The organism is Pseudomonas sp. Pf153, from assembly GCF_001269775.1.
GTDB classification, from domain to species: Bacteria; Pseudomonadota; Gammaproteobacteria; order Pseudomonadales; family Pseudomonadaceae; genus Aquipseudomonas; species Aquipseudomonas uvaldensis.
This window is the reverse complement of record NZ_LHVL01000027.1, coordinates 57672-112381: the sequence shown is the minus strand read 5'-3', so window position 1 is coordinate 112381 and position 54710 is coordinate 57672. Positions and strand designations below refer to the sequence as shown.

At 60.6% G+C, this 54710-nt stretch carries 59 protein-coding genes, 1 tRNA gene and 3 pseudogenes (2 of these 63 cut by a window edge); 39 read left to right on the top strand and 24 right to left on the bottom strand.

Features of this window, described 5'->3' with window-relative positions; translation table 11 throughout:
- The 4 genes in view from AD666_RS20570 to AD666_RS20555 are tightly spaced (at most 57 nt apart) and all read right to left on the bottom strand, a layout consistent with a single transcriptional unit that may run on beyond the window.
- Window positions 1-302 carry the 5' portion of an AbrB family transcriptional regulator gene (locus AD666_RS20570; protein WP_053155937.1) on the bottom strand. It extends 739 nt beyond the left edge of the window, so 302 of the gene's 1041 nt are visible here — the first part of the coding sequence; it begins with the start codon at window positions 300-302; its stop codon lies beyond the left edge, outside the window.
- The gene (locus tag AD666_RS20565) at window positions 295-1809 is read right to left on the bottom strand and encodes a tripartite tricarboxylate transporter permease (RefSeq protein WP_053155934.1); all 1515 of its coding nucleotides are present in this window, start codon (window positions 1807-1809) and stop codon (window positions 295-297) included. Before AD666_RS20565 ends, AD666_RS20570 begins: the two co-directional genes overlap by 8 nt.
- Before the next feature lies 1 nt (window position 1810).
- Window positions 1811-2272 carry a tripartite tricarboxylate transporter TctB family protein gene (locus AD666_RS20560; RefSeq protein WP_053155931.1) on the bottom strand — a complete coding sequence of 154 codons (462 nt, stop codon included), beginning with the start codon at window positions 2270-2272 and terminating at the stop codon, window positions 1811-1813.
- Window positions 2273-2329: 57 nt separating this feature from the next.
- A complete protein-coding gene (locus tag AD666_RS20555) occupies window positions 2330-3322 on the bottom strand; it encodes a tripartite tricarboxylate transporter substrate binding protein (protein ID WP_053155928.1) in 993 nt (330 codons plus the stop codon).
- A gap of 410 nt (window positions 3323-3732) precedes the next feature.
- Here AD666_RS20555 and AD666_RS20550 point away from each other — a divergent pair, with 410 nt between their 5' ends.
- Window positions 3733-4404, top strand: a complete 672-nt coding sequence (locus AD666_RS20550) for a response regulator (protein ID WP_053155924.1) — start codon at window positions 3733-3735, stop codon at window positions 4402-4404.
- On the top strand, window positions 4397-5788 hold the full coding sequence (locus tag AD666_RS20545) for a sensor histidine kinase (protein WP_053155921.1): 1392 nt from the start codon (window positions 4397-4399) through the stop codon (window positions 5786-5788). The genes AD666_RS20550 and AD666_RS20545 overlap by 8 nt, the downstream gene beginning before the upstream one ends.
- A 70-nt stretch (window positions 5789-5858) precedes the next feature.
- Here AD666_RS20545 and AD666_RS20540 read toward each other — a convergent pair whose 3' ends face one another.
- A complete protein-coding gene (locus AD666_RS20540; RefSeq protein WP_053155918.1) occupies window positions 5859-6680 on the bottom strand; it encodes an HDOD domain-containing protein in 822 nt (273 codons plus the stop codon).
- A 35-nt stretch (window positions 6681-6715) separates the two neighbouring features.
- Window positions 6716-7657 (bottom strand): folate-binding protein YgfZ, encoded by a 942-nt coding sequence (locus AD666_RS20535; protein ID WP_053155916.1) that lies wholly within the window; start codon window positions 7655-7657, stop codon window positions 6716-6718.
- A gap of 150 nt (window positions 7658-7807) precedes the next feature.
- Here AD666_RS20535 and AD666_RS20530 point away from each other — a divergent pair, with 150 nt between their 5' ends.
- Together AD666_RS20530 and AD666_RS20525 are read left to right on the top strand one after the other, a co-directional pair.
- Window positions 7808-8062, top strand: coding sequence for a succinate dehydrogenase assembly factor 2 (locus AD666_RS20530; RefSeq protein ID WP_053155913.1), 255 nt, complete (start codon window positions 7808-7810; stop codon window positions 8060-8062).
- Window positions 8046-8498, top strand: coding sequence for a protein YgfX (locus AD666_RS20525; protein WP_053155909.1), 453 nt, complete (start codon window positions 8046-8048; stop codon window positions 8496-8498). The genes AD666_RS20530 and AD666_RS20525 overlap by 17 nt, the downstream gene beginning before the upstream one ends.
- Here the strand turns inward: AD666_RS20525 and nadB are convergent.
- A complete protein-coding gene (gene nadB, locus AD666_RS20520) occupies window positions 8467-10083 on the bottom strand; it encodes an L-aspartate oxidase (RefSeq protein ID WP_053155907.1) in 1617 nt (538 codons plus the stop codon). The two genes, AD666_RS20525 and nadB, sit on opposite strands and share 32 nt — an antisense overlap.
- A 556-nt stretch (window positions 10084-10639) precedes the next feature.
- Between nadB and rpoE the strand changes: the two genes are divergently transcribed.
- The 4 genes from rpoE (at window position 10640) to AD666_RS20500 (ending at window position 14458) form a co-directional block, all read left to right on the top strand.
- Window positions 10640-11221 (top strand): RNA polymerase sigma factor RpoE, encoded by a 582-nt coding sequence (gene rpoE, locus AD666_RS20515; RefSeq protein ID WP_003172477.1) that lies wholly within the window; start codon window positions 10640-10642, stop codon window positions 11219-11221.
- Window positions 11222-11251: 30 nt separating this feature from the next.
- A complete protein-coding gene (locus AD666_RS20510) occupies window positions 11252-11839 on the top strand; it encodes a sigma-E factor negative regulatory protein (RefSeq protein ID WP_053155905.1) in 588 nt (195 codons plus the stop codon).
- An 11-nt stretch (window positions 11840-11850) separates the two neighbouring features.
- Entirely contained in the window at window positions 11851-12795 is a 945-nt protein-coding gene (locus AD666_RS20505) for a MucB/RseB C-terminal domain-containing protein (protein WP_053155901.1), read from the top strand.
- Window positions 12796-13030: 235 nt separating this feature from the next.
- Window positions 13031-14458 (top strand): DegQ family serine endoprotease, encoded by a 1428-nt coding sequence (locus tag AD666_RS20500; RefSeq protein WP_053155897.1) that lies wholly within the window; start codon window positions 13031-13033, stop codon window positions 14456-14458.
- A gap of 125 nt (window positions 14459-14583) precedes the next feature.
- Here AD666_RS20500 and AD666_RS20495 read toward each other — a convergent pair whose 3' ends face one another.
- Entirely contained in the window at window positions 14584-16017 is a 1434-nt protein-coding gene (locus AD666_RS20495; RefSeq protein WP_053155894.1) for a M48 family metalloprotease, read from the bottom strand.
- A gap of 97 nt (window positions 16018-16114) precedes the next feature.
- Between AD666_RS20495 and AD666_RS20490 the strand changes: the two genes are divergently transcribed.
- On the top strand, window positions 16115-16354 hold the full coding sequence (locus AD666_RS20490) for a sulfurtransferase TusA family protein (RefSeq protein WP_053155891.1): 240 nt from the start codon (window positions 16115-16117) through the stop codon (window positions 16352-16354).
- Between the two features lie 29 nt (window positions 16355-16383).
- Window positions 16384-17454: an AI-2E family transporter gene (locus AD666_RS20485; RefSeq protein ID WP_053155889.1), complete on the top strand. Its 1071-nt coding sequence runs from the start codon at window positions 16384-16386 to the stop codon at window positions 17452-17454.
- A gap of 115 nt (window positions 17455-17569) precedes the next feature.
- On the opposite strand, the gene AD666_RS20480 is transcribed toward AD666_RS20485, so the two are convergent.
- Together AD666_RS20480 and AD666_RS20475 are read right to left on the bottom strand one after the other, a co-directional pair.
- On the bottom strand, window positions 17570-18043 hold the full coding sequence (locus tag AD666_RS20480) for a peroxiredoxin (RefSeq protein WP_053155886.1): 474 nt from the start codon (window positions 18041-18043) through the stop codon (window positions 17570-17572).
- A gap of 10 nt (window positions 18044-18053) precedes the next feature.
- Window positions 18054-18614 carry a glycine cleavage system protein R gene (locus AD666_RS20475; RefSeq protein WP_053155883.1) on the bottom strand — a complete coding sequence of 187 codons (561 nt, stop codon included), beginning with the start codon at window positions 18612-18614 and terminating at the stop codon, window positions 18054-18056.
- 317 nt (window positions 18615-18931) lie between these two features.
- Here AD666_RS20475 and dapA point away from each other — a divergent pair, with 317 nt between their 5' ends.
- From dapA to AD666_RS20435, 9 genes and pseudogenes are all read left to right on the top strand, one after another.
- Window positions 18932-19810 (top strand): 4-hydroxy-tetrahydrodipicolinate synthase, encoded by an 879-nt coding sequence (gene dapA, locus AD666_RS20470; RefSeq protein WP_053155880.1) that lies wholly within the window; start codon window positions 18932-18934, stop codon window positions 19808-19810.
- A gap of 17 nt (window positions 19811-19827) precedes the next feature.
- Window positions 19828-20943, top strand: a complete 1116-nt coding sequence (gene bamC, locus AD666_RS20465; RefSeq protein ID WP_053155877.1) for an outer membrane protein assembly factor BamC — start codon at window positions 19828-19830, stop codon at window positions 20941-20943.
- Window positions 20944-20947: 4 nt separating this feature from the next.
- Window positions 20948-21706 (top strand): MBL fold metallo-hydrolase, encoded by a 759-nt coding sequence (locus AD666_RS20460; protein WP_053155874.1) that lies wholly within the window; start codon window positions 20948-20950, stop codon window positions 21704-21706.
- A 27-nt stretch (window positions 21707-21733) separates the two neighbouring features.
- Window positions 21734-22447, top strand: coding sequence for a phosphoribosylaminoimidazolesuccinocarboxamide synthase (purC, locus tag AD666_RS20455; RefSeq protein ID WP_030141208.1), 714 nt, complete (start codon window positions 21734-21736; stop codon window positions 22445-22447).
- Window positions 22448-22530: 83 nt separating this feature from the next.
- Window positions 22531-22620: transfer RNA gene (locus tag AD666_RS20450), tRNA-Ser, on the top strand.
- Window positions 22621-22721: 101 nt separating this feature from the next.
- Window positions 22722-23426 carry a tRNA (adenine(22)-N(1))-methyltransferase TrmK gene (locus tag AD666_RS20445; RefSeq protein WP_053155872.1) on the top strand — a complete coding sequence of 235 codons (705 nt, stop codon included), beginning with the start codon at window positions 22722-22724 and terminating at the stop codon, window positions 23424-23426.
- A gap of 94 nt (window positions 23427-23520) precedes the next feature.
- Window positions 23521-24342: pseudogene (locus AD666_RS27055) on the top strand (MCP four helix bundle domain-containing protein); the annotation flags it as partial.
- Between the two features lie 69 nt (window positions 24343-24411).
- Window positions 24412-25200: a methyl-accepting chemotaxis protein gene (locus tag AD666_RS27050; protein ID WP_371259613.1), complete on the top strand. Its 789-nt coding sequence runs from the start codon at window positions 24412-24414 to the stop codon at window positions 25198-25200.
- Between the two features lie 13 nt (window positions 25201-25213).
- Window positions 25214-25984 (top strand): phytanoyl-CoA dioxygenase family protein, encoded by a 771-nt coding sequence (locus tag AD666_RS20435; RefSeq protein ID WP_053155867.1) that lies wholly within the window; start codon window positions 25214-25216, stop codon window positions 25982-25984.
- Between the two features lie 20 nt (window positions 25985-26004).
- Here the strand turns inward: AD666_RS20435 and AD666_RS20430 are convergent, their stop codons facing one another.
- Together AD666_RS20430 and AD666_RS20425 are read right to left on the bottom strand one after the other, a co-directional pair.
- A complete protein-coding gene (locus tag AD666_RS20430; RefSeq protein WP_053155864.1) occupies window positions 26005-26370 on the bottom strand; it encodes a cupin domain-containing protein in 366 nt (121 codons plus the stop codon).
- A gap of 99 nt (window positions 26371-26469) precedes the next feature.
- Window positions 26470-26661, bottom strand: a complete 192-nt coding sequence (locus AD666_RS20425; protein ID WP_041023896.1) for a DUF1508 domain-containing protein — start codon at window positions 26659-26661, stop codon at window positions 26470-26472.
- Between the two features lie 146 nt (window positions 26662-26807).
- Between AD666_RS20425 and AD666_RS20420 the strand changes: the two genes are divergently transcribed.
- Together AD666_RS20420 and AD666_RS20415 are read left to right on the top strand one after the other, a co-directional pair.
- Window positions 26808-27779, top strand: a complete 972-nt coding sequence (locus AD666_RS20420) for a LysR substrate-binding domain-containing protein (RefSeq protein ID WP_053155861.1) — start codon at window positions 26808-26810, stop codon at window positions 27777-27779.
- A 132-nt stretch (window positions 27780-27911) separates the two neighbouring features.
- Window positions 27912-28277 (top strand): 5-carboxymethyl-2-hydroxymuconate Delta-isomerase, encoded by a 366-nt coding sequence (locus tag AD666_RS20415; RefSeq protein ID WP_053155858.1) that lies wholly within the window; start codon window positions 27912-27914, stop codon window positions 28275-28277.
- Window positions 28278-28335: 58 nt separating this feature from the next.
- Here AD666_RS20415 and AD666_RS20410 read toward each other — a convergent pair.
- Window positions 28336-28623, bottom strand: a pseudogene (locus AD666_RS20410) (LysR family transcriptional regulator); the annotation flags it as partial.
- 340 nt (window positions 28624-28963) lie between these two features.
- Between AD666_RS20410 and AD666_RS20405 the strand changes: the two are divergent.
- The 4 genes from AD666_RS20405 to AD666_RS20390 all read left to right on the top strand — a co-directional run bounded on the left by AD666_RS20405 (window position 28964) and on the right by AD666_RS20390 (window position 33291).
- The gene (locus AD666_RS20405; RefSeq protein ID WP_053155852.1) at window positions 28964-30613 is read left to right on the top strand and encodes a phosphoethanolamine transferase; all 1650 of its coding nucleotides are present in this window, start codon (window positions 28964-28966) and stop codon (window positions 30611-30613) included.
- A gap of 198 nt (window positions 30614-30811) precedes the next feature.
- Window positions 30812-31945, top strand: coding sequence for a ribonuclease D (gene rnd, locus AD666_RS20400; protein ID WP_053155849.1), 1134 nt, complete (start codon window positions 30812-30814; stop codon window positions 31943-31945).
- The gene (locus AD666_RS20395; RefSeq protein ID WP_053155846.1) at window positions 31942-32235 is read left to right on the top strand and encodes a YcgL domain-containing protein; all 294 of its coding nucleotides are present in this window, start codon (window positions 31942-31944) and stop codon (window positions 32233-32235) included. The genes rnd and AD666_RS20395 overlap by 4 nt, the downstream gene beginning before the upstream one ends.
- 123 nt (window positions 32236-32358) lie before the next feature.
- Window positions 32359-33291, top strand: coding sequence for a D-2-hydroxyacid dehydrogenase (locus tag AD666_RS20390; protein ID WP_053155843.1), 933 nt, complete (start codon window positions 32359-32361; stop codon window positions 33289-33291).
- A 125-nt stretch (window positions 33292-33416) separates the two neighbouring features.
- Here AD666_RS20390 and AD666_RS20385 read toward each other — a convergent pair whose 3' ends face one another.
- The gene (locus AD666_RS20385) at window positions 33417-34010 is read right to left on the bottom strand and encodes a nitroreductase family protein (protein WP_053155840.1); all 594 of its coding nucleotides are present in this window, start codon (window positions 34008-34010) and stop codon (window positions 33417-33419) included.
- 161 nt (window positions 34011-34171) lie between these two features.
- On the opposite strand from AD666_RS20385, the gene AD666_RS20380 reads away from it, so the two are divergent.
- Both AD666_RS20380 and AD666_RS26215 read left to right on the top strand, forming a co-directional pair.
- Window positions 34172-34627 carry a YcgN family cysteine cluster protein gene (locus tag AD666_RS20380; protein WP_053155837.1) on the top strand — a complete coding sequence of 152 codons (456 nt, stop codon included), beginning with the start codon at window positions 34172-34174 and terminating at the stop codon, window positions 34625-34627.
- A gap of 29 nt (window positions 34628-34656) precedes the next feature.
- A pseudogene (locus AD666_RS26215) lies at window positions 34657-34866 on the top strand (hypothetical protein); the annotation flags it as partial.
- 72 nt (window positions 34867-34938) lie between these two features.
- Here AD666_RS26215 and AD666_RS20375 read toward each other — a convergent pair.
- The 4 genes from AD666_RS20375 to AD666_RS20360 all read right to left on the bottom strand — a co-directional run bounded on the left by AD666_RS20375 (window position 34939) and on the right by AD666_RS20360 (window position 37141).
- A complete protein-coding gene (locus AD666_RS20375) occupies window positions 34939-35316 on the bottom strand; it encodes a DUF2892 domain-containing protein (RefSeq protein WP_053155834.1) in 378 nt (125 codons plus the stop codon).
- A gap of 77 nt (window positions 35317-35393) precedes the next feature.
- On the bottom strand, window positions 35394-35864 hold the full coding sequence (locus AD666_RS20370) for an RNA methyltransferase (protein WP_030141187.1): 471 nt from the start codon (window positions 35862-35864) through the stop codon (window positions 35394-35396).
- Window positions 35865-36031: 167 nt separating this feature from the next.
- The gene (locus tag AD666_RS20365) at window positions 36032-36406 is read right to left on the bottom strand and encodes a YajD family HNH nuclease (protein ID WP_053155832.1); all 375 of its coding nucleotides are present in this window, start codon (window positions 36404-36406) and stop codon (window positions 36032-36034) included.
- A gap of 48 nt (window positions 36407-36454) precedes the next feature.
- Window positions 36455-37141, bottom strand: coding sequence for a hypothetical protein (locus tag AD666_RS20360; RefSeq protein WP_053155829.1), 687 nt, complete (start codon window positions 37139-37141; stop codon window positions 36455-36457).
- Window positions 37142-37215: 74 nt separating this feature from the next.
- Here AD666_RS20360 and AD666_RS26210 point away from each other — a divergent pair, with 74 nt between their 5' ends.
- The gene (locus AD666_RS26210) at window positions 37216-37503 is read left to right on the top strand and encodes a hypothetical protein (protein WP_082339870.1); all 288 of its coding nucleotides are present in this window, start codon (window positions 37216-37218) and stop codon (window positions 37501-37503) included.
- Window positions 37504-37650: 147 nt separating this feature from the next.
- Here the strand turns inward: AD666_RS26210 and AD666_RS20350 are convergent, their stop codons facing one another.
- On the bottom strand, window positions 37651-38124 hold the full coding sequence (locus AD666_RS20350) for a cyclic nucleotide-binding domain-containing protein (protein WP_053155823.1): 474 nt from the start codon (window positions 38122-38124) through the stop codon (window positions 37651-37653).
- Between the two features lie 141 nt (window positions 38125-38265).
- Window positions 38266-40320, bottom strand: a complete 2055-nt coding sequence (locus AD666_RS20345; RefSeq protein WP_053155820.1) for a S9 family peptidase — start codon at window positions 40318-40320, stop codon at window positions 38266-38268.
- Between the two features lie 156 nt (window positions 40321-40476).
- Between AD666_RS20345 and AD666_RS20340 the strand changes: the two genes are divergently transcribed.
- The 7 genes from AD666_RS20340 to AD666_RS20310 all read left to right on the top strand — a co-directional run bounded on the left by AD666_RS20340 (window position 40477) and on the right by AD666_RS20310 (window position 46358).
- Window positions 40477-40974, top strand: coding sequence for a hypothetical protein (locus tag AD666_RS20340; protein WP_053155816.1), 498 nt, complete (start codon window positions 40477-40479; stop codon window positions 40972-40974).
- Between the two features lie 30 nt (window positions 40975-41004).
- Window positions 41005-41781, top strand: a complete 777-nt coding sequence (locus AD666_RS20335) for a class II glutamine amidotransferase (RefSeq protein WP_053155813.1) — start codon at window positions 41005-41007, stop codon at window positions 41779-41781.
- Window positions 41782-41793: 12 nt separating this feature from the next.
- Window positions 41794-42336, top strand: a complete 543-nt coding sequence (locus tag AD666_RS20330; protein ID WP_053155810.1) for a DUF2937 family protein — start codon at window positions 41794-41796, stop codon at window positions 42334-42336.
- A 313-nt stretch (window positions 42337-42649) separates the two neighbouring features.
- Window positions 42650-43936, top strand: a complete 1287-nt coding sequence (locus AD666_RS20325; RefSeq protein WP_053155807.1) for an MFS transporter — start codon at window positions 42650-42652, stop codon at window positions 43934-43936.
- A gap of 51 nt (window positions 43937-43987) precedes the next feature.
- On the top strand, window positions 43988-44740 hold the full coding sequence (locus AD666_RS20320; protein ID WP_053155804.1) for a 5-oxoprolinase subunit PxpA: 753 nt from the start codon (window positions 43988-43990) through the stop codon (window positions 44738-44740).
- Window positions 44737-45441: a 5-oxoprolinase subunit PxpB gene (pxpB, locus tag AD666_RS20315; protein ID WP_053155801.1), complete on the top strand. Its 705-nt coding sequence runs from the start codon at window positions 44737-44739 to the stop codon at window positions 45439-45441. Before AD666_RS20320 ends, pxpB begins: the two co-directional genes overlap by 4 nt.
- A complete protein-coding gene (locus AD666_RS20310; RefSeq protein ID WP_053155798.1) occupies window positions 45438-46358 on the top strand; it encodes a biotin-dependent carboxyltransferase family protein in 921 nt (306 codons plus the stop codon). The genes pxpB and AD666_RS20310 overlap by 4 nt, the downstream gene beginning before the upstream one ends.
- Before the next feature lie 104 nt (window positions 46359-46462).
- Here the strand turns inward: AD666_RS20310 and AD666_RS20305 are convergent, their stop codons facing one another.
- The 3 genes from AD666_RS20305 to AD666_RS20295 form a co-directional block, all read right to left on the bottom strand.
- Complete coding sequence (locus AD666_RS20305; protein ID WP_053155795.1) at window positions 46463-47641, bottom strand: VWA domain-containing protein; 1179 nt, start codon at window positions 47639-47641, stop codon at window positions 46463-46465.
- A gap of 36 nt (window positions 47642-47677) precedes the next feature.
- Entirely contained in the window at window positions 47678-48523 is an 846-nt protein-coding gene (locus AD666_RS20300) for a MoxR family ATPase (protein ID WP_053155966.1), read from the bottom strand.
- A 158-nt stretch (window positions 48524-48681) separates the two neighbouring features.
- Complete coding sequence (locus AD666_RS20295; protein ID WP_053155792.1) at window positions 48682-49758, bottom strand: DUF748 domain-containing protein; 1077 nt, start codon at window positions 49756-49758, stop codon at window positions 48682-48684.
- A 144-nt stretch (window positions 49759-49902) separates the two neighbouring features.
- Here AD666_RS20295 and cysK point away from each other — a divergent pair, with 144 nt between their 5' ends.
- From cysK to AD666_RS20280, 3 genes are all read left to right on the top strand, one after another.
- Entirely contained in the window at window positions 49903-50877 is a 975-nt protein-coding gene (gene cysK, locus AD666_RS20290) for a cysteine synthase A (protein WP_053155790.1), read from the top strand.
- Between the two features lie 240 nt (window positions 50878-51117).
- Entirely contained in the window at window positions 51118-52056 is a 939-nt protein-coding gene (locus AD666_RS20285; protein ID WP_053155787.1) for an aspartyl/asparaginyl beta-hydroxylase domain-containing protein, read from the top strand.
- Between the two features lie 338 nt (window positions 52057-52394).
- Entirely contained in the window at window positions 52395-53258 is an 864-nt protein-coding gene (locus AD666_RS20280) for a DMT family transporter (protein WP_053155784.1), read from the top strand.
- Between the two features lie 119 nt (window positions 53259-53377).
- Here the strand turns inward: AD666_RS20280 and AD666_RS20275 are convergent, their stop codons facing one another.
- Entirely contained in the window at window positions 53378-54286 is a 909-nt protein-coding gene (locus tag AD666_RS20275) for a DMT family transporter (protein WP_053155782.1), read from the bottom strand.
- 127 nt (window positions 54287-54413) lie between these two features.
- On the opposite strand from AD666_RS20275, the gene aceK reads away from it, so the two are divergent.
- On the top strand, window positions 54414-54710 hold the 5' portion of the coding sequence (aceK, locus tag AD666_RS20270; protein WP_053155780.1) for a bifunctional isocitrate dehydrogenase kinase/phosphatase. It continues 1413 nt past the right edge of the window; the window shows 297 of its 1710 coding nt (coding positions 1-297); the start codon lies at window positions 54414-54416; its stop codon lies beyond the right edge, outside the window.

Here is a 54710-nt window from a genome sequence, read left to right as displayed (position 1 = left end):
ACCACGCTGGACACGCTGGTGATCAGCGCGCCGAAGAAAATCAGCCCGAAATGACTCAGGACCTGTTCCATCACCACGGGCGTGAAGTGCAGGCCAATACCGATGCCTACCACCCATTGGCCGCATTTGCGGCCGCCGGGGATTTCCGCCAATTGCCATGGGGTCAGGCAACGCACCAGGATGATCGCCAGCAACGAGCCGACCATCCACGGCAAAGGCCAGCCGATCAGGCTGGCCAGGTAACCGCCGGCCAGGCCGACCAGCGGTGTTCCCCACCAATGTTTGAAGGTTTTTTCAGACATTGGCCAATGCACGTCGTTGAGCGCTACGCCGACGCCAGATCCGTAGCAATGGCAGGACCAGCATGATCGCCGTCAACGCCCAGCAACCCAGGGTGATCGGACTCGACCAGAGGATGTCCAGGGCACCGTTGGAGATGGACAGTGCGCGACGCAGGTTTTGCTCCATCAGGCCTCCCAGGATGAAGCCCAGCAGGATCGGCGACAGCGGGAAGTCCAGCTTGCGCAGGATGTAGCCGAAGATGCCGATGCCGACCATCAGGAACAGGTCGAACGTGGTGGCGTGTACGGCGAAGACACCGATCCCGGTAATGATGGCGATGAAGGGCACCAGCGCCCAGTTCGGTACCGACAGGATACGGGTGAAGACACGGATCATCGGAATGTTAAGGATCACCAGCATGATATTGGCGATGAACAACGACGCGATCAGACCCCAGACGATGTCCGGCTGTTGCTGGAACAGCAGCGGCCCCGGGGTGATGTTGTACAGCGACAACGCACCGATCATCACCGCTGTGGTGCCAGAACCGGGAACCCCGAGTGTCAGCATCGGCACCAGCGCACCGCAGGCTTCGCCGCCGATGGCTGTCTCCGGGGCTGCCAGGCCACGTTTGTCGCCTTGACCGAATTTGCCACTCGCACCGGCAATGCGTTTTTCAGTCATGTAGGCCACGGCACTGGCTAGGGTCGCACCGGCGCCCGGCAATACGCCCATGAAGAACCCCAGCACGCCGCAACGAAGGTTTACGGCGAAGACTGACGCCGCTTCCTTGAAGTTGAACATCATCCGACCGGTGGCTTTGACCGCTTCCTGTCCGCGGTGGGTTTTTTCCAGCAGCAACAGAATCTCGCTGACGGAAAACAGGCCCAGCACCAGCACGACAAACTGAATGCCGTCGGCCAGATGGACGTTGTCACCAGTAAAACGATACACGCCACTGTTGGCGTCGATGCCCACGGCGGACAGGAACAATCCGATCAAGGCCGCGATGAAGGTCTTGAGCGGTCGCTCCCCGGCCATGCCGCCAAGGCAGACAATGGCGAACACCATCAATCCGAAATATTCCGCCGGACCGAACGCAACCGCCCATTTGGCGAGTATCGGGGCGAAGAGCACCATGCCGCAGGTGGCGATGAATGCGCCGATGAACGAACTCCAGGCCGACAGCGACAGTGCCACCCCGGCCAGACCCTGACGGGCCATGGGATAGCCGTCAAGGGCAGTCATGACGGTGGAGGCTTCGCCCGGGATGTTGAGCAGGATCGAACTGATGCGTCCGCCGTATTCGCAGCCCAGGTAAACCGCCGCCAGCAGGATCAGCGCCGATTCCGGCGGCAGACCCAGGGCGAAAGCGATCGGGATCAGCAACGCGACTCCGTTGATCGGTCCCAGGCCCGGCAGCAAGCCGACGACGGTGCCGATCAGCGTGCCGCACAACGCGGTGACTAGGTTGTACGGGCTCAGTGCAACGCCGAAACCCTGGCCAAGGTAACTTAGGGTATCCATATCAATTCTCCAGGATATCGAGCAGGCCGAGGGGCAGTGGCACATCCATCACTTTGTCGAACAGCAGGTAAAGACCAATGGCCATCAGCGCGCTGACGAACACGCTTGGCAACCAGCGACCGCCATACAGGCGGGCCATCGGCACGCCGATGAGCGTGCTGGCAAGGATGAAGCCCAGAGGTTCGAAGGTGCCGGCGAATACCAGTAGCAGCCCCACGCAGATGGCAATTTTCTGCAGCGTTGCGCGATCCAGTTGCGGTTCGTCTTCGCTGTGCACGATGGGCGTGGGGCGCAACAACATGTACAGCAGCGCCAGGCCCATCAGGCCCAGGATCAGGAGTGGGAAGGCCCGCGGGCCGACAGGTTCATAGGAAAAAGGTGCCTGATATGGCCAGGCCATCAGCGCCAGGCCTATACAGGCCAATAGCAGCACCGAAGCAAAAATGCGTTGGATGGTGAGCATGACAAACTCCAGAGCGACGCGGCTGTAAAGCCGGCGCCGCCGCGAGAACAGAGACGGTTACTGGATCAGGCCGAACTCTTTGGCCAGTACCTTGTAATCAGCCACTTGCTTCTTCACGTAGGTGTCCAGCTCCGGACCGGTCATGGCAAACGGGAACAGTTCGCGCTGGTCGCGCAGCTTGGCGAAGTCTTCGGAGGCCAACAGTTTGTCGAAGGACTCTTTCCACCAGGCGTAGTCTTCGTCACTGACCTTTGGCCCCAGGTAGAAACCGCGTACTACCGGCCAGACGATGTCGTAGCCTTGCTCGCGGGCGGTGGGGATGTCTTTCATCTCCGGCTCATCGATGCGCTTCTCGGCGAACACCGCCAGCAGACGCATGTCGCCGCTCTGGATGTGCGGCATGGAGTCGGAGATGTCCGTACTGCCGACCTGAATGTGACCGCCCAGCAGGGCGGTAGCGATTTCACCGCCGCCTTCGAGGGCCACGTAGCGCAGGTCGCGAGGGTTGATGCCGGCGGCCTTGGCAATCAGGGCGGTTTGCATCCAGTCCTGGCTGCCTACGGTGCCGCCGGAACCGATCACGACTGAACCGGGGTCTTTCTTCAGGGCCTGGACCAAGTCATCGAGGGTCTTGTAGGGCGAATCGCTCTTCACTGCGATGGCGCCATAGCTCGTACCGACGGCGGCCAGCCAGCGCACCGCGCTTTCATCGAAACGGCCGAACTTGCCTTGGGCCAGGTTCAACAGCGAACCACTGGACCAGGCCACCAGCGTGCCGGCATCGGCGGGGCGCTGGGCGACCACTGCGTTGTAGGCCACCGCGCCAACACCGCCCGGCATGTAGGTGACGCGCATCGGCTTGGTCAGCAGCTTCTCGTTGACCAGGGCGCTTTGCGCCAGCTTGCACGTCAGGTCGAAGCCACCGCCAGGGGAGGCCGGGGCGATGCATTCAGGGCGCTTGGGCTCTTTGGATGGATCAGCGGCAAGCAATTGTCCGGCGAACACCAGGCAACCGGCGGCCATGGCAATTTTACGCAGTGATGGGCTCATTATTGTCTCCAGAGGAGTTGTTGTTGTGTGTGTAGCAAATCGGGCGCATGGGGCCGCTCAGCCTCGCAATGCGTGGCGGCTCGACGTCATGAATGTGGTATGTGCAAGGTGCGCTCGCCGGCAAGATCGGCAGGAGCGGGAAGGCATCTGGGCCTGGAGCTGCATGGAGAGCATGGTGAATACTCCGCTTTATTGTTCTTATGGGGGCGAAAACGCTTCGGGGCGTTTTTCGTTCGCGTCGTGTGGCGCGACAGACAGTCGGAAACCGTCCTTGCAAGACTTTATCGGCCCAACCTTTCGCTAACCTTTCAAAAGCTTTCAAGGTGTTTTTTGGCTTCACAGCGCCGGATGCGGCTGTAAACTCCGCGCCAGTGAATGGCGCCGGCCGTCCCTGAATCGAGGAAAAACCCATGCGTGTTCTGCTCGTCGAAGATCATCTGCAGCTCGCCGAAAGCGTTGCCCAGGCGCTCAAGAGCACCGGTCTGACCGTGGATGTGCTGCACGACGGGGTCGCTGCCGATCTGGCGTTGAGCAGCGAGGAGTACGCCGTGGCAATCCTGGACGTGGGGCTGCCACGCATGGATGGCTTTGAAGTGCTGGCGCGTTTGCGGGCCCGGGGCAAGACATTGCCGGTCCTGATGCTGACCGCCCGCAGTGACGTGAAGGACCGGGTTCATGGCCTGAACCTCGGTGCCGACGATTATCTGGCCAAGCCTTTCGAGCTCAGCGAACTCGAAGCTCGGGTGAAGGCCTTGCTGCGCCGCAGCGTGCTGGGTGGTGAACGCCAGCAGCGTTGCGGAGCGTTGATCTACGACCTCGACACCCGCCGCTTCACCCTCGACGACGAACTGCTGACACTGACCTCCCGCGAGCAAGCCGTGCTGGAGGCGCTGATCGCCCGGCCAGGGCGGGTGATGAGCAAAGAGCAACTGGCGGCCCAGGTGTTCGGCCTCGATGAAGAAGCCAGCCCCGACGCCATCGAAATCTATGTTCACCGCCTGCGCAAGAAGCTCGACGGGCATGCCGTGGCGATCGTGACTTTCAGGGGGCTGGGCTACCTGCTGGAAAACCGCGATGCATAGGCCCGACAGCCTGCGCTGGCGGCTGCTGCGCAACCTGGCACTGCTACTGGTGGTGCTGATGCTTGCCAGCGGCCTGAGTGCCTACTGGAATGGCCGCGAGGCCGCCGATACCGCTTATGACCGGACCCTGCTGGCCTCGGCCAGGACGATCGCCGCCGGCCTGTCCCAGCGCGATGGCAGTCTCAGCGCGGATGTGCCTTACGTGGCCCTGGACACCTTCGCCTACGACAGCGCCGGGCGGATTTACTATCAGGTCAATGACATCCATCAGAAGCTGATTTCCGGTTACGAAAATCTTCCCGGCCCGCCGCCCGGTACGCCCCGCACCGACGATTACCCCGCGCTGGCACGCTTCTATAACGCCCGCTACCAGGGCCAGAGCGTGCGCGTGGTGAGCTTGCTCAAAGCGGTGAGCGAGCCGAACATGAACGGCATGGCGGAAGTCCGCGTAGCGGAAACCGAGGAGGCGCGCGTCAGGATGGCCCGCAGCTTGATGGCCGATACATTGTTGCGTCTGGGCATGCTGGCCGTGGGGGCATTGCTGTTGGTGTGGTTTGCGGTCAGCGCCGCGTTGCGCCCGCTGGAGCGTTTGCGAACGGCAGTGGAAGAGCGCCAGCCGGACGACTTGCGACCTTTGCCGCTGGTGGAGGTGCAGCACGAGTTATGGCCGCTGGTGCGTGCGCTCAACCATTTCACCGAACGCCTGCGTGGGCAATTCGAGCGTCAGGCGCAGTTCATCGCCGATGCCGCTCACGAACTACGCACGCCGCTGGCGGCGCTCAAGGCGCGGCTTGAGTTGGGTTTGCGCGCCAGCGAGCCGGCGACCTGGAGGCAAACCCTGGAAACCGCTGCCCAGGGTACCGACCGATTGACCCACCTGGCCAATCAGTTGTTATCTCTGGCGCGGGTGGAGAACGGTGCGCGGGCCATCGCCGAAGGCGGTGCGCAATTGCTGGACCTCAGTCAGTTGGCCCGAGAGCTGGGCATGGCCATGGCGCCGCTGGCTCATGCCCGGGGCGTGGCCTTGGCGCTGGAAGCCGATGAACCGGTTTGGCTGCGAGGTGAGCCGACCTTGTTGAACGAGCTGTTGAGCAACCTGGTGGACAACGCCCTGGCCCATACGCCGTCGGGGGGCAACGTGATCCTGCGGGTTACCGCGCCGGCAGTGCTGGAGGTCGAGGACGACGGGCCGGGCATTCCTTTACATGAGCGTGATCGCGTCTTCGAGCGCTTTTATCGACGCAACCAGCAAGTCGCCGGTTCCGGCCTGGGATTGGCGATCGTGGGTGAAATCTGCCGTGCCCATCTGGCACAAATCAGCCTCCATGACGGGCAGGAGCGCGGATTGAAAGTGCGGGTCAGTTTTATTCCCGGTTCAGACTGACAGTCGCTATCGCGGGCAAGCCTTGCTGCCGCAGATATCGATACCTGTGGGAGCTTACCCGCGATGCTCTTCAGTAAAACATCGACCGCGCTTCTTCAATGTCGGCGCAGCGGTTCTTGTTGTCCGGGTCGATGCCGAGTTTCTTGAAGGCCGGTACCCTGAACACGTCAATCCTGCCGAGAGGATGATCGGTGTCCTTGTAGCAGTACAGGGCGGCGACCTGTACCAGGTCGACATAGTCAAGATGCCTCGACTCCCGTGTGAAATCCAGGTAAAGGCCTGGTAGCTTCACCAGCCTTTCCGGGAACTCCCAGACGCTGAGCAGTTTGTCTCCCAGGATCGGGTGGATCGTGTCGATGACATGGCTGAGGCTGACCGGGTCCGACAGCAATTCATTGTGGTCTTCGGCATATGTCAGGATCGGCAGCACGCCGATCTGGTGCACCAGGCCGCCCAATGCAGCCTGATCGGGCTTGAGTTGTGTATAGCCACGGCACAGCGCGTAACTGATGCCGGCGATCTCCAGGCTTTTGCGCCAGACTTCGCGCATTTTCTGTTCCACCACCTCGGAGCGGGCATGGAAGATCTGCTCCATGACCAGGCCAATGGCCAGATTACTGCTGTAATTGACGCCCAGCCGGGTGATGGCGGTGTGCAGGTCAGTGACTTCCTGGGTGGCGCGCAGCAGCGGGCTGTTGACCACTTTTATCAAGCGCGCCGAAAGCGCCGTGTCACGGCCGATCACCTTGCTCAGGTCGCTGACGCTGATCTCCGGGTCTTCCGCGGCCCGGCGAATTTGCAGGGCCACTTCCGGTAATGTCGGCAGAACCAGGTCATCGTTATCGATGGCCTCCACCAAATCCCGCAGGACCTTATCCGCCAAATCGCTCATTTAGGTTCTCTAGGGTGTTGCGACAAATGCTGCGATCAGCGCTGGATCTCGCGGTCGCGGTCCAGTTCGTAAGGCAGGTCCAGCAACTGCAGCGCAGGGCCTTCCAACGCGCCAAGGTGTACATCGCCTTCTTCTGCTGCTTCGGCCTGTAACACCGCCAGCAGTTCAATGTTTCGCTCGGCTCGTGCGGCCATGACCACCTCGCCGATGGAGCTGCCATGCAGCGGAGAGAACAATGGGGTGCCGGGTTCCGGCAATTCGCTGGCGTCCAGTTGCAGTCGATACAGGCGTCGCTTGAGTTTGCCCAGGTACTGCATCCGGGCAACGATTTCCTGTCCGGTGTAGCAGCCTTTCTTGAAGCTTACGCCGCCGACGGCTTGCAGGTTGAGCATCTGGGGGATAAACAGTTCGCGAGTGGCAGGCATGACCTGGCCAATGCCCGCGCGGATCTGGCCCAACAGCCAAGGGTTCAGGTCGGCCTCGGCCAGTTCCCCGCGCAGCCGGGCTTTGAGTGTATCGGCTTGTTCGGCGCAAACCCACAGCTCGGCGCGACCGGGGGAGACGCGAATGGCGATCAGGGATTCATGCCGGGCCACGCTGTCGACATCGGCCGGTAGGTCAAGGCCCAATCCGGCGAGCGCCGTGTCGGCATTCTCCAGACCGAAGCGAACCCAGGCAGCGCTTTCGTCGGTGAGCCTGGCTTTGGAAAACACTGCGTACTTCTTCAGGTCCGTCAACTGCGGCTCGAGCAGTTCGGCGGCCATCGCCATCAGGGCGCCGTCGCCTTGAAGTACGATGCGGAAGCTCGATTGCATCCGGCCTTTCTGGGTGCAGCGGGCGCCGAGGCTGGCCCGCTCGTCGCTCAGGTAATTGAGATTGCAGGTCAACTGGCCCTGCAGGAATTTACTGGCGTCCACGCCGCGAACCGCGAGAACGCCTTCGTGGGACAGGGTGCAGAAAAAAGCGGAATCAGCCATGAGTCATCGCAGGATAAAAAAGTCTGACGGACATCATAAGGGGGCGCCCTTGAAATGGGTAGTTCACAAAGGATTGGTGGTGCCCGACCAAAGCGGTCTGTTCCGCCGCGACCGTGCCTGTATACTTGCGCTCTATTTGAGGAGCGCTCCATGGTCGAAGATGTAGAACTGAATCGCCTCTACTGGCACAGCCGTCGCGGCATGCTCGAGCTTGACGTATTGCTGGTGCCATTCGTGAAAGAGGTTTATCCCCATCTTAATGAAGCGGACCGTGCGTGCTATGTCCGCCTGCTCGCGTGCGAGGATCAGGACATGTTCGGCTGGTTCATGGAGCGCAGCGAGTCCGAAGACCCGGAGCTGCAGCGCATGGTCCGGATGATCCTGGACCGTGTCCAGCCAAAATAACCGCTTCGAATGCCGCTGGCAGGCCTCCAGGCAGCTGCTGGTGGCCTATCTTCTGGCCCAGGTGTTTGCCCTGGGCTCGTTGCTGCTGATATCGGTCCCGGGCGGATTCGCAGTGCTTGGCGTTGCACTGTGCCTGGCCCATGGCGCCTGGACGATACCGCGCCATCTCTTGCTGAACCATCGCCAGGCCTTTCGTGGGTTGCGTCGTGATCCTGATGGCTGGTGGCTCTGGAACAGGGACAACGGCTGGCAGGCAGTGCAACTGTGTCCCGACAGTCTGGCGTTGCCACTTATCGTCGTGCTGCGTTTTCGCCTGAACGGTGAACGGCGGATCCGCTCGATCTGCGTGCCCCGCGACGCGCAGGCGCCTGATGTGCATCGGCGCCTGCGAGTGCGGCTCAGGTTCAGTCGGCGTAGGTGGGCGGCACCAGGATAGTGTCCAGTGCCTCCGGCAGCAGGTTCGGGTAGTCGAGCGTGTAATGCAGCCCCCGGCTTTCCTTGCGTTCCATGGCTGAGCGGATCATCAGTTCAGCCACCTGGGCAAGGTTGCGCAGCTCGATGAGGTCGCGGCTGACCTTATAGTTGCTGTAGAACTCATCGATTTCATCCAGCAGCAGGCGCACCCGGTGCTGGGCCCGTTGCAAGCGCTTGTTGGTGCGCACGATGCCGACGTAGTCCCACATGAAACGCCGCAGTTCGTCCCAGTTGTGAGCGATGATCACGTCTTCGTCCGAGTCGGTGACCTGGCTGGCATCCCATGAGGGCAGGGCCGCGGGCATACCAACCTGCGGCAACTGCTCGAGGATGTCCGCTGCAGCCGAGCGGGCGTAGACAAAGCACTCCAGCAGCGAGTTGCTGGCCATGCGGTTGGCACCGTGCAGGCCGGTGAAGCTGGTTTCGCCAATGGCGTAGAGGCCTGTCACGTCGGTACGGCCGTGCTGGTCGACCATCACGCCGCCGCAGGTGTAGTGCGCAGCCGGTACCACTGGAATCGGTTGTCGGGTGATGTCGATGGAAAATTCCAGGCAGCGTTCGTACACCGTTGGAAAGTGGCTCTTGATGAACGCCTCGGGCTTGTGGCTGATGTCCAGGTAGACGCAGTCGACGCCCAGGCGCTTCATTTCATGGTCGATGGCCCGGGCGACAATGTCCCGTGGGGCCAGTTCGGCGCGCGGATCGAAGCGTTGCATGAACCGTTCGCCATTGGGCAGCTTCAGGTGGGCGCCTTCGCCACGCAAGGCCTCGGTGATCAGGAAGCTTTTAGCCAGTGGATGATAGAGGCAGGTGGGATGGAACTGATTGAATTCCAGGTTCGCCACCCGGCAACCCGAGCGCCACGCCATGGCGATGCCATCGCCGCAGGCGCCATCGGGGTTGCTGGTATAAAGATAGACTTTTGCGGCACCACCGGAAGCCAGGATCACGAAGCGGGCACCGTAGGTGTCGACTTCCCCGGTGCTACGGTTGAGCACGTAGGCGCCCAGGCAACGATCGCCGTCCAGGCCCAGGCGCTTTTCGGTGATCAGGTCGATCGCGACCCGCTGTTCCAGCAGTTCGATATTAGGCCGCTGCTGTGCCTGGGCCAGGAGGGTCTTGAATATCGCCGCGCCGGTCGCGTCGGCGGCATGGATGATGCGCCGATGGCTGTGACCGCCTTCACGGGTCAGGTGGAATTCGAAGCCACCGTCTTCGGTACCGGATGGTTCTCCACGGGTGAACGGTACGCCCTGGTCGATCAGCCATTGGATGGCTTCCCGGCTGTGTTCGACTGTGAAACGTACCGCTTCAGGATTGCACAGGCCGCCGCCGGCGTTGAGGGTGTCGTCGACATGTGATTCGATGGTGTCGGTGTCATCCAGCACGGCGGCGACGCCGCCCTGGGCCCAGAATGTCGAACCGTTGGCCAGATCGCCTTTGCTCAGCACGGCGATGCGCAAATGCTGTGGCAATGTCAGGGCAAGGCTCAATCCGGCGGCACCGCTGCCGATTACCAGAACATCGTGTTGATACTGTTGGCTCATTCGAAAGGTTTCCGCTCAAAGCGACCCGGGTCGGGGTTGGCGCAAGACATCCGCTTCAACGGGTCAGGCTGCCACACAGCCCACTAGTATATAGAGGGGGGGATCGGCACAATAGCCGTGCATTCATGGCAATATGAAACCAATGTGACAAAAAGCGAGGCATGCTTCGTCGACGTCACAATGTCCGTCCAGGGGCGACAAGCCGGCCTTTCGAAAGAAAGGTGTCTGACGCGCAGGTTGCCTGGTGTTCGGTTTGAATGGCTACAAATAGCGGGAACTTTTGCCAAGCGACCAGGTTCAATAGACGGTTGTCTGCAGAAGGGAGCAGCGTCGGGCTGGTGCAAGATTTCGATTCGAGTCTCTGCCGGCAGCCCCGGCGACAGATTATTCGCGCAGCCGGGGGAATCTCTGGCTGCGTTTTTCGTGCGTGCCGAGATCAGAGCGCGCCGGAAACTTGCTTTGAAGGGGGAGAACTTTTGCGAAAAGCCCGAGTCTATGTTTGCAAGCCCGGTCAATTAGTCATGCAAGCCTCCTTCGAGCTTATCGAGGAGTGTTCATGCTAACCCAGGAAGAGGATCAGCAGCTGGTCGAACGCGTTCAGCGCGGCGACAAGCGAGCTTTCGATCTGCTAGTGCTGAAATACCAGCACAAAATTCTCGGGTTGATCGTGCGGTTCGTGCACGACACCCATGAAGCCCAGGATGTCGCACAGGAAGCCTTTATCAAGGCATACCGCGCACTTGGTAATTTCCGCGGCGATAGCGCGTTTTATACGTGGCTTTACCGCATCGCCATTAACACGGCGAAAAACTATCTGGTTTCACGCGGCCGCCGGCCGCCGGATAGTGATGTGAGTTCCGAGGATGCGGAGTTCTATGATGGCGATCACGGCCTCAAGGACCTCGAATCACCGGAGCGAGCGTTGCTGCGGGATGAGATCGAAGGCACTGTCCATCGAACCATCCAGCAACTGCCCGAAGATTTGCGTACGGCGTTAACTTTACGTGAATTCGACGGTCTGAGTTACGAGGACATTGCAAGCGTCATGCAGTGTCCGGTGGGTACCGTGCGCTCCCGGATTTTCCGCGCTCGGGAGGCCATCGATAAAGCCCTGCAGCCTTTGTTGCAGGAAAACTGAGACAGCGGCGACAGCCAAGAGAGGAACGCCATGAGTCGTGAAGCCCTGCAGGAATCGCTGTCCGCAGTGATGGATAACGAAGCGGACGAACTGGAATTGCGTCGGGTATTGAATGCCTTCGACGATGTTGAAACCCGTGAGACCTGGGCTCGTTACCAGATCGCCCGGGCTGTTATGCACAAGGACCTGCTGCTTCCGCGTCTGGATATCGCTGCGGCCGTTTCTGCTGCATTGGCTGATGAAGCCGTACCGGCGAAAGCTTCCCGCGGTCCATGGCGCAGCCTGGGTCGTCTGGCCGTTGCCGCTTCGGTTACCGTCGCCGTTCTGGCGGGTGTTCGTCTGTACAACCAGGATGAAATCGCGGGTGTACAAATGGCGCAACAATCCAACCAGCCAGGCCTCGCCGCGCCACAGGTCAAGGGACCAGCGGTACTGGCAGGCTACAGTGAAGGTTCGGAAACCGCTGGCCCGATGGTCAATGGTGTGCTGCAAGGCCAGCCAGGCTGGCATGACCAGCGTCTGCCCAGCTACCTGCGCCAGCATGCCCAGCAGGCTGCCCTGAAAGGAACCGAAAGCGCGCTGCCGTACGCTCGCGCAGCCAGCCTGGAAAATCGTTAAGGAAAGGACTCTTGCGCGCCATACCTCTATTCACGCTTCTGCTGGGTGGCTGGTGCGCTGTTCCAGCCTACGCCGATGAAGCTCAGGACTGGTTGAATCGTTTGGGCCAGGCCGAGCAACAGCAAAGTTTCCAGGGTACTTTCGTTTACGAGCGCAACGGCAGCTTCTCCACTCATAACATTTGGCATCGCGCCCAGGACGGTAAAGTCCGCGAGCGTTTGCTGCAGCAGGACGGTTCTGCACAGGAGGTCCTGCGTGTTGATGGGCGCACACAATGCGTCAGCGGTGCACTGGCACCGGGGTTGGGGAATGCTGAAGGCACTGCACGTGCGCTCGATCCGCAAAAACTCAAGAATTGGTACGACCTTGCCGTAGTCGGCAGGTCGCGTGTGGCCGGGCGCCCGGCTGTCATCATCTCCCTGACGCCCAGGGACCAGCATCGATACGCTTTTGAACTGCACCTGGACAAAGAGACAGGCTTGCCGCTCAAGTCCCTTTTGCTCAATGACAAGGGACAGTTGCTCGAACGGTTCCAGTACACGCGGCTGAACACGGTCGAGCCGTCGGAAAGCGAACTGCAGGCCAGCGCGGAATGCAAGGCGGTGGCGCAGGGTGCTGGCAAGTCCGCTACGGCGAAAGCTGCCTGGCATTCGGACTGGCTTCCACCTGGCTTCGAATTGATCGGCAGTACCGTGCGCAAGGACCCGGACACCAATGTCCAAGTCACCAGCCTGATGTACGATGATGGGCTGGCTCGTTTCTCGGTGTTCCTGGAGCCCTTGAACGGTGCGACCGTCACCGATACCCGTACCCAGCTAGGGCCAACGGCCGCCGTTTCCCGTCGCCTCACAACGCCCCAGGGTGAAATGATGGTCACGGTGGTCGGTGAGATCCCCATCGGTACCGCTGAACGGATCGCTCTGTCCATGCGTTCTGACGCCACGGCGACTCAATAACGTGCCGCTTCGGTGGTTCGATCATGCGAGAGGCCAGTCAGGCCGGGGGTTGATCGAAATGCCGAAACTTCATGTCAGCATTTTAATTTGCAAATTTTTTGTTTTTTTTCTATTAGGTCAGAGCCGCTCGGCTCTGGCCTTGCCTGTTTTTCCGGAACCAAAATACCGGCGTCTTTTTCCAACCGGTATCTCTTGGTCCATATCGCTTAACCCTGCTCGTCGTAACGGGAGCCGTATGTCGATACCACGCTTGAAAACCTATCTGTCCATTTTCGCCACCGTGCTGGTGCTCGGTCAGGGCGTTCCGGCCATGGCGGCCGAGTTGCCCGACTTTACCCACCTGGTCGAGAACGCCTCTCCCGCAGTGGTGAACATCAGTACAACCCAGAAGCTGCCGGATCGCCGTGTATCGGACCAGCAGATGCCGGACCTGGAAGGTTTGCCGCCCATGCTGCGCGAGTTTTTCGAGCGCGGGATGCCACAGCCGCGTTCGCCTGGCGGTGGCCGTCAGCGTGAAGCGCAGTCCCTGGGCTCAGGTTTCATCATCTCTCCCGACGGCTACATCCTGACCAATAACCATGTGATCGCCGACGCCGACGAAATCCTGGTGCGCCTGGCCGATCGCAGCGAGTTGAAGGCCAAGCTGGTCGGTACCGATCCACGTTCCGACGTGGCGCTGCTGAAAATCGAAGGCAAGGACCTGCCGGTACTCAAGCTCGGCAAGTCCCAGGACCTGAAGGCTGGCCAGTGGGTAGTGGCCATCGGTTCGCCGTTCGGCTTCGACCACACCGTGACCCAGGGCATCGTCAGTGCGATCGGTCGCAGCCTGCCGAACGAGAACTATGTCCCGTTCATCCAGACCGACGTACCGATCAACCCGGGCAACTCCGGTGGTCCGCTGTTTAACCTCGACGGTGAGGTGGTGGGTATCAACTCCCAGATCTACACCCGTTCGGGCGGATTCATGGGCGTGTCCTTCGCGATTCCGATCGATGTCGCCATGGACGTGTCCAACCAGCTCAAAAACGAAGGCAAAGTGAGTCGTGGCTGGTTGGGTGTTGTCATCCAGGAAGTGAATAAAGACCTGGCCGAGTCCTTCGGGCTGGAGAAACCGGCCGGTGCGCTGGTGGCGCAGATTCAGGAAGGTGGTCCGGCTGCCAAGGGTGGCCTGCAAGTCGGTGACGTGATCCTGAAGCTCAACGACCAGCCGATCATCATGTCCGCGGACCTGCCTCATCTGGTGGGCGCATTGAAGGCCGGTGCCAAGGCCAACCTGGAAGTCATTCGCGAGGGCAAGCGCAAAAACGTTGAGTTGACCGTCGGTGCCATCCCAGAGGAAGGCGCGGAGCTGGACCCACAGATCAAGTCCGGCGTAGAGCGCAGCAGCAACCGCCTGGGTGTGGCTGTGGTCGAGCTGACGCCAGAGCAGAAAAAAGCGTTGGAGCTGCAGGGCGGTGTAGTCATCAAGGAAGTGCAGGACGGTCCGGCCGCCCTGATTGGTCTGCAGCCAGGCGACATCATCACGCACCTGAACAACCAGGCCATCAGCTCTGCCAAGGAGTTCACCGATATCGCCAAGGCGTTGCCGAAGAATCGCTCGGTGTCGATGCGAGTCCTGCGTCAGGGGCGTGCGAGCTTCATCACCTTCAAGCTGGCCGAATGACCGGTTAGTGGTTCAACGAAAAACCGCCTCGAAAGAGGCGGTTTTTTTGTGCGTGCAAATTGGAGCGGCGGCCTATGCAGGCTCTGTGGGAGCGGGTGTGCCTGGGCTCGAAACTCCGGCCTTCCTCAGCCCATCATGTCCTTGACCATGCGTTCCTGCTCCATGAGCTCTCGTTGCCGGGCGTCGATGCGTGACGACAGGGGGAAGTTGGTGCCGGCACGCCGCTTGGCGAAGTCCAGTTGCTGGATGGCCTGACGGTAATCGCCCACCAGGGCAAAGTATTCGGCACGGGCCTGGTGCAAACCGATAATGTTGCCCGACAGTCCGCGGGTCTCGGCCACCATGTACCAGACGTCCGGATCGTATGGGCGCGTCTTGAGCAACGTTTCCAGGGCTTTCTCCGCATCGACAGGGCGGTTCTGCTTGAGCAGCAGGTCGACGCGCACTTGATTGAGCGGATAGTTGGCGGGGTACAGGCTCAGCATCCGCTCCACACGGGACTGGGCCTCTGGCAGCCGGTTGCTGGTGATGTCCAGATCTACCTGGGCCAGGTTGTAGATGATCTCGTTAGGTGATTTGGCCAGCAGCGGCTTGAGGTTCTCTCGCGCTTCGTTCAACTGACCGCCCTTGATCTGCGCAATCGCCAGGCCATAACGAGCCACGTCGTTCTTCGGGTTTTCATCCAGTTGCGCGCGGAAGCGCTTGGCGCCCAGGCCAGGGGTTTCCTCGTAGATCAACTGGACCCGTGCCCGGATCAACTGATAGCGCATGCTGTCTTCGATGCCGCCCGGCCTGGTCTGTTCGGCACGGTTGCGGGTGTCGGCGATCCGGGACTCGGTCACCGGGTGAGTCAGCAGGAATTCCGGTGGTCTGGCGTCGAAGCGGTACTGGCGCATCAGGCGCTCGAACATGGTCGGCATCGAACGTGGATCATAGCCGGCCTTTTCCAGGTTCAGGATGCCGATGCGGTCGGCTTCCTGCTCGTTCTGGCGCGAGAAGCGCCGTTGTTCCTGAATGGCAGCTGCCTGGGTCCCGGCAATGGCTGCGATCCCGGCATCTCCGCCGCCGGCCGCGGCGATCACGATGCCGGTCAGAAGCGCTGCCATCATCGGCACCTGCATGCGTTGCTGGGCTTCGACGCCGCGGGCAAAGTGGCGTTGCGACAAGTGCGCCAGTTCGTGAGCCATGACAGAGGCGTATTCGCCTTCGGTCTGGGCGTTGAGGAACAGGCCGCCATTGACCCCGACGATTCCGCCGGGGGCGGCGAAAGCGTTGAGCTGGGGACTGTTGATCAGGATGAATTCCAGGCGCCGGTCATTCACCTGGCTGGTCTCCACCAGCTTGTAGACGCTGGATTCAACGTAATCCTTGAGCTGTGGGTCATTGAGCTGAGAAACCTGGCTGCGCAGCAAGGCCAGCCACGCACGACCCAGTTGGTGTTCCTGTTCTGGCGAAACGATGGCAGAACTGGCATCGCCAAGTGACGGCAGGTCGTCGGCGAAGCCCGGTGAGGCAAGCAGGCAAGCGAGCGTCAGCAGGGTGGGGCGCAGAAAGGTCATGCACGGGGCCTTTGTCGACAAAGATCCTACTGTAGCCGGACACCGGGCTCGGGACCAGATATTCTAGGTCGCCCAGAGACCTGTCCGGAGTGAACCGATGACCGATGCTGTTGACCATGACGCCGAACTGGACGCCAGCGGCCTGAACTGTCCGTTGCCGTTGCTTAAGGCCAAGCTGGAGCTCAATCGCCTCTCCAGCGGCGCTGTGCTCAAGGTCATCGCCACGGATGCAGGCTCGCAACGCGATTTCCGCACCTTTGCCCGGCTCGCCGGTCATACGCTGCTGCATGAAGAGGACGATAACGGCGTCTACCGTTACTGGCTGAAGAAAGCCTGAAAAAAGACCGTGCTCGTTAAGGATTTTTAATGTTCAAAGTGTTACGTGACTGGTTCCAGCGCTACTTCTCCGATGAAGAGGCTGTGGTGCTGGCCGTCCTGCTGTTCCTGGCTTTTACGGCCATCCTGACCCTGGGCGGCATGCTGGCGCCGGTGCTGGCGGGGATGGTGCTGGCCTACCTGATGCAAGGTCTGGTCACCACGCTGGAGCGCCTGCGGTTGCCCGGAACCGCAGCGGTCGGGTTGGTATTTGCCTTGTTCATGGGCCTGCTGGTGGTGTTTATGGTGGTCATCGTGCCACTACTCTGGCACCAGTTGGTGACCTTGTTCAATGAATTGCCCGGGATGCTTGCCAAATGGCAGTCCCTTCTATTGCTGCTCCCCGAGCGCTATCCGCACCTCGTATCCGATGAGCAGGTGCTGCAGACCATCGAGGTGGTACGCGGGCAGATTGGCAAGTTCGGCCAATGGGCGCTGACGTTCTCGCTGTCCAGCTTGCCGTTGCTGGTGAACATCATGATCTACCTGGTGCTGGTGCCGATCCTGGTGTTTTTCTTTCTGAAGGATCGGGAGATGATCGGCCGTTGGGTGCGTGGCTACTTGCCTCGCGAACGGGCGTTGATTACCCGTGTGGCCCAGGAAATGAATCGCCAGATCGCCAATTACATTCGCGGGAAGGTCATCGAGATTTTCATCTGCGGTAGCGTGACCTATATCGGCTTTGTCGCCCTGGGGCTCAATTACGCGGCGTTGCTGGCTTTGCTGGTGGGCATTTCGGTGGTGGTGCCGTATGTCGGGACCGTGGTGGTGACCGTGCCGGTGGCATTGATTGCGCTGTTCCAGTGGGGCTGGAGCGACCAGTTCATCTATCTGATGGCGGTCTATGGGATTATCCAGACGCTGGACGGCAATGTCCTGGTGCCGTTGCTGTTCTCCGAGGCGGTGAACCTGCATCCGGTGGCGATTATCTGCGCGGTGCTGTTGTTCGGCGGGTTGTGGGGATTCTGGGGCGTGTTCTTCGCGATTCCCCTGGCGACGCTGATCAAAGCAGTGCTGGATGCATGGCCGAGCAAGGAGCCGGTGGTGGCGCCGCTGCTGTAGTTGGCTCGATGGCCTCGTCGCGAGCGGGCTCGCTCCCACAGGGATCTATGCACCAACACAGATCCAATGTGGGAGCGAGCCTGCTCGCGATAGGGCCTGGCAGACAATAAGAGCCTCAGGCCTTATTGAGCGCCTGAGCCGCCGCCAGCACCGCCTCCACATGCCCGGGCACTTTCACGCCACGCCATTCCTGGCGCAGCACGCCGTCCTTGTCGATCAGGAACGTGCTGCGGTCTACGCCCAGGTATTCCTTGCCATACAGCTTTTTCAACTTGATCACATCGAACAGCTGGCAGACGGCTTCGTCCTTGTCGCTGATCAGCTCGAACGGGAATTGTTGCTTGCACTTGAAGTTCTCGTGGGACTTGAGGCTATCCCGGGAGACCCCGAACACTTCGGTGTTGGCGGCCTTGAACTGTGCGTATTGATCACGAAAACCCTGGCCTTCGGTGGTGCAGCCCGGGGTGCTGTCCTTGGGATAGAAGTAGATCACCACCTGCTTGCCTTTCAGGGCAGAAAGGCTGACGGTCTGCCCGCTGGTGGCGGGCGCCTGGAAATCGGTAACCGGCTGGTCGACGGCAACGGCCATGAATGCTTCCTTACATGGGGTTCTGTGGGCGCCACGGTTCGATCAGGGCGTCCAGGTTCATCGCATCGGCGAAGTCCAGGAACTGATCGCGCAGCCAACTGATCTGGGTGCCGGCCGGCAGTGTCACGGTGAACGTGGCGTTGAGCATGGTGCCGCCGGTCTGCGGGGCCTGATAAGTGTCGCAGGTCAGGTTTTCCAGCTCAACGTGATGGTCCATGAAGAACTGGCACAGCTCGTTGATGATGTCCGGGCGGTAGGCCGAACTTACGTAAGCCACGTAGGGCAGAGCCTGTGGACGGTTTTCCAGCGCGGCGCTGCGCACCACGTTGACAGTGAAGGCATATTTCTTGGCCAGCACTGGCAGGCTGCCTTCCAGGCGGGCCAGGGCGTCCCAGCTGCCGGAGACTTCAAGCACGAGCGCACTGCATTCGCCATGACGGGTCAGGCGTGAAGTCACGACGGCGCAGCGGTTTTCATGGCTGGCGCGGCACAGGACGTTAGTCAGCTCCATGGGGTTGGCGCCAAGGGCACTGATAACAAGGAATTGTTCGCGGACTGTGGGGGTGGACATGCAGCATTCCTAAAGCGATGAGCGGTCGGTACCTTTAGTCTCTCGGCACGGTGCCCGACCTACGGAAACCGAACGACTCAAGCCCTGTGCCTGGGGTTGCGCTGTATTCCATAATGACGGAAATGCACCAGGGCAAACGCAGGCATGGGGCTTGTGGCGACGAAAACGGAGGCTGGGAACCGGCATATGAGCTGACCGGTACCGATCAAAGTCTGAAGGGTAGCGAAAACCATCGCCCAGGGGAATGGGAGTTCGCTTGTACAAGCATCTTGGCGCCAGTACCATTACGGCTCTCTTTTTCCGGCAGGAGCGGTTTCATGATTGCGGGCAGTATGGTGGCGTTGGTCACACCCATGGATGCACAAGGGCGTCTTGATTGGGGCAGCCTCAGCAAACTCGTGGACTTCCACCTTGAAAACGGTACCCATGCCATCGTCGCCGTCGGCACCACCGGCGAATCGGCGACCCTCGACGTCAACGAACATATCGAAGTCATCCGGGCCGTGGTCAATCAGGTCGCCGGACGCATTCCGGTGATCGCCGGCACCGGCGCCAATTCGACCCGCGAAGCCGTCGAGCTGACCCGCAACGCCAAGGAAGCCGGCGCCGACGCCTGCCTGCTGGTGGTCCCGTACTACAACAAGCCGACCCAGGAAGGTTTGTACCAGCACTTCAAGCACATTGCCGAAGCGGTCGACATCCCGCAAATCCTCTATAACGTTCCCGGCCGCACCTCCTGCGACATGCAGGCCGAGACCGTGATTCGTCTTTCCACCGTTCCGAACATCATCGGCATCAAGGAAGCCACCGGCGACCTCAAGCGCGCCAAGGCCATCCTCGATGGCGTGGACAAGGATTTCATCCTGCTGTCCGGCGATGACCCAACGGCGGTCGAGCTGATCCTGCTGGGTGGCAAGGGCAACATCTCCGTCACCGCCAACGTCGCTCCCCGGGAAATGGCCGATATGTGCGAGGCAGCGCTCAAGGGCGATGCGGCGACAGCACGGGCCATCAACGAAAAACTGATGCCGTTGCACCGGGACCTGTTCATCGAAGCCAACCCGATTCCGGTGAAATGGGCGCTCGTGGAAATGGGCCTGATGCATGAAGGTATTCGCCTGCCGCTCACCTGGCTCAGCAATGCTTGTCAAGAACCGCTGCGGCAGGCCATGCGCCAGTCCGGCGTCCTGGTTTAATTGAGGAAGTACACCGCATGAAGCGAATTGCCGGACTTTCCGCACTTGCCTTGATTATCTCCAGCACCAGTGGCTGTGGATGGATCTGGGGCCCGGAAGGTTATTTCCGCGATCGGGGTAGCGATTACCTGAACGCGCAACAGACCGCACCGATGCAACTGCCGCCGGATGTCCACGTCGCCAAGCGCCTGGATCCGCTGCTGCCGATTCCACGTAACGTGGCGGATGACAGCGTCAAGGGCGAGTACGTCGTCCCTCGTCCGCAACCGCTGTCGGCCATGGCCGATGCCAGCGATTACACCTTGCAGAAAAGCGGCGATACGCGCTGGGTCATGGCTCAGCATCCGCCGGCCGAAGTCTGGCCCGTGGCGATCCAGTTCTTCCAGGACAACGGTTTCCGCATCGACGAGCAGCGCCCGCAAACCGGCGAGTTCACCACCACCTGGCAACACGCCGATGAATTGTCTGCCGCCATGGGCAAGCGCCTGAGCGCAGCCGGTGTCGCCAGCGACAGCGAATCCCGCGTACGGGTGCGTATCGAGCCGGGCGTGCAGCGCAACACCAGTGAAATCTACGTCGTCAGCGCCGAGCGTCCTGCCGGCAGCACCGCCGATGTGGCCTTCACCAACCGTTCGGTCAATACCGGCCTCGACGCTGCGCTGGTGGACGACATGCTCGCCAGCATGAGTCGCTCCGCCGAACAGGGCGGTTCGGTCTCGATGCTGGCTTCCCGGGATTTCGACACGCCGAGCCGTGTCAGCCTGAGCGAAGACGGCAGCGGTAACCCGGTCCTCAACGTCGGCTCCGATCTGGATCGTGCATGGTCCAGCGTCGGTCGTGCGCTGGAGCAGGGCGAATGGCGAGTTGAAGACATCAACCGCAGCCTGGGCCTGTATTACATCAACCTCGCCGAAAAAGCCGAGAAGAAAGACGAGAAGCCTGGCTTCTTCAGTGGTCTGTTCGGCAGCAAGCCGGACAAGGAAGAAATCGAAGCCCGTGCCGAACGTTATCAGGTTCGCCTGAGCAAAGTGGGCGAGAACGTCCAGGTAACGGTCGAGAAGAACATCAACACCGTGGCGCCGGCCGATGTGGCCCGCAAGGTGTTGGGCGTCATTCAGGATAACCTGGGCTGATCCGATGCGTTTTGCCGTTCTCGGCAGCGGTAGCCAAGGGAACGGCACGCTGGTCGCCAGCGCCGGCACGTATGTGTTGGTCGATTGTGGTTTCTCCTTGCGGGAAACCGAGAAGCGCCTGCTGCGCCTGGGTGTGCATCCGGCGCAATTGAGCGCGATACTCGTGACTCACGAACATGCCGACCACGTGCATGGCGTGGGGTTGCTGTCTCGGCGCTACAATCTGCCGGTCTACCTCAGCCGTGGCACGTTGGGCGGCCTGCGCAAGCCCCTGGAACCCGCCGGTTTCGTGGCGGGTGGCGAGCAACTGCGCATAGGTGCCCTGGATATCAGCGTGGTGAGCGTGGCCCATGACGCCCGCGAACCGACACAGTATGTTTTCAGTGACGGTGAGCGGCGCTTTGGCCTGTTGACCGACCTGGGCTCGTATTGCGACAGGGTCATGGACAGTTACCGGGACCTTGATGCGTTGATGATCGAGTCCAACCACTGTCGCGACATGCTCGCGAGTGGGTACTACCCATACTTCCTCAAGCAGCGGGTAGGCGGGGAGCGCGGACATTTGAATAACCACCAGGCGGCGTACCTGGTGGCCGAGTTGGGCTGGCAGGGCCTGCAACACCTGGTCCTGGCCCATCTGAGCAGCAAGAACAACCTGCCGCAGCTGGCCCGGCAATGTTTTGTCGACACCCTCGGGTGCGACCCGGACTGGCTGCAACTGGCCGATCAAGATTCAGGGCTCGACTGGCGACACATCGCCTAGCCCACTACTTAGCAAGCGGAGCCCATCATGGAAAAACGTGAAGAACTCTACCGCGGCAAAGCCAAGTCGGTTTACAAGACCGATGACGCCGACCGCTTGATCCTGCTGTTTCGCAACGATACTTCGGCGTTCGACGGCAAGCGCATCGAACAGCTCGACCGCAAGGGGATGGTGAACAACAAGTTCAACGCCTTCATCATGCAGAAGCTCGAAGCGGCCGGTGTGCCGACCCAATTCGACAAGCTGCTGGGCGACAACGAATGCCTGGTCAAGAAGCTGGACATGATCCCGGTCGAGTGCGTCGTGCGTAACTACGCCGCCGGCAGTCTGGTCAAGCGCCTGGGTGTAGAAGAGGGCATGAAGCTCAACCCTTACACCTTCGAACTGTTCCTGAAGGACGACGCCAAGGGTGACCCGTTCATCAACGAATCCCACGTCGTGGCGTTCGGTTGGGGCACTGCCGAGCAACTGGCGCGCATGAAGGAGTTGTCCCTCAAGGTCAACGACGTACTGACCAAACTGTTTGACGACGCCGGCTTGCTGCTGGTGGACTTCAAGCTCGAGTTCGGTGTGTTCAGCGACGGCTCCATCGTCCTGGGTGACGAATTCAGCCCGGACGGCTGCCGTCTCTGGGACAAGGACACCAAGAAGAAGATGGACAAGGACCGCTTCCGCCAAGGCCTCGGCGATGTGATCGAAGCCTACGAAGAAGTCGCCCAGCGCCTGGGTGTACCGCTGTAATCGACGCAAGCATCTGATAGCACGGAAAAAAATTCGCTCGGGGGTTCGCTTCCGGCGAATGTGCTGGTATGATGCGCGCCACTGGAGAGATGCCGGAGTGGCCGAACGGGACGGATTCGAAATCCGTTGTACTGGCAACAGTACCTAGGGTTCAAATCCCTATCTCTCCGCCACTATTGAACACGTCTAAGCCCCTGAAATGGTTAATCATTTCAGGGGCTTTTTCGTTTCCGGCGTTTCGTCAGGTCACATTTTTGATGAAAAGAGGCAACCGTTGAACGAACAGACATTGTCCATGCGCCTGGAGCGTGTAGCCGCGTATGTGCCTGCGGGCGCGCGCCTGGCCGATATCGGTTCGGATCATGCTTACCTGCCAGTGGCGCTGATGCGCCGAGGGATCATTTCAATGGCAGTGGCCGGTGAGGTGGCGTTGACGCCGTTTCGTTCGGCTGAACGCACCGTGCGTGAGAACGACCTGGGACAGCAGATCATTGTGCGCCTGGCCAATGGCCTGGCGGCCATCGAGCCGGGGGACGGGATCACGGCGGTCAGCTTGTGTGGTATGGGCGGCGAGACGATTCGGGACATCCTGGACAGCGGCAAGTCGCGCATGAGCGGTCAGGAGCGGCTGATCCTGCAGCCTAACGGTGGCGAGCGGCCATTGCGCCAATGGCTGATGGACAACGACTACCGCATCCTCTTCGAAGAGGTGCTGCGGGAAAACCGTTTCGACTACGAAATCATCGTCGCCGAGCGCGACGGACCGGTGACGTACACCGCCGAGGAGCTCTACTTCGGTCCGCTGCTGATGCAGGTCCGCAGTCCAGCGTTCCTGCTCAAATGGCAACGCCTGCTGCGCCTGAAGGAAAAGACCCTGGCCCGCTTTGCCAGGGCACGGCAAGCCGTGCCCGAGGAGAGGATGGAGGACATGGTCCGGCAGGTTCGATGGATTACGAATCTGTTGGCCAGAGGCCAGTAGTTGTTACGTTCCGGTTCGAAACGAATTCCAGTTTCCAGGTCAGTGACCTGTCACTTCTTTGTGACAATTGGACTAATGGTCTATAGCTCAAGACATGTCTGCCGATAGGCAGGTCAATCCCCACAAAAGGAGCGACACCATGTTGCGGTTTTTTGCCGACCTTGGCTTCCGTTGGAAAATTACCCTGCCCATCGCTTTCCTCGTGGTGTTGCTGGTTCTGATGGGCTGGTCGGGCATGCGTGGCATTGGTGAGGTGACCGAGTCCAGCACGCAGTTGACCAAGCGTTATTTGCCAGCCATCAGTCTGTTGCTCAATGCCGATCGTGATCTTTATCAGGCTTTTGTGGCCGAGCGCAGCCTGCTCGACGGCCATGCCAACGAGCATCTGAAAGCGTTGAGCGCCAGTCACGGGGAGAACACGAAGCAAGCCTATGACCGTGTCCAGAAATACGCAGCCATGCAGCCTGGTGCCGATGCGCTGGCTCTGGTGAGTCAGTTCAACGACAGCTTTGCCCAATGGACACAGGTTTCACGACGCGTGATTGACTTGTCGGTGGGGGATCCGCAAGCGGCCAGCGCCCTGAGTTTTGCTGACAGCGAGCGCCTGTTCGAGGCAATGCGCGATGCCATCGACAAGTTGGGCGAACTCGAGGAGGAGGCCTCGCACCGTCAAGGGGACGCAGCGATCGAACACGGCGAGGCCGTGGGAATGTTCCAGGGCGGGGTCCTGTTGATCGGTCTGCTCGGTGGCATCGTGGTCGTTCTGGTCCTGCCGCTTGTCGTGCTGACTCCCATGCGTCGTCTGCTTCATCGCGTCGAGCAGATCGCCGAGGGTGGTGGCGACCTGAAAGGGCGTCTCGAAGTGCGTTCGGCTGACGAGCTGGGACAGCTTGGCAGTGCATTCAACCGTTTCCTCGATAAGCTCCAGCCGCTGATCGCCGAGGTGGGTCGGGTTACCGGTGAGGTCGAGGCTGCGGCCCGTGCGATGGCCAGCATGGCCGCGACCAACGATCAACTGATCAGCAGCGAACATGCGGCGCTCGATCAGGTGAGTACCGCTGCGACCCAGATGAGCGCGGCAGTGCATGAGGTGGCGCATAACGCAGTGAGCGCTTCGGACGCCGCGCAGCAAGCCAGCAGCCGCTCCCGGGATGGCACGGAAGTCGTCACCAGTACCATCGAATCGATCCGCCAGTTGGCCCAGGAGGTCGAGACCGCCTCGGTTACCATCGAGGCCCTTGCTCAAGAAACCTCAAGCATCGGTGCGGTGTTGGAAGTGATTCGTGGTATTGCCGAGCAGACGAACCTGCTCGCGCTGAACGCGGCCATCGAGGCCGCCAGGGCTGGCGAACAGGGGCGTGGTTTCGCCGTGGTAGCCGACGAAGTCCGGGCCCTGGCGGCGCGTACCCAGGATTCGACCAAGGATATTCAGGTTCGCATCGAGCGACTGCAGAGCGGTGTTGCCAGGGCGGTGCAAGCCATGCAAGTCGGCAGCAGCAAGGCCCGTGACAGTGTCGAGCGCGCTGCCGGTGTCGATCAGGTGCTCAGCGGCACCAGTGGTTCGATCGAGCGTATCAATGACATGGCGGCACAAATTGCCAATGCCTGTGAAGAACAGAGTAGCGTTACCGAGGAAATCGCCCGGAACATCTCCGACATTCGTGATCTGTCCAACGAAGCGGCAGAGAATTCTGCGCAGAGCATGGTTGCCAGCCAACAGCTTTCCAGTCTGTCGAGAGGTTTGGCGGAACTGATCGGCCGCTTCCGCACCTGAGGCAAATGCGACAGTGTCTGCTCCAGAATCTGACACGACGCTCACTCATGAGCGCCTGCGTGCCCTGCATCAGGACGGTTTCGTCCTGATGCCCGCCGTACTGACTCATACGCAGATTGCCGAACTGCGTCAGGCAATCGATCACCTCGCACCCATGCACTGGGACTACAGCGGCGTCATCGACCACTACAAATGTGTCTTCAATCGCGACCCGTTGTGGCTGCCATTTCTGGATATGGAAGGGGTGATCGATCTGGCCGAAGCCGCGCTGGGGGATGATTGTCACATCATCGGCCAGACAGCCTGGCGCTGCCACCCCGGTTTCGTCGGGGCTCCATTACACGTGGATTATCTGGCGATGGCGTTGCCGCCGGACCTGCTCGCGGATCCAGCCTTCGAGCTGCCGATGCAGATTGTCACCGCACAGTTTTATCTGGATGACATCGATGCCGATTTGAGCCCAACGCGTGTCATTGCTGGCAGCCATCGGGCGGGACGGGCGCCTGTGGCAGGTGAGACGCAATGGGCAGGACATTCTGCGCAGCCGGTGTTATGCAAGGCGGGCGACGTGCTGGTGCTGCGTAGTGAGTTGTGGCATGCGGGCAGTGACAACCGCACCACCGATCGCACCCGTTATCTGCTGCAAGTGCATTATGGCCGGCGCATGGTCGCGCAGAAGTTTTCGCCTTATCTGCACTGGCGGTTCAACCCTGCCGTCCTGACTGCCGCAACACCTCGCCAGCGGCGCCTGTTAGGCGACCATCGGGAAGCGGAATACGATTGACGCCGTGACGGGCTGCCCGGTCAGATCCAGACATCATTATCCGCGGTTCGCTCATGGGCTTCGCCTGTGTTGATGACCCCGCGAGGTTCGATCAGCAACACCTTCGCTTCCCGAGCGGCACTGGGCCGGTGCTCGACGCCTTTCTTGACCACATACATTTCGCCTGCGCCTATTGTCACCGAGCCGTCGCGAAAATCGATACGAAGCTCCCCTTCCAACACTATGAAGGTTTCATCGGTGTCGGCATGGGAGTGCCAGATGAAATCGCCTTCAAGTCGGGCGACCTTGAACTGGTAGTCGTTCATTTCAGCCACGACTTTCGGTGCCCACTGATCCTGGAACAGGGCATATTTCTGAATGAGGTTGATGGGTGAGTGCCTGTTCATCGAAGGTGCTCGCTTTGGACTGGGGGAGGTCGTAAAAAAGTTGTTCGCCAGGCATGGAGCCCGGCGGAGCAGCTAATAGGATGTAGGCGTGACGCTGCGTCAGATTTCCTTCACAGGCGTCTCGCCCTGCACATTCTTGATCAACCCGATGACGTGAAGGCAGTCTGCCTTGTTCACATAGGATTCGCCGCTGGCGATCGTTTCGTGGTTGCCGGCCCTCAAGCGCCAGCGCCATTGGCCTTTACCGCTGCTCTGAGTGCCTCGGGTCTGTCTGTAGATTTCAAAATACATCGGTTCGCTCCCTGCGATTTACTTGTTCAAGACATGTTTTGAACATGACGTCGAAAGACTAGCCAAGATGAAAATTTTCGCTATCGCAAATACGTTTCCAAGGGTTATGAGATATTGCTATTGATGTCAGCATCAGGGGGCGACGGATGAACCGTAACGAATTGCGCAAGGCCGATATCAATCTGATGGTGGTTTTCGAGACACTCATGCTTGAGCGCAACGTGACCCGGGCGGCGGAAAAACTGTTTCTCGGCCAGCCGGCCATCAGTTCGGCCCTCAATCGGATGCGTGCGCGGTTCAATGATCCGTTGTTCATTCGTATCGGCCATCGCATGGAGCCGACGGCCCGGGCCGAGGAGATCTTCCAGCATTTGTCGCCGGCGCTGGATTCGCTCTCGGCGGCGTTGAGCCTGACCCATGATTTCGATCCCGCCAGCAGTACCATGACCTTCCGCATCGGCCTGTCGGACGATGTCGAGTTCGGCCTGTTGCCGCCGCTGTTGCGCAACCTGCGGCACGAAGCGCCGCAAGTGGTGTTCGTGGTCCAGCATGTCGATTACTGGCGAATTCCGGATTTGCTGGCGTCGGGCGACATTACCGTGGGCATCAGCCAGACCCGGGGATTGCCGGCCAACGCCAAGCGAAAACTGTTGCGACAGATTCAGCCACGGGTGTTGCGAGCCGATGCGTCGGACACGCTGCTGACGCTGGATGAATACTGTTCACGGCCTCACGTGCTGGTTTCACACACCGCCAACATTGCCGGTCTCGCGGATGAATGGCTGGCCGAGATCGGCCGCAAGCGCCATGTCGTGCTGTCGGTGCCTCAATACAGCGCGTTGCCGGCATTGCTGGCCGGTACCGATATGATCGCCAGCCTGCCGGACTATACGGCCGTCGCTATGGCCGCCTCGGGTCAGCTGTTCAACGAACCCTTTCCCTTCAAGACCCCGACCCTGGATTTGTCCATGGTCTGGCTGAGCCATGTCGACAATGATCCGGCCGAACGCTGGCTGCGCTCCCGGCTGGAGGCGTTCATGGGTGATGCCGAGGCTGTGGGTGCGGGAGCAAGGCTTGCCCGCGATGAAGGCTACCAGGTTCCCCGGCAGGCGCGCTAACCCCATCGCGGGCAAGCCTTGCTCCCATCCTCGCTCGATCCCGCCAAAGTGTTCTGTGCTTGAGAATTAAGTCGGGGTATGGTGGCGTCGACTGGAATCCACACCGCCCCTTTTCGAACCGGAGTCGAACACATGCCTCACCTGCACCTTGAGTACACCGCCAACCTGCCTGAGCTGAATGCCGATGTGGCGTTGCTGCGCTTGAACAACGCACTGGTCGCTTCCGGTCAGTTCGCAGCCGAGTCGGACATCAAGAGCCGAGCCACGAAGCTCGAGCACTTCCGGGTTGGAACCGGTTTGGGCGAGCGGGGGTTTGTACACGTGAAACTGTCCTTGCTGAGCGGTCGCTCTCCGGAAATAAAGAAGCAATTGGCGGACAGCCTGCTGGTCGTGGTCCAGGAGCTGGGCCCATGGCCAACTGGCCTCAACGTGCAGTGCAGTGTAGAGATCGTCGACCTGGACCGGGGCCCCTACGCGAAAGCCATCATTGACAATTGACGCTCAGTCGTCACGGGCGGTGCAGGCCTGGATCATCTGTTGTCTCAGCCAGACTGTCTGGCTGCGAGACGCTTGTACCGGCGTGACACGAATTGATGCTGTGCAGGATGGTGCGCACATGGTCGTACATGCCTACAGCTTTATAGGTAGGACGCATGCCGGTGCGGGTATTGACGAACAGTTCGTCCTTGAAACAGGTCCGCAGTTTCTTCAGGCAGTAGCTGACGGTTGATTGACTGACACAGAGTGCTTCGGACACACCGGTGACACTGCTTTGCTCGTACACGGCGCTGAACACCATGAGGTCCTGCATATCGAGCTTTCTGAGGGCGTTACTGTTCAGCATCCATTGCTTCTCGCTGTGCTCCTTGCGCGGATCTTGCGCAAACCAGATCGGTGATCCTAACGGAACGATGGTCCCAAGTGAATGCCGCGCAGGCGGTTTCACGGTCGGGAACGGGACAGATAATGTAGGGAATACGACAGGCACGATAGCGGCCGGGACCTGGTTCGGTTGTCGACCAGGTGCCTGGGGTGTATCGCTTAAAAAATAATTTAGTAGCAACTTTTTCACGAAAAATTGATGGTGGCTTACCTAAAGTTCAGGTTGCCGTGAAAACGAGTTTTTCACACTTTATTCCGGCAATTATTTTCGAAAAGCAACTTTCAGGAAACCGTCAATCATCATGCTGCCTATTAAAGCCGTGCGCCCCGAGTGGGTGACGCTGATCGCCAGTGCCTTCTTGTTAGTTGCCTTCAATATTGTTTTGTGGGAACACCTGCTGACCATCACGGCGGCCGATGGTCGGGGTGTGCTGGTATGCCTGGCATTCGGCGCGATGATTCTCGGGGCTTTCAACCTCGTGCTGACCTTCGTGGCGTTCCGTCCACTGCTCAAGCCCTTGCTGGTATCGCTGTTTTTAATCAGCGCCGGTGTCGCCTATTTCATGGCCCAATACGGCGTGCTGATGGATGCTGGCATGTTTCGCAACTTCGCGGAAACCAACGCTACGGAAGTTCGCGATCTATTGTCATTTAAGTTGTTTGCCTACTTGGGGCTGCTGGGCATAGTGCCGTCCTGGTTATTGTTGAAGACACCTGTCGAATATCGCCGGTGGCCCAGAGAGTTGTTAAGCAAGTTGATCGTCGGCGTGGCGTCGGCGGCGATCATCGGTGTGGTTGCCCTGGCCAACTATCAGGGGCTGTCGTCGTTGTTTCGCAATCATCACGAGTTGCGCCTGATGCTCGTGCCAAGCAACTACATCGGCGCGGCGTTCGGGTACTTGCACGAGCAGGTCGCTTCCGCCGAACAGCCGTTCATCAAGCTGGGGGAGGATGCGAGTCGTAACCCGGCCTGGCAAACCCACGCCCGCAAATCCCTGACGGTACTGGTGGTGGGTGAAAGCGCCCGCGCCGAGAACTTCGGCATCCTTGGCTATAACCGCGACACCACGCCGAAACTGAACCATGAGGCGGGCCTGATCGCCTTCACCGATGTGCATTCCTGCGGTACCGAAACCGCCGTGTCAGTGCCGTGCATGTTTTCCAACATGGGACGCAAGGGCTATGACGCCAGCAAGGCCAGGAACGAAGAGGGTTTGCTGGACGTTCTCAAGCGTGCCGGCCTGGAAGTCATCTGGCGGGACAACCAGTCTGGCTGCAAGGGCACCTGCGACCGGGTTACCGTGCAGGACGTGAGCAATCTCAAGGACCCGGACCTGTGTGCCAACAGTGAATGTCGCGATGAGATCCTGTTGCAGGGGCTGCAGCATTTCATCGACACCCTGGACAAGGACACGGTGCTAGTATTGCACCAGATGGGTAGCCATGGACCGGAATACTTCAAGCGCTACCCCAAGGAGTACGAGCATTTCACCCCGGTATGCGAAAGCAACGCGTTGAACAATTGCAGTCGCGAAAGCATCGTCAACGGCTACGACAACACGCTGGTGTACACCGATCATGTGCTATCGACCCTGATCGATCTGCTGCGGGCCAATCAGGATAAAGTCGACACGGCAATGCTGTATCTGTCGGACCATGGCGAGTCCCTGGGCGAATACAACCTGTTTCTTCATGGCACGCCCTATATGCTGGCCCCGGAGCAGCAGAAGCACGTGGCGATGCTTGCCTGGTTCTCCGACAACTATCAGAAATCCTTTTCGGTCGACACTCACTGCCTGCAACTGAGTCGGGACAAGCCTCTGACCCAGGACAACCTGTTCCACTCGATGCTCGGGTTGCTGGAAGTCAACAGTCAGGTCTACAACCCGGACCTGGACATGTTCGCCAACTGTCGCGGCGCAGTGATCGACGGTGTGCTGGCTCGCCAATAACATTTCTCGCAGGATCGTTCTGCTCTTCATCAAACTGGTCCTGCGAGCCACGCGCGGCATCACCTGTCGTGCGATAAATCCGAATGTAGGACTATTCTTGCCATTGCGAAGGCGATTTCTCTCAGGCTCTTGCTCTATGGATGCTCGCAATCGCTGACGGCGATATATACTGCGCGCCATTCTTCAAGGGAGAGCCGTGTGGCCATCGATATTCACTGGATTCGCGACAACGATAGCCTCGATCGGTTTTGCGCCGAATGGCAACAGTTGCCCTTCGTCGCTCTTGACACCGAATTCATGCGGGTCGACACCTTTTACCCTATCGCCGGCCTTCTGCAGATCGGCGATGGCACGCGTGCCTACCTGATCGATCCCTTGACCATCGATAACTGGCAGCCCCTGGCGGCATTGCTGGAAAGCCCGGCAGTGCTCAAGGTGTTGCATGCCTGCAGCGAAGACCTTGAAGTGCTGCTGCGCCTGACGGGCAGCCTGCCCGCGCCGTTGTTCGATACCCAACTGGCGGCCGCCTATCTGAACCTGGGCTTTTCCATGGGGTATTCGCGGCTGGTGCAGGACGTACTGGGCATCGAATTGCCCAAGGGGGAGACCCGTTCCGATTGGTTACAGCGGCCACTGTCCGAGACGCAGATCAGCTACGCGGCTGAAGATGCCGTGCACTTGGCGGAAGTTTTCGTACAACTACGCCCAAGGCTATCCGACGAGAAGTACGCCTGGGTCCTGGAGGACGGCGCCGAGCTGGTTGCCAACCTGCGCCGCGAAGTCGATCCCTACGAGGTCTATCGCGAAGCCAAGCTGGCCTGGAAACTGTCCCGGGCGCAATTGGCCGTGCTGCGCGAGCTGTGTGCCTGGCGTGAGCGGGAAGCGCGGGCTCGGGATCTGCCGCGCAATCGCATCATTCGCGAACATTCGCTGTGGCCCCTGGCCCGTACGCAGCCGGATAACCTCGGTGCGCTGGCAAAAATCGAAGACATGCATCCGCGTACCGTGCGCCAGGATGGCGAATTCCTGTTGGACCTCATCCAACGTGCCGCCAGTGTGCCGCCCGAGCAGTGGCCGCCGGCCGTACCGGAGCCGTTGCCGATCGAGGCCTCGGCCCTGGTCAAGCGTCTGCGGGCGCTGGGGCAGGCTGAAGCCGAACGGCTGGGAATTGCCCCTGAGCTGATGCTGCGCAAGAAAACCCTCGAAGCGCTGATCAAGAGCGGCTTCCCCGAGGGGCCTTACCAATTACCCGATTCGCTGCGTGGCTGGCGCCGCGAATTGATGGGCCAGGCGCTGCTGGACAGCCTGGCCACTGCCGGAGAACAGCCTTGAAACGAATCTGCTCCATCTACCGCAGCTCGAAGAAGAACGAGATGTACCTGTATGTGCTCAAGAGCGATGCGCTGGCGCGAGTACCGGAGCCCTTGCTGGCTGCCTTCGGCAAAGCGACCCACGTGTTCGATCTGGTGCTGAGTCCCGAGCGGCAGTTGTCCCGGGAGGACATCAACAAGGTGCTGGAAAACCTCGATACCCAGGGGTATCACCTGCAGATGCCACCGGCTGAAGACGAGTACATCGAACATCTGCCCGAAGAGCTGCTGCGACGCAACGATCCGGTCTGACGCGCTCCTGAGGTGCCCGTCCTGGGGCCTCTTGAAACACATTGGATTTTTTTGACGTTCGCCGCATGGATGGCGCGACACTCTGTCGGCGGTCGTTTGCACTGTTTTTGAAAGGTTTGATTCATGCGCGTTCTGATTGCCGAACACGACCATGCGGTGTACGCCCAGCTGCTGCGCCAGGCTGCATCCGATATCGAAGTCCTGACCAGCGGCGACTCCGCCGAACTGTCGCGCCTGGCCACCGACTGCCCGGTCTGGCTCGGCCAACCCGATCTGCTGGCGACTCTGCTGCGCCAGGGCCATCGACCCCGCTGGCTGCAGTCAACCTGGGCAGGCATTACGCCGTTGCTGGCCGAGGGCCTGACCCGGGACTACCGCCTGACCCGCGCCGTGGGCATCTTCGGCCAGCTGATGGCTGAGTACGTGCTGACCTATATGCTCGGCCACGAACGCGAGGTGCTGGCGCGTCTGGTCAGCCAGGTGGAGCGCAAGTGGGACCATCGGCAGGGACAGGGCCTGGCAGGTCGCAAGGTGTTGATCGTCGGGACCGGTGATATCGGCCAGTGCGTGGCAAAGTTCCTCGTACCGTTTGGCGTGCACCTCTATGGCATTGCCAGCGAGGCTCGGGAGTTGGCGCCTTTTGTCGAAGTCGGCACGATGAAGGACCTGCCGCGCCTGGTGGGCGAGGTGGACTATGTCATCAACCTGCTGCCCAACACGCCCCAGACCCATGATGTGTATGACGCGGCGCTGTTCAAGCGATTCAAGCCTACCGCACTGTTCATCAATGCCGGACGCGGGGTGGCCGTGGTGGATGCGGACCTGGTGCATGCCTTGAAGGAAGGGCATCTGGCCGGTGCGGTGATCGACGTTTGCCGCCAGGAACCCCTGCCGCAGCGTCACCCGTTCTGGACGGCCTGGGGCCTGCTCTTGACCGGCCACAGTTCGGCTCCAACATCGCCACCGATGATGGCGCAGTTATTTCTGGAGAACCTGCGGGCTTATCAGGCGGGCGAAGCCCTGCGTGGGGAAGTGGATTTCGCCCGGGGGTATTGAACCACTGTGATTCAAACTTGTGGGAGCGGGTTTGCTCGCGAAAGCGGTGTATCAGTCGATATTCACTTGTCTGACACACCGCATTCGCGAGCAAGCCCGCTTCCACATTTTTGCTTTGTACAGGATTACAGGGTGAAATCGCCTTCGGCCACCAGTTCGTTCAACGGTCGGCGCGGGCTTGGCGTCTCGCGGGCCTGGAGGTATTCGGCCAGGGTGGATTTGTCCCCCAGCTTGCCGATCGCCACCGCTGCGTGCAGCGCGTAGCCTTCGGGAATCTTCAATTCCTGGCGGGTCAGTTCGTGGTCGAAGCCGGCCATGCCGTGGGTGTGCCAGCCGCTGAGGCTGGCTTGCAGCGCCAGGTGGCCCCAGGCTGCGCCCGTGTCGAAGGTGTGGCACAACGCCGGAGTTTCTTCGCTGGCGCCCGGGACGGCAAAGGTGGTTTTTGACGCAACGATTACCAGCGCCGAGGCATGCTGGGCCCAGCCACGGTTGAATTCATTGAGCAGGCCCAGGAAACGCTCCCAGTTCGGTGTGTCGCGACGTGCATAAAGGAAGCGCCACGGTTGCGAGTTATAGGCCGACGGCGCCCAACGTGCCGCCTCGAAAAAGCCCAGCAGGGTTTCTTCGGCGATCGGCTCGCCGGTAAAGGCGCGGGGGGACCAGCGCTCGATGAATTGAGGATGGATGGCGTAATCGGCAATGCGAGGATTGGCGCTCATGGGTGTTACCTGACGGGGTTCGGGAAGGGGAATGACGAAACCTACTTCCCGACGCACGGCCTGACAAGCCCCGGACTACCGACAGTCGCCAATGCTTGGCCTGGCGAGGCCCCGGCACTAGACTGTCGGCCTTTTCACCACCCGATGTCGATGCTCGAACCATGGCCGCCAAAGTCGAACCCTTCTGGATACGCAAGACCCTCGATCAGCTCGATGCGCAGGAATGGGAATCGCTATGCGATGGCTGTGGCCTGTGCTGCCTGCAAAAGCTCGAAGACGAAGACGAAGACGATAACAGCGTCTACTACACGCGTATCGCCTGCAAGCTGCTGGATCTGAAAACCTGCCAGTGCACCAACTACCCCAACCGCCGTGAATTTGTTCCTGATTGCATTCAACTCACGCCGGGCAAGGCCGATGAATTCAAGTGGCTGCCGCCGACCTGCGGTTATCGCCTGGTCAGCGAGGGCAAGGACCTGCCGTTGTGGCATCACCTGGTTTGCGGCGACCGCGACGCCGTGCACCATGAACGCATTTCCCAGTCCGGGCGCATGTTGGCCGAAGGCAGCGTGGCCGAGGAAGACTGGGAAGACCATCTGATTTTCCGCGCCGGCTGAACCGCCGGGCGTTGCATCACCGGGGAGCATCCATGTCGGCAGGATTGAGACGGACACTGGCACGGGGTTCGGCGGTGCGCAGCCTGGATTTCGACCTTGGCGATGGCAGCCGCTACAGTGATTTCAAGGCGGACGGCCAATGGCGGCTGACGCCAGGTAAAGCCGTCCGGGGCCTCTGGCGACCGGCCGGCGGGCTGGATGCTCGCCGGTCGCTCCCCCACACTGACCGAGTCGAACACAGTTAATGTGTCAACACCGCCCCATGGGGAGCGAGCCTGCTCGCGATGAGGTCATCAGCCAAACGCAAACCGTCAGAGCCCGGCTTTCGGCGAAACCAGTGAATCATTTCCCGTCACCGTAGCCGTGCCAGTCGCCGCTTCGGCGTTGGCCTTCATGCGAGTCAGTTCATCACCGGCCTGCTCGATTCTTGCCCGAGCATTGCGCAGGTTCTGACGATTTTTCTCCAAAAGGGTCTTTGCCGAGCAATGCCCGGTAATACCCCGCGCCAGCGCCATGCCGCCGATGGCCAGTTGAGCCAGACCGATGATGCCGCCACGACGCAAGCCCTTGCCCATCATCAGCACACCGCCGGCCAGCGAGCCAGCACGCTCCCAGCCGTGTACGTTCTGCACTGGGTGGGACTGGAAAGGGGTGGTCTCGATCGGCTCGAACGGATTGTTATCGCTCATGGTCTGTCTCCAGTGTGGGAATGTGTATAAAACTGACTGCCAGAGCGAATCCGTCGTTCAATGGAATTTCACACCGGTCAGCGGAATTGCGGGCCCGAGCGGGTGTTGTTGCCTTTGGCCATGCGGTCATACAGCACGACGTTGACGGTGGCGGCCAGGTTCATGCAGCCGTTGGTGGGGATGTAGATCACGTCTTCGCACCAGTCGCGGATGTCTTTATCCAGCGAGCCGTCTTCGGGACCGAAGATATACAGCGCCCGGTCCGGGTGAGTGTATTCAGGCAGGGGACGGGCGCCCTCCACCAACTCCACGGCCACCGGCACGCAGCCCAGGGGCAGGATTTTTTTCAAATCGTCGATGCCGATCAGCGGGATGTCGTAGTGGACTTTCTTGGTGTCGGTGACGAAATCGGCGGCGCGTTCATAGCGCTTGCCGGTGTAGAACACCGACGCCACGCCGTAGCAGCCGGCGGCACGCATGACCGAACCGACGTTTTCCGGTGACTTGGGGTTGAACAGACCGATGCAGCTGTAGCGTTTGTTGGCCACGGGCGGAGTGCCTTTGGGAAAAGGCGCGATTATACGGGGAATGGGTAAGGCAGGTCAGTTTCGAGATTGGCGGTGCCTGTTGTATCGCCATCGCGAGCAGGCTCGCTCCCACATTGGAGTGCGTTCCCTTGTGGGAGCGAGCCTGCTCGCGAGGAGGGGGCGCGAAATTATTCGTCCTTCTTCATCAACCCAGCCAGCGCTGCAAACGGGTTGTGCGTCGCCTTGGCGATTTTCGGCGTGCTCAGGGAGCCGTCGCCGAAATATTGCTGGTCGGTGTAGCGCGAATGTTCATTGTCGTGGCAATACAGACACAGCAGTTCCCAGTTGGAACCGTCCTGCGGGTTGTTGTCGTGGTTGTGGTCGCGATGGTGGACGGTCAGTTCGCTCAGGCGCTTGCCGGAGAACTCACGGGCACAGCGCCCACACACGTGGGGATACATTTTCAGGGCCTTGTCGCGATAGCCCATCTCCCGGTCGCGTTGGGCGTCGGCGAGGATCCGGTCCAGCTTGGAGGTGTTGGACGGTGGCGTTGACGAACTCATGGGTTCACCTTGTAGATAAAGACTGATGACGGTTGAACGAAGTTTAGCTCAGCCCTTGAGCTTCTCGGCAATCCAGATGGTGTGACGGGTGCCTTTGTTGCCATGAGCGAACACTTGCACCTCTTCGGCTTTGAAACCGGCTTTTTTCAGCTTGTCCGAAAACTGTCGATCGGCACTGGCCGACCAGACCGCCAACACCCCCTTGGGCCGCAGGGCCCTGGCGCAGGCGGCCAGGCCAGCGGCCGAGTACAGCCAACTATTGGCTTTCTGGGTCAGGCCTTCGGGGCCGTTGTCGACGTCCAGCATGACCGCGTCAAAACCCTGGGGGTCGCTCTGGAGTACCTTGGCGACATCTTCCATACGGATCACGGTGCGCGGGTCCGACAGGGGCCTGCCGGCCTTTTCACCGAGGGGGCCACGATTCCACTCCACCACGCCGGGTACCAGCTCGGCCACCACTACCTCAGCGTTCTTGCCCAGATGCTTGAGGGCCGAGGCGAGGGTGAAGCCCATACCGAGGCCGCCGATCAACACGCGCGAGCCCGGACGGCCGGCGACCTTGCGGCAGGGGATCTCGGCCAGGGCATCTTCGGAACCGTGCATGCGCGTGTTCATCAACTGCCCGCCGTCACCGCCCTGGATCTTGATGACGAAGTCTTCACCGTATTCGAACAGGCACAGGGCGCCGCCGTTGTCGGGAATGGGCGTGGTATCGAGCAGAACGAAACGTTTCATGGAAGTCTCATGAGAAGGGCGGATCGGCGCAGTTGGGACTAGCCTTGAAGGTGACAGTAGCCACGGAGCCATTGATGAAGTGCATCATTGTAACGGCCATTGCCTTGGCGGCGCTCTCGATAAGTGACGCGCAGGCCCAGCAGCCGACGATTCCAGTGAGCCCACCGAGCATCCCCGGTTCGCCCGGCACCGCTACCCCCATGCCTTATCCACCCATCACCCCCAGCGGTGTGCCCAAGGCCGGGCCCGGAAGCGCCGGACCGCCCTTACTGCCACCGATCGAAATGCCAAGGCCGCCCAAGGATCAGCCGATACCGGGGATGGAGCCGATAGCGCCGAAGTCCAAGCCCCCCGGCGGATGAAGCAAGGTGGATGCAAACCCTGTGGGAGCAAAGCTTGCTCGCGATTGCGGCGGCCCCTCCAGCATCGATGTCAATTGACCCAGCGCTATCGCGAGCAGGCTCGCTCCCACAGGGGCTGCGGTATGCACAGAGGCTGCGGTGCGGCTGTTAAACCTGTTGCGACAGCAACTGCCCATCCGCCATGCGCAGGCGCTTGGACAGGGATACAGCGAGGGCGCGGATGATTTTTGCGGCCACCTTGGGAGCATCGTTGATCATTTTTTCCAGGGAGTCCTTGCCCAGGTTCAGCAATTGGCAATCGCTGGCCGCGATGCACGTGGCCGAGCGCCGTTCGCCGTCCAGCACAGCCATTTCGCCGAATGCCCGGCCGCTGCGCAGGGTGGCGATGGTCACGGGTTGGCCGTCGGGGCCGGTTTTCTGCACGGCCACCTGGCCGGTGTGGATGATGCACATGAAGCTGCCGGCATCGCCCTCGTGGAAAATCGCTTCGCCCTGGGCGATGGCGCTGATGCTGAAGTAGCCCGACGCTGCGGCAAAGTCGACAGGCAGCAACGGGTCGAACAGACCGCAGTCCATCAACCAGTCGCGAATTTCGTTGTTCAGTAAGGTGGGTTCTGGCATGTCGTCACGGTCTTTTTCTTGTGTCTGTTGCGGTTGCGGGCAGGCCTGGATGCAAGATCCTCCATTGGGGGAGCGAGCAAACCCGCTCCCCCCTGTACAGGCCGTGTCGTTCCCTATGACCCGGCCTTTATCCAGAGTTCCTCAAACCCGCTTCAGAATCTTCAACACAAACGCATATTCGAGCGCTACGTCACGCAACCCCTGGTAGCGTCCGCTCATTCCACCGTGGCCTGCGCCCAGTTCGGTCTTGAGCAGCAACGGATTGTCGTCGGTTTTGGTGGCCCGCAATTTCGCCACCCACTTGGCTGCTTCCCAATATTGCACACGGCTGTCGTTGTATCCGGCGATGACCAACAGTGCCGGATAAGCCTGGGCGCTGACGTTTTCGTACGGGGCGTAGGCCTTGATCCGATCATAGACCTGAGGATCCTCGGGGTTGCCCCATTCGTCGTATTCGGTGACGGTCAATGGCAAATCCGGGTCGAGCATTGTGTTGAGCACATCGACGAACGGCACTTCGGCGATGGCGACCCTGAACAATTCCGGGCGTTGGTTGAGCACCGCGCCGATCAGCAGGCCACCGGCGCTGCCGCCACTGATTGCCAACTGGTCGGCGGTGGTCAGACCGTTGTCGATCAGGTGTTCGGCACATGCGATGAAGTCGCTGAAGGTGTTGTGCTTGTGCTCTTGCTTGCCGGCGCGATACCAGGCTTCTCCCAGCTCGCCGCCTCCGCGTACGTGGGCAATGGCAAACGCCACGCCCCGGTCGAGCAGGCTCAGCCGTGCATGGGAAAACCACGGGTCGAGGCTGTGGCCATAGGCGCCGTAGCCATACAAGTACAGCGGCACCGGCTGGCCGAGGGCTTCGCGCTTGATCACCAGGCTGATGGGCACTTGCGTGCCGTCCGGGGCCGTCGCCCAGAGCCGTTGGCTGACGTAGGCATCGGCGTCGAACGGGCCCAGCACCGGGGTTTGCTTGAGTACGACCTGCTCGCCGCTGGCCAGGTCCAACTGGCGAATCTGCGCCGGACGGTTCAAGGCTTCATAGCGCAGGCGGATGCGGTCGCTGGAGAATTCCAGGCTGTTCTGCACGTGCAGGCTGTAGGCCGCGTCGGGTAACTGCACCCGATACGCGGGCAGATCCTGTGGGTGAACTTCAATGATGGGCAGGCCACCTTCGCGCAGGCTCAGGGTCATGGCGCCCGCGTTCAGGCTCAGACCGTCGATCATCACCGTGTCGCTGTGTGGGATCAGGTTCTGCCAGTCGGCTTCGACCGGCGCCACGCCGGTGTCGGGTGCCTGGTACAGGGCGAAGTTGATGCCGTCGCGGTTGCTGCGGATAAACCACGTCCATTGTCCATCGAGCAGGCCGTGGTCGACGTCGTATTCATGATTTTCCGCCCGGGGCGCCAGGCAGGAGAACGGCTGCTGGGGTTGCGTCGCGTCGAGTACCCAGACTTCACTGGTGGTCTTGCTGCCCAGGGACAAAATCAGCTGGCGTTCGGAGCTGGAGCGGTAGCAATGCAGGAAAAAGCGTCCGTCCGGTTCATGGAACACTTGCTCGGCGGCGGTGCCATCGAGCCGATAGCGCCAGAGCTTGTGAGGGCGATGGGTGTCGTCCAGCTCGCCGAAAAACAGCGTCAGGCTGTCATTGGCCCAGGTCATGCTGCCATCGCAATTTTCGAAAGACAGTTCGCTGACCTTGCCGTTGGACAATTCCTTCACGAACAGGGTGTAGATTTCATCGCCCGAGGTGTCCTGGCTGTAGGCCAGGCGCTGATGATCGGGGCTGATGCTGAACGCCCCCAGGGAAAAGAACCCACCACCGGCCAGTTCGTTCGGGTCCAGCAGCAATTGCTCGCGGCTCTCGTCCACCGTCAGGCTGTCGTCGGTAGGACGTGGGCAACGGTAGTGGCGCGGGTATTCGTCACCGGCCGTGGTACGGGTGTAATACAAATACGGGCCCCAGGGAGAGGGCAGGGACAGGTCGGTCTCGAGGATCCGGCCCTTGATTTCCTGGAACAGGGTTTCGCGCAGTTCGGCCTGGTCGGCGAGTTGCGCCTCCTGGTAGCTGTTTTCAGCCTTGAGGTAATCGAGCACGGCCTCGGCATCGCGCTCCTGCAGCCAGGCGTACGGATCGACACCGATATCCCTGCGGGCCATCGGGGCGTTGGAAACGGGGGCGGATAAGGGCATGAAGGACTCTCGAACGTTGTACGAAAAAAGGACAAGCGGACGTTGCGATTAGTTCTGTCGGTCGGTCGCACTGTCCACAAAGGTCACCGGGCAGACGCCGGGGCAGCTTGAAGAGCGAAAAGCCGTTACTATAAGCGTCTATTTGCCTGCCTTGCCATGGACACCATGACCGAGAATGACTATCTGATTGCCTGGGGCCTCTACGCCTTCGCTGCGCTGGGCTGCCTGCTGGTATGGATGCGCATGACGCGCTGGATGTGGCGTTGGTTGCGCGAGCCGCTGCGGCTGCTGATGGCCGTGTTGCTGTTCAGCCCCACCATTGTCGACCCGGTGAAGGCAAAGGTTGCTCCGGCCTTGGCCATCGTTGCCCTGGACGTCTTGTTCAAGGTCGGCAACAACGCCTGGCGGGCGGTGTCCGATCTATTCATGTACGGCATGATCGCCTTGGGCCTTTACCTGATCGTCGTGCTGATCCGCTTGCCCATCGAGCGTGCAGCCAACGCCCGCAAGGAGCGGGACGCTGCCGCGAAAGCCGCTGCCGCCGTCGATGACACGCAGGATGAGCTGCCCTTCGGCGTGGCCGGCGACGACCGTTACGGTCGGCCGCCGGTGCCGAGCAACCCCCAGCGTTCGCGTATCGAACCGCGTCTGTAACCAGGCCTGCCTTCAAGCGAGAGTTCGAACATGTGTGAGTTATTGGGCATGAGTGCCAATGTGCCGACCGACATCGTGTTCAGCTTCACCGGGCTGATGCAGCGCGGTGGCAGGACCGGCCCGCACCGGGACGGCTGGGGCATCGCGTTTTATGAGGGCCGTGGCCTGCGCCTTTTCCAGGACCCGGCGGCCAGCAGCGAGTCGGAAGTGGCGAACCTGGTGCAGCGTTATCCGATCAAGAGCGAAGTGGTGATCGGGCATATCCGCCAGGCCAATGTCGGCAAGGTCTGCCTGTCCAACACCCATCCGTTCGTGCGCGAATTGTGGGGCCGCAACTGGTGTTTCGCCCATAACGGCCAGCTTGCCGACTTCCAGCCTCCAACCCGCTTCTATCGTCCGGTGGGCGATACCGATAGCGAAGCGGCGTTCTGCGATCTGCTCAACCGCGTGCGCGAGGCCTTTCCGGAACCGGTGGAGGTGGAACTGTTGCTGCCGTCACTTATCCAGGCTTGCGCCGAATACCGCAGCAAGGGCGTATTCAATTGCCTGCTCAGCGATGGCGACTGGCTGTTCTGCTATTGCTCGACCAAACTGGCCCAGATCACCCGTCGTGCGCCGTTTGGCCCGGCGCGGCTCAAGGACGTGGACGTGATCGTGGATTTCCAGGCCGAAACCACGCCCGACGATGTGGTCACGGTGATCGCCACCGAGCCTCTGACCGAAAACGAAACCTGGACCCGCTACGAACCGGGCCAATGGAGCCTGTGGCGACGCGGCGAATGCGTCAGCCAGGGCCGCACCGAATAAGGACGTCACGTTATGTTGCTCAGTTATCTACGGCTTGTGTTGTTTGCGGTGGGCCTGCTGGTGGGCGTGCAGGTACCGGGTTTCGTCAACGATTACGCCAAGCGGGTCGAGGCGCACCTGATCGAGGCGCAGACCGGCTTGCGCGGCTTCCAGGACACCGCCAACCAGTTTTTCAAAGGCGACATGCAGGCGCTGGTGGCCCATTACCGTGCCAGCGAAGACCCGATCTTCCGTAGTGATGCCGACAGCCTGAACACCTTGCTGGTGCGCCAGCAGGCGTTGGACAAGCAATTCCAGGCGATGCAAGGGCCGTGGTACATCCGTTTGCTGCAAGTGGCGCTGGCCGCTGATCCGGATATCCGTAAGGAAACCTGGAACGGTTACAGCTACCAGATCCTGCTGACCCCAGAGGCCATGATCTGGGGCATCGGCGGGGCCATGCTGCTGTCGTTCGGCCTGGAATGCCTGTTCCGCCTGATCGACTGGGTGGTGCTGGGCGGCAGGCGCCTGCGCCAGAGCCGGCCGATCGAAGAGCGCGACCTGCGCGGGCTCTGACTCAACCTGTTTAAACCGGTTTCCCGAGGCTCGGGGAATTTGTGAGAGCAAGGCTTGCCCGCGATGAATGCCACGCGGTTTGTCAGGAACCGAGGCGCCTGTTTCGCGAGCAAGCTTTGCTCCCACAGTAAGTTCCCTTGTCACATGGGGCTTTGCCTGAGCCATCTTCGGCACCCAATCAAATTTTTCTTATGACCCGGCCGGGGATTTATTCGTTGGACGCGACGGCGCGCGCGCTCAAGAATCGGGGGCAACCGGTCTCTGCGCTTTGCATCGTCGAGGCCCGATAACAATAAAACCGTGGAGAACCACCATGAGTGCACCCGACACCCTCGGCGTCCCCAAACCCCAGGCCCGGTCCGGCCCGTTCGACTGGTATCGCGACATCAACCAGCAGGAGCGCCGCACATTCTGGAGTTGCAAGATCGGCTACGCCCTGGACGGCATGGATACACAGATGCTCAGTTTCGTGGTGCCGACCCTGATCGCGATGTGGGGTATCACCACCGGTCAGGCCGGGCTGATCCACACCAGTACCCTGATTGCCTCAGCCATTGGCGGCTGGGTGGCGGGCATTCTGTCGGACCGTATCGGTCGGGTGCGCACCCTGCAACTGACGGTGCTGTGGTTCGCCTTCTTCACCTTCCTGTGTGGATTCGCCCAGAGCTATGAACAACTGCTGATCGCCCGTACGCTGATGGGCTTCGGCTTCGGCGGCGAATGGACGGCCGGCGCGGTATTGATGGGGGAGGTGATCCGGGCCAAGGACCGCGGCAAGGCGGTAGGCATGGTGCAGTCGGGTTGGGCGCTGGGCTGGGGCATGACAGCGATTCTGTATGCGCTGCTGTTTTCGGTGTTGCCGCCTGAGGATGCCTGGCGTGCCTTGTTCATCCTCGGCATCGTCCCGGCGGTGTTCGTGATTTTTGTTCGTCGGCTGGTCAAGGATCCGGAAATCTATAACCAGACCAAGGCCCGTGAAGCGTCCAGCAATTCTGCGAAATTCTACGAGATTTTCGCCCCTGGCATCCTGTTTACCACCGTTCGCGCTTCGCTGTTGACCACTGGCGCCTTGGGGGGCTATTACGCCATCACTTCCTGGCTTCCGACGTTTCTCAAGAATGAACGCGGCTTGAGCGTCCTGAGCACCGGCGGGTACCTGGCGATGGTGATCGTCGGTTCCTACGTCGGCTATGTCATCAGCGCGTACCTGTCGGACATCCTGGGGCGCAAGAAGAACTTCGTCCTCTACGCCATCGGCTCGTTCACCATCGTGTTGCTGTATACCCAGATGCCGGTGAGCAATGATGTGATGCTCTGGCTGGGCTTTCCCCTGGGATTCTTCGCTTCCGGTATGTTCAGCGGCATGGGGTCGTTCCTGACGGAGCTGTTTCCTACGCGCATCAGGGGCTCGGGCCAGGGTTTTTGCTACAACATCGGCCGTGCGTTGGCGGCATTGTTCCCACTGTTGATCGGCCTGCTGAGCCAGAAAGTGCCACTGAGCGTCGGCATCGGTGCGTTCGCGGCGGTGTCCTACGGCGTGGTGATACTGGCGGCCCTGAGCCTGCCGGAAACCCAAGGCAAGCAGCTGGAAGCCGAGTAACGGTTAATCTGTGGGGCAAAGGCCCCTGCTTAAATCTACAGGAGCGTTCACGTGAACCGCCTGCTATTGAATTGCGACATCGGCGAAAGCTTCGGCAGTTGGACCATGGGCCTGGACGCCGAGGTGATGCCCTTCATCGACTGCGCCAACATCGCCTGCGGTTTCCATGCTGGCGACCCGAGCACCATGCGCAAGACCGTCAGTCTGGCCCTGAGCCATGGTGTGCGGATCGGCGCGCACCCGGCCTATCAGGATCTGGTGGGGTTCGGCCGACGCTCCATGGCCTATACCGCCCGGGAACTGCAGGACCTGCTGCATTACCAGATCGGTGCCCTCGACGGTATTTGCCGGGCCCAGGGCGGTCGGGTCAGCTACGTCAAGCCTCACGGCGCGATGTACAACGACATGATGGCCAATCCGGCGCAGCTGCGCACCGTGATCCAGGCGGTCGCCGCCTATGACCGGGAACTGCCGCTGATGTTGATGGCGACCCGGGACAACAGCGCCGCCCAGGCCCTGGGGGATGAATACGGCCTGACCCTATGGTTCGAAGCCTTCGCCGACCGTGCCTATGACAGCGCTGGGCATCTGGTTTCGCGGCAATTGCCAGGGGCTGTGCATCACGAGGCCGAGGTCATCATCGCTCAGGCCCTGACCATTGCCCGTGGCGGTGCGCTGACCGCCAGTGACGGAAGCGAGTTGATCCTGAATGCCAACACATTGTGCGTGCACGGTGACAACGCCAGTTCGGTGGCTGCCGTACGGCGCATCCGCGAGGCTCTGGATCGGCAGATTGCACCATGAAGCCACGTGTGGAAGTGGTGGCGGTGGACTGCCTGATGGTGCGCCTGTTCGATGAAATCGCCGAGGCCAACATGCCCTGGATGCTCGCCGCCGGTGAGCGCCTGAGGGCGGTGTTCGCCGAGCGCCTGATCGACCTGGTGCCGTCCTACACGACGCTGATGGTGCATTACGACCTGCTGGCACTGAGCCCGGCCGAGGCGAAGGAACTGATCGACGAGGCGCTGAATAACTTGTCGCCCGACGATCGGACCGTCGGCCAGCGGCATGTACTGCCGGTGTGGTACGACCTCAGTGTCGGGCCGGAGCTGGCGCTGCTGTCCCAACGCAGCGGCCTGACCGTGGACCAGGTGATCCGCACCCATAGCGACCGTGAATATCAGGTGTTCGCCCTGGGTTTTGCACCCGGGTTCGCTTTTATGGGGCTGGTGGACGAAGTGCTGGCCGCGCCACGCCTCGATACGCCACGCAAGCGGGTGACGGCGGGCAGTGTCGGGATCGCCGAGCGCCAGACCGCTGCTTACCCGGTGGTATCGCCCGGCGGCTGGAACCTGATCGGCCGCACGCCGGCCCGACTGTTTGACCGTGGGCGTGATGGCTACAGCCTGATGCAACCTGGCGACACGGTGCGTTTCTCACCTGTGGACCACGCCGAATTCATCGCCCTGGGAGGGGATGACACACCGCTGGAGGCCCAGTCATGAGCCGTCTGTTGATCGAGGCCAGCACCCCTCTGTGCCTGTTGCAGGATGCCGGCCGTTTCGGGGTGAGGCATCTGGGCGTGACCCAGGGCGGCGCGGCGGATTGGTTGTCGATGAGTTGGGCCAACTGGATGCTGGGCAATGCGCTGGACGCCGCAGTCGTGGAGATTACCCTCGGCGGCTTCACGGTGGTGGCCGAAGAGGATTGCGTGTTGGCGCTGGCGGGGGCAGACCTGGGGGCGCGGATCGATGGCCAGCCGGTCGCATCGTGGCGATTTTTCAGCCTGCGCAGGGGACAGGTGCTGTCGCTGACCCAACCGGTGCTCGGAGCCAGGGCCTATCTGGCGGCCCCCGGCGGGTTCGATGCGCCTGCGGTGCTCGGCAGTCGGGCGACGGTGGTGAGGGAAGAACTCGGTGGCCTGGACGGACAGGGGCGGGCGCTGGACCGCGGCGAGCAGCTGAGTTATTGCGGCTTGGCGACGTGCCGACCCATGCCGCACTCACGGATTCCGGATTTCCAGCAGCAGGCGCCGCTGGATCTGATCCTGGGGGCGCAAAATGGCGCATTCAGTGGACGGAGTCTGTTCGATGCGTTCAATACGGCCTGGACACTGGACAGCCGCGCCGACCGCATGGGTATCCGGTTGTTGGGCACGCCATTGGAATATCAGGGTAGCGCGATGATCTCCGAAGGCATTCCCCTGGGCGCCGTGCAGGTGCCGCCGGACGGTCAGCCGATCGTGCTGCTCAACGATCGGCAAACCATTGGCGGTTATCCACGCCTGGGGGCTTTGACGCCGCTGTCCCTGGTACGCCTGGCACAATGCCTGCCCGGGGCGCAGGTGCGGTTGCGGCCGGTGGTGCAGGAGGTTGCGCATTGGCAGCAGGTCCAGTATTTGCGCAGTCTTCAAAGCAGCTAAAAGCATCGCGAGCAGGCTCGCTCCCACAGGGACCTCATGTACACCAGAGATCTAATGTGGGAGCGAGCCTGCTCGCGATGAGGCCCTGTCAGGCGGTAAAAATCTTACTTGGACAGAAACCGCATCCCTTCCTCCAACCCCCGCAACGTCAGCGGATACATCCGGTCCTCCACCAGCTCCCGCACGATATTGGTCGAAGCGGTATAGCCCCAGGTGTCCTTGGGGTAAGGATTGATCCAGATGAGTTTCTTGTACGTCTCCATGAAGCGCTGCATCCACACATAACCGGCTTCTTCATTCCAGTGTTCGACGCTGCCACCGGCCTGGGTGATTTCATAAGGCGCCATGGCGGCGTCACCGATGAAGATCACTTTGTAGTCGGGACCGTATTTATGCAGCAAATCCAGGGTCGAAGTGCGTTCCGAGGTGCGACGCAGGTTGTTCTTCCAGACCGACTCGTAGATGAAGTTGTGGAAGTAGAAGTATTCCAGATGCTTGAACTCGGTCTTGCAGGCCGAGAACAGCTCTTCGCAGATTCTTACGTGGGCATCCATCGAGCCGCCGATGTCGAACAGCAGCAGCAATTTGACGGAGTTGCGCCGTTCCGGGCGCATCTGGATGTTCAACAGGCCGGCGTCCCGAGCGGTGTGGTCGATGGTGCCGTCGATGTCCAGCTCTTCGGCCGCCCCCTGGCGGGCGAACTTGCGCAGGCGGCGCAGGGCGATCTTGATGTTGCGAGTGCCCAGTTCCACCTGGTCGTCGAGGTTCTTGTACTCGCGCTGGTCCCAGACTTTGACCGCCTTGCCCTGGCGCTTGCCAGCGTCACCGACGCGGATACCTTCGGGGTTGAAGCCGCCGGAGCCAAACGGGCTGGTGCCGCCAGTGCCGATCCATTTGTTGCCGCCGGCATGGCGCTCCTTCTGTTCCTCCAGACGCTTCTTGAATTCTTCGATCAGCTTGTCGAGGCCGCCCAGGGTCTGAATCTGTGCACGCTCTTCGTCGGTCAGCGAGCGCTCGAATTCCTTGCGCAACCAGTCTTCGGGGATCAGTGCCTGAAGGTGATCGTCGAGTTTCTCCAGGCCATTGAAGTAGGCGGCGAACGCCCGGTCGAATTTGTCGAAGTGCCGTTCATCCTTCACCAGGATCGCCCGGGACAGGTAATAGAACTCGTCCATGTCGGCGAAGATCACCCGCTGCTTCAGCGCGTTGATCAAGTCCAGCAGTTCACGCACGGACACGGGCACCTTGGCGGCGCGCATCTCATTGAACAGGTTCAGCAGCATGGCAATCGCCCTCGCTCTTGTTAAACGACGAGGGTTTCAGCGAGTGCCGCGACGGCTCATGAACGCCAGGCGCTCGAGCAGTTGCACGTCCTGCTCGTTCTTGACCAGGGCACCGGCCAAAGGCGGGATCGCCTTGGTCGGATCGCGCTCGCGCAGGACCGCTTCGCCGATGTTGTCGGCCATCAACAGCTTGAGCCAGTCCACCAGTTCGGAGGTGGAAGGTTTCTTCTTCAAGCCCGGCACCTTGCGCACGTCGAAGAACACGTCCAGCGCTTCGCTGACCAGGTCCTTCTTGATGTCCGGGTAGTGCACGTCGACGATTTTCTGCAGCGTGGCGCGATCGGGGAAGGCGATGTAATGGAAGAAGCAGCGGCGCAGGAACGCGTCCGGCAGCTCTTTTTCGTTGTTGGAGGTAATGATGATGATCGGGCGCTGCTTGGCCTTGATGGTTTCATCGGTCTCGTAGACGTAGAACTCCATCTTGTCGAGTTCTTGCAGCAGGTCGTTGGGGAACTCGATGTCGGCCTTGTCGATCTCGTCGATCAGCAGGATCACCCGTTCCTCGGACTCGAACGCCTCCCAGAGCTTGCCCTTCTTCAGGTAGTTGCGCACGTCATGGACCTTGTCCACACCCAGTTGCGAGTCCCGCAAGCGGCTGACCGCATCGTACTCATACAAGCCCTGGTGGGCCTTGGTGGTGGATTTGATATGCCAGGTAATCAGGCGCGCGCCGAAGGACTGCGCCAGTTGCTCGGCCAGCATGGTCTTGCCAGTGCCCGGTTCGCCCTTGACCAGCAACGGCCGCTCCAGGGTGATGGCGGCGTTGACGGCCAGTTTCAGGTCATCGGTGGCGACATAGGCGCTGGTGCCTTCGAACTTCATCTGCAATTCCTCGACGGTGACGCCGGCCTGGACGAGGCGGGGCGCGTAATAAAATGCCATGCCCGACTATAACGCGACGTCCCGCCGACTGTGAACGCAGACGCCGTATTCAGTCTCTGAATGGAGCGTCACATGTTGACTCAGTCTTGGCATCAACCCTAATCCGTTGAGGGGGCCGGTTGTTCATATCGGGCATTGAACGCCTGGACGAAACCGTTGCGCAGTATCTGCAGGAAGGCTTCGAAAGCGCTGATGTCCTGTTGATGCACATTGCCGCTGAGCTCTACGCGGGTGGCGAACTGGTTCTTGCGCTGGTTCTTGAGCGCCGTCTCGCCGGTGCCGACCAGTGCTTCCCAGATTGAGCGGAAGATGTTCTTTTTCTCGTTCTCCACATCCTGCTGCCAATCGAAAACATCCACGTCACGAAGCAATGGCTTGATGTAGCCACTGAGCCTGGCGTTGTTGGCCTCCGCCTCGATCACCAGGTCGCCGTGGCCCGCGTTGAAGTCGAATTTGCCGTAGGCCGCGGCAAAATCATTCAGGCGCTTGAGTTCGATGTTCCTGGCCCGCAGGCGGAAATCGAAATCCTCGAAATTGCTCAACGGGTCGAACGTGGCCTGTACCTCCAGCGGAGCATGTTCGGCCACCAACGCCTTGCCTTCGAATCGGGCGTCGCGCTTGCCTTCGGTGTCGACCACATTGGTCAGGTTGTAAATACTGGCATCGACGTTGGTGGCCCGCAGATTGACCGGTGGTTTGGAGTTGAAATTGCGGAACGTGACCTTACCGTCATTAATGCGGACTTCATTGAGGGTGATGGGCAGCAGTTTGCTCAGTTGTTCGCGCCAGTCGGTGCCCTGGCCCGTCTGGGAGTTCTGCCGGTTGCCGCCGCCGTCGACGAAGTTCACCTCCGGATGGGCGAACGTCACTTCGGCCACCACCGCATGGTCGTACCACAACGAATGCCAGCTCACGGACAAATCGATCAGCGGCGCATCGACGAACGGCACCGGAACCTTGCCATCGACCTTGACGATTTTCAGCCCGTTGATCCGATAGGCCCCGCGCCAGAGTGCCAGGTCCACATCCGTGATCTGCCCGCGGTAATCGCCCATGTCGGCCAGCCGCTCGTTGAGGTAGTCCCGTACCAGATAAGGCAGGGCCAGATGCAAGGCCACCAGCAGCGCGACGATGGCGGCCAGGGTCCACAGTGGCCAACTGTATCGACGTTTCATGTCATTGAGTCTCCAGCATGTTTCTCCAGAACACCCCAAAACCATTGACTGTTGTAACACTTGGACGTTCGGTGCAACTGGACGCCCACCGGCAACAGGCATACCTTTAGGCGCTTGAATTCACGCCGCATTAAGGACCCCGACATGAGCCGCATATATGCTGACAACGCCCATTCCATCGGTAATACGCCCCTGGTGCAGATCAACCGGCTCGCCCCGCGCGGCGTGACCATCCTGGCCAAGATCGAAGGACGGAACCCGGGCTACTCGGTCAAGTGCAGGATTGGCGCGAACATGATCTGGGACGCGGAAAGCACAGGCAGACTCAAGCCGGGCATGACCATCGTCGAACCCACGTCGGGCAACACCGGCATCGGCCTGGCGTTCGTCGCCGCCGCCCGTGGCTACAAGCTGATGCTGACCATGCCGGCCTCCATGAGCATCGAACGACGCAAGGTGCTCAAGGCCCTCGGCGCCGAGCTGGTGCTGACCGAGCCGGCCAAGGGCATGAAAGGGGCCATCGAGAAGGCCGCCGAGATCATGGCCAGCGATCCAGCCACCTACTTCATGCCGCAGCAGTTCGATAACCCGGCGAACCCGGCCATTCACGAAAAAACCACCGGCCCGGAAATCTGGAACGATACCGACGGCGCGGTGGATGTGCTGGTGGCGGGCGTGGGCACGGGAGGCACCATTACCGGGGTGTCGCGGTACATCAAGAACACCTGCGGCAAGCCGATCCTGTCGGTGGCCGTAGAGCCAGAGAGTTCGCCGGTGATCACCCAGGCGATGGCCGGCCAGGAAATCAAGCCCAGCCCCCACAAGATCCAGGGGATCGGCGCGGGCTTCGTGCCGAAGAACCTCGACCTGACGATGGTCGACCAGGTGGAACGGGTCACTGACGAGGAATCCAAGGCCATGGCTTTGCGCTTGATGCAGGAGGAGGGAATACTTTGCGGAATCTCCTGTGGCGCGGCGATGGCCGTGGCCGTGCGCCTGGCGGAAAAACCGGAAATGCAGGGCAAGACCCTGGTGGTGATCCTGCCTGATTCCGGCGAGCGGTACCTGTCGAGCATGCTGTTCAGCGACCTGTTCACCGAACAGGAAACACAGCAGTGACGTCGGGTTGAAATGAAGCCTGATGCGACGAGGGGATATCCCCTCGCCGCAAGAACGAGAGGAGAATGTTTGCTGGCGTCAGCCATGGTTCAGCTGACGCATGCTAGAAGGGTTTATTGCGTTTTACTCAACAGAGAATGTTGCGTCGGACGGTTTTTACCCAGGCCATGAATCTTTAACATGGCCTTCGGCTACGTCGGGCAATTGGCGTTGCTTGAGTTTTTGACAAGGAGTTTGAAAATGACCGTTTCGTTCGTCGCCAAGGCGTCGGTCTTGCTGTTGTTCATAGGCAGTACCCTCTATGTGCACCTGCGCGGCAGGGCGCGCCTGCCGGTGTTGCGCCAGTTCGTCAACCACTCGGCGTTATTCGCCCCCTACAACACCTTGATGTACCTGTTTTCCGGGGTGCCCTCCAAACCTTATCTGGACCGCAGCAAGTTTCCGGAACTGGATGTGCTCAAGGACAACTGGCAGGTCATTCGCGACGAAGCCATGCGCCTGTTCGATGAGGGATACATCCGCGCTGCAGAAAAGAACAATGACGCCGGCTTCGGTTCGTTCTTCAAGAAAGGCTGGAAGCGCTTCTACCTCAAGTGGTACGACAAACCATTGCCATCGGCGCAATTGCTGTGTCCCAGAACCGTCGAACTGGTCAACCGCATTCCCAACGTCCGCGGCGCGATGTTCGCCCTGCTGCCGGGCGACAGCCACTTGAACCCGCATCGCGATCCGTTCGCGGGCTCGCTGCGCTATCACCTTGGGCTTTCCACGCCCAATTCCGACGATTGCCGGATCTTCGTCGACGGCCAGATCTATGCCTGGCGCGATGGCGAAGACGTGATGTTCGACGAAACCTATGTGCATTGGGTCAAGAATGAAACACCGCAGACCCGTGTGATCCTGTTCTGCGATGTCGAGCGGCCGCTCAAAAGTCGGCTGATGACCCGCCTCAACCGTTCCATCAGCGCCTTCCTTGGGCGTGCCACCGCACCGCAGAACCTGGATGACGAACATGTCGGCGGTATCAACCGGGCCTATGCCTGGAGCAAGTCGTTCAGCGATGGCATCAGTGGCCGGGTCAAGCAATGGAAGCGCAAGCATCCCAAGGCCTACCGTGTGATGCGGCCGGTACTGGCGGTAGCGGTGCTGACGGCATTGGGCTACTGGTTGTTCGTTTGAGCATTGCATTATGCCTCGAGCGCTGGTTATAGTCGGCGCTCTCCGGGTCCTCGAACCCATCCTTTCCAGAGATCGGCTCATGCCTGTATCCCCAGTTGTCACGGTCGTGATTCCAGCGTTGAACGCTGGCGTCGTGCCGTGGGGGAATCAGCAACGTGGGCAGGTCGGTCAATACCCTCCACCTGTCAGTAGCCCACCGGTGTGCGCCGTCGTATCACCGCCGGGTGTTGGCGTCCAGGGCTGATCGGCAGTCGTTGCCGTTTCCTGCGCCCGCCTGAAAAAACTACTGAATTTCAGCTCCGGCTGAGTTGGCTTTTGCCTGATAACAGGTGGTATTCATGTTTTCCCTATCCAGAAACGCCTTATTGGCGGCGGCTTCCACGAGCCTGTTCGTCCTGCTGTGGAGCAGCGGGGCGATCTTTTCCAAACTGGGCCTGGCCCATGCTTCGCCTTTTGCTTTCCTGCTGATCCGCTTTTCCATAGCCCTGTGCGCGCTGGTGCTGTTGATCCCGGTGTGCAAATTCAAGTTACCCAGAATCGGCAAGCCGATGCTGTACGCGGCGGCCACTGGGTTGGTGCTGCTGGGGGCCTATCAGATTTTCTATCTGTTGGCGTTGCAGATGAATGTCACACCGGGGGTCATGGCGACGTTAATGGGGGTACAGCCGATCCTGACGGTGGTGCTCATCGAGCGCCAGCGTTCCTGGCAGCGGATGTCCGGTCTGATGCTGGGGTTGGCGGGGCTGGTCATGGTGGTCTACCAGGGCATCGGCCTGGCCGGTATGTCCCTGGCTGGAATGCTGTGTGGATTGCTGGCGCTGCTGAGCATGACGGCCGGTTCGATCATGCAGAAACGCATCACCCAAAACCCTCTGGGCACGCTGCCCGTTCAATACCTTGCCGGGCTTGTGCTGTGCGCGGTGTTCGTGCCGTTTCAACCGTTTCACTTCGAGCACAGCGCGGGTTTCATCGTGCCGGTGGTGTGGATGGCGCTGGTGGTTTCGGTGCTGGCAACGCTGTTGCTGTACCGGTTGATCGCACGGGGCAACCTGGTGAACGTCACCAGTCTGTTCTACCTGGTGCCGGCGGTGACGGCCATCATGGATTACCTGGTGTTTGGCAACCGGTTGGCGTTGCTGAGCGTGCTGGGGATGGGGCTGATCATCGTCGGGTTGGCGTTTGTGTTTCGTAAAAGTGGCTGACCGTTAGAGGCTCGTCAGCCGCACGATCGCTCTCGCGAGCAGGCTCGCTCCACAAGTACGTTACAAAAAACTGTGGGAGCGGGCTTGCTCGCGAAGGCTTTTTCCGCCACGCCGACACCCTACCGGGCCGACACCTCAGCCGGCTTCACCGCCCCAGGCTTCAACACCAGCCACAATGCCGCCGCGATCAACACTCCGCCATACAGATGCGCCATGCCCAGCGGCTCATCCAGCAGCAACGCCCCCCACAGCACGCCGAACGGCGGGATCAGGAAGGTCACGGTCATGGACTTCACCGGGCCGATGGCACTGAGCAGTCTGAAATAAAGGATGTAGGCCAGCGCGGTACACACCAGGCCCAAGCCCAACAGCGACAGCCAGACGCTCCAGCCTCCCCAACTGGCCGGTGGCTGGCTGATGACGCTGTAGCCGAACAATGGCAGCAGAAACAACGTGGCACCGAACATGCTGCCCAGGGCCGAGAGGCGGCTGTCGAGCCCGCCTTGATGATCGAGCCAGCGACGGGTCAGGAAGCCGGCGAAGCCATAACAGGTGGTAGCCATCAGGCAGGCGAGGGCGCCCATCAGCAGTTGCAGGTCGAACGCCACTGGCCCGGCGCCGGTCAGGATGCCCACGCCCAAGAGGCCGAGGAACACGCCGCTGACCTTCGCCACGGTAAGCTGTTCGCTGAAGAACAGTCCACCGATCAACACGCCCATCAGAGGCGTCGTAGCGTTGAAGATCGCCGAATAACCCGCCGGCAGCACCTGGGCCGCCAGGGAATAGAACGTGGCCGGGATGCCCGAGTTGATCAGGCCCAGCACCATCACCACCTTCAGCTTGCCGCGAAAACTCCAGTCGACACGCATCAGCGCCAGGATCACCAGCAAGCCGACGAAGGCGATGGAGACGCGAAAGAAGGCGGTGGGGATCGTGCCGATGACCGGGGCGATGATGCGCATGAACAGGAAGCTAGCCCCCCAGATGGCGGCCAGTGACAGCAGGCGCAAGATGTCGACGAGGTTCACAAGTCTTTCCTTCCTTGATGGGCTGGCAAGTGTCGCCGCCCTCCAGGCCGATGGCAACGGTTGCGTTGCCGACGGATTGGCCTCTAAGCTCAGTCGCCAATAACAAGATGACCCGTCGAGGTTCCCGATGCCCCAGCCATGGCCCGCCACCGAAATCGCCCGTTCGATTCTCGACGGTTTCGACGATTATCGTGAGCATTTCCGGCAAATCACCGATGGCGCCCGGGCCCGGTTCGAGCAGGCCCGGTGGCAGGAGGCGCAAGCGGCTTCGGCGGCGCGGATCAATTTGTATGAAGAGAAAGTCTTCGAAACCGTCGCCCGGCTGCGCAAGGCTTTCGACGCCGAAGCGCTGATGGACGTCAGCTGCTGGCCTTTGGTGAAAAGCGCCTACATCAGCCTGATCGACCTGCGTTTCGACGATGAA

What these genes read in the sequence shown, in the direction of transcription:
- AD666_RS20565 (WP_053155934.1), bottom strand. Translation starts at nt 1,809, where the DNA reads ATGGATACCCTAAGTTACCTTGGCCAGGGTTTCGGCGTTGCACTGAGC.
- AD666_RS20560 (WP_053155931.1), bottom strand. Translation starts at nt 2,272, where the DNA reads ATGCTCACCATCCAACGCATTTTTGCTTCGGTGCTGCTATTGGCCTGT.
- AD666_RS20555 (WP_053155928.1), bottom strand. Translation starts at nt 3,322, where the DNA reads ATGAGCCCATCACTGCGTAAAATTGCCATGGCCGCCGGTTGCCTGGTG.
- AD666_RS20550 (WP_053155924.1), top strand. Translation starts at nt 3,733, where the DNA reads ATGCGTGTTCTGCTCGTCGAAGATCATCTGCAGCTCGCCGAAAGCGTT.
- AD666_RS20545 (WP_053155921.1), top strand. Translation starts at nt 4,397, where the DNA reads ATGCATAGGCCCGACAGCCTGCGCTGGCGGCTGCTGCGCAACCTGGCA.
- AD666_RS20540 (WP_053155918.1), bottom strand. Translation starts at nt 6,680, where the DNA reads ATGAGCGATTTGGCGGATAAGGTCCTGCGGGATTTGGTGGAGGCCATC.
- AD666_RS20535 (WP_053155916.1), bottom strand. Translation starts at nt 7,657, where the DNA reads ATGGCTGATTCCGCTTTTTTCTGCACCCTGTCCCACGAAGGCGTTCTC.
- AD666_RS20530 (WP_053155913.1), top strand. Translation starts at nt 7,808, where the DNA reads ATGGTCGAAGATGTAGAACTGAATCGCCTCTACTGGCACAGCCGTCGC.
- nadB (WP_053155907.1), bottom strand. Translation starts at nt 10,083, where the DNA reads ATGAGCCAACAGTATCAACACGATGTTCTGGTAATCGGCAGCGGTGCC.
- rpoE (WP_003172477.1), top strand. Translation starts at nt 10,640, where the DNA reads ATGCTAACCCAGGAAGAGGATCAGCAGCTGGTCGAACGCGTTCAGCGC.
- AD666_RS20510 (WP_053155905.1), top strand. Translation starts at nt 11,252, where the DNA reads ATGAGTCGTGAAGCCCTGCAGGAATCGCTGTCCGCAGTGATGGATAAC.
- AD666_RS20500 (WP_053155897.1), top strand. Translation starts at nt 13,031, where the DNA reads ATGTCGATACCACGCTTGAAAACCTATCTGTCCATTTTCGCCACCGTG.
- AD666_RS20495 (WP_053155894.1), bottom strand. Translation starts at nt 16,017, where the DNA reads ATGACCTTTCTGCGCCCCACCCTGCTGACGCTCGCTTGCCTGCTTGCC.
- AD666_RS20490 (WP_053155891.1), top strand. Translation starts at nt 16,115, where the DNA reads ATGACCGATGCTGTTGACCATGACGCCGAACTGGACGCCAGCGGCCTG.
- AD666_RS20485 (WP_053155889.1), top strand. Translation starts at nt 16,384, where the DNA reads ATGTTCAAAGTGTTACGTGACTGGTTCCAGCGCTACTTCTCCGATGAA.
- AD666_RS20480 (WP_053155886.1), bottom strand. Translation starts at nt 18,043, where the DNA reads ATGGCCGTTGCCGTCGACCAGCCGGTTACCGATTTCCAGGCGCCCGCC.
- AD666_RS20475 (WP_053155883.1), bottom strand. Translation starts at nt 18,614, where the DNA reads ATGTCCACCCCCACAGTCCGCGAACAATTCCTTGTTATCAGTGCCCTT.
- dapA (WP_053155880.1), top strand. Translation starts at nt 18,932, where the DNA reads ATGATTGCGGGCAGTATGGTGGCGTTGGTCACACCCATGGATGCACAA.
- bamC (WP_053155877.1), top strand. Translation starts at nt 19,828, where the DNA reads ATGAAGCGAATTGCCGGACTTTCCGCACTTGCCTTGATTATCTCCAGC.
- AD666_RS20460 (WP_053155874.1), top strand. Translation starts at nt 20,948, where the DNA reads ATGCGTTTTGCCGTTCTCGGCAGCGGTAGCCAAGGGAACGGCACGCTG.
- purC (WP_030141208.1), top strand. Translation starts at nt 21,734, where the DNA reads ATGGAAAAACGTGAAGAACTCTACCGCGGCAAAGCCAAGTCGGTTTAC.
- AD666_RS27050 (WP_371259613.1), top strand. Translation starts at nt 24,412, where the DNA reads ATGGCCAGCATGGCCGCGACCAACGATCAACTGATCAGCAGCGAACAT.
- AD666_RS20430 (WP_053155864.1), bottom strand. Translation starts at nt 26,370, where the DNA reads ATGAACAGGCACTCACCCATCAACCTCATTCAGAAATATGCCCTGTTC.
- AD666_RS20425 (WP_041023896.1), bottom strand. Translation starts at nt 26,661, where the DNA reads ATGTATTTTGAAATCTACAGACAGACCCGAGGCACTCAGAGCAGCGGT.
- AD666_RS20420 (WP_053155861.1), top strand. Translation starts at nt 26,808, where the DNA reads ATGAACCGTAACGAATTGCGCAAGGCCGATATCAATCTGATGGTGGTT.
- AD666_RS20415 (WP_053155858.1), top strand. Translation starts at nt 27,912, where the DNA reads ATGCCTCACCTGCACCTTGAGTACACCGCCAACCTGCCTGAGCTGAAT.
- AD666_RS20405 (WP_053155852.1), top strand. Translation starts at nt 28,964, where the DNA reads ATGCTGCCTATTAAAGCCGTGCGCCCCGAGTGGGTGACGCTGATCGCC.
- AD666_RS20390 (WP_053155843.1), top strand. Translation starts at nt 32,359, where the DNA reads ATGCGCGTTCTGATTGCCGAACACGACCATGCGGTGTACGCCCAGCTG.
- AD666_RS20385 (WP_053155840.1), bottom strand. Translation starts at nt 34,010, where the DNA reads ATGAGCGCCAATCCTCGCATTGCCGATTACGCCATCCATCCTCAATTC.
- AD666_RS20380 (WP_053155837.1), top strand. Translation starts at nt 34,172, where the DNA reads ATGGCCGCCAAAGTCGAACCCTTCTGGATACGCAAGACCCTCGATCAG.
- AD666_RS20375 (WP_053155834.1), bottom strand. Translation starts at nt 35,316, where the DNA reads ATGAGCGATAACAATCCGTTCGAGCCGATCGAGACCACCCCTTTCCAG.
- AD666_RS20365 (WP_053155832.1), bottom strand. Translation starts at nt 36,406, where the DNA reads ATGAGTTCGTCAACGCCACCGTCCAACACCTCCAAGCTGGACCGGATC.
- AD666_RS20360 (WP_053155829.1), bottom strand. Translation starts at nt 37,141, where the DNA reads ATGAAACGTTTCGTTCTGCTCGATACCACGCCCATTCCCGACAACGGC.
- AD666_RS26210 (WP_082339870.1), top strand. Translation starts at nt 37,216, where the DNA reads ATGAAGTGCATCATTGTAACGGCCATTGCCTTGGCGGCGCTCTCGATA.
- AD666_RS20350 (WP_053155823.1), bottom strand. Translation starts at nt 38,124, where the DNA reads ATGCCAGAACCCACCTTACTGAACAACGAAATTCGCGACTGGTTGATG.
- AD666_RS20345 (WP_053155820.1), bottom strand. Translation starts at nt 40,320, where the DNA reads ATGCCCTTATCCGCCCCCGTTTCCAACGCCCCGATGGCCCGCAGGGAT.
- AD666_RS20340 (WP_053155816.1), top strand. Translation starts at nt 40,477, where the DNA reads ATGGACACCATGACCGAGAATGACTATCTGATTGCCTGGGGCCTCTAC.
- AD666_RS20335 (WP_053155813.1), top strand. Translation starts at nt 41,005, where the DNA reads ATGTGTGAGTTATTGGGCATGAGTGCCAATGTGCCGACCGACATCGTG.
- AD666_RS20330 (WP_053155810.1), top strand. Translation starts at nt 41,794, where the DNA reads ATGTTGCTCAGTTATCTACGGCTTGTGTTGTTTGCGGTGGGCCTGCTG.
- AD666_RS20325 (WP_053155807.1), top strand. Translation starts at nt 42,650, where the DNA reads ATGAGTGCACCCGACACCCTCGGCGTCCCCAAACCCCAGGCCCGGTCC.
- pxpB (WP_053155801.1), top strand. Translation starts at nt 44,737, where the DNA reads ATGAAGCCACGTGTGGAAGTGGTGGCGGTGGACTGCCTGATGGTGCGC.
- AD666_RS20310 (WP_053155798.1), top strand. Translation starts at nt 45,438, where the DNA reads ATGAGCCGTCTGTTGATCGAGGCCAGCACCCCTCTGTGCCTGTTGCAG.
- AD666_RS20305 (WP_053155795.1), bottom strand. Translation starts at nt 47,641, where the DNA reads ATGCTGCTGAACCTGTTCAATGAGATGCGCGCCGCCAAGGTGCCCGTG.
- AD666_RS20300 (WP_053155966.1), bottom strand. Translation starts at nt 48,523, where the DNA reads ATGAAGTTCGAAGGCACCAGCGCCTATGTCGCCACCGATGACCTGAAA.
- AD666_RS20295 (WP_053155792.1), bottom strand. Translation starts at nt 49,758, where the DNA reads ATGAAACGTCGATACAGTTGGCCACTGTGGACCCTGGCCGCCATCGTC.
- cysK (WP_053155790.1), top strand. Translation starts at nt 49,903, where the DNA reads ATGAGCCGCATATATGCTGACAACGCCCATTCCATCGGTAATACGCCC.
- AD666_RS20285 (WP_053155787.1), top strand. Translation starts at nt 51,118, where the DNA reads ATGACCGTTTCGTTCGTCGCCAAGGCGTCGGTCTTGCTGTTGTTCATA.
- AD666_RS20280 (WP_053155784.1), top strand. Translation starts at nt 52,395, where the DNA reads ATGTTTTCCCTATCCAGAAACGCCTTATTGGCGGCGGCTTCCACGAGC.